39 protein-coding genes are annotated in these 44,531 nt (G+C 74.1%); 14 read left to right on the forward strand and 25 right to left on the reverse strand.

Annotation, left to right across the window (positions count from 1 at the left end; all coding sequences use genetic code 11):
* Positions 1 to 403: 403 nt before the first annotated feature.
* Positions 404 to 1,408 (reverse strand): stage II sporulation protein M, encoded by a 1,005-nt coding sequence (locus ACZ7KX_RS39345; protein ID WP_470330739.1) that lies wholly within the window; start codon positions 1,406 to 1,408, stop codon positions 404 to 406.
* Between the two features lie 288 nt (positions 1,409 to 1,696).
* Between ACZ7KX_RS39345 and ACZ7KX_RS39350 the strand changes: the two genes are divergently transcribed.
* Positions 1,697 to 2,716, forward strand: a complete 1,020-nt coding sequence (locus ACZ7KX_RS39350) for an RDD family protein (RefSeq protein ID WP_470330740.1) — start codon at positions 1,697 to 1,699, stop codon at positions 2,714 to 2,716.
* A 56-nt stretch (positions 2,717 to 2,772) separates the two neighbouring features.
* Here ACZ7KX_RS39350 and ACZ7KX_RS39355 read toward each other — a convergent pair whose 3' ends face one another.
* On the reverse strand, positions 2,773 to 3,411 hold the full coding sequence (locus ACZ7KX_RS39355; protein ID WP_350520089.1) for a hypothetical protein: 639 nt from the start codon (positions 3,409 to 3,411) through the stop codon (positions 2,773 to 2,775).
* A 121-nt stretch (positions 3,412 to 3,532) separates the two neighbouring features.
* On the opposite strand from ACZ7KX_RS39355, the gene ACZ7KX_RS39360 reads away from it, so the two are divergent.
* Both ACZ7KX_RS39360 and ACZ7KX_RS39365 read left to right on the forward strand, forming a co-directional pair.
* The gene (locus ACZ7KX_RS39360; protein ID WP_470330741.1) at positions 3,533 to 4,045 is read left to right on the forward strand and encodes a SigE family RNA polymerase sigma factor; all 513 of its coding nucleotides are present in this window, start codon (positions 3,533 to 3,535) and stop codon (positions 4,043 to 4,045) included.
* On the forward strand, positions 4,042 to 5,115 hold the full coding sequence (locus ACZ7KX_RS39365; RefSeq protein ID WP_470330742.1) for a hypothetical protein: 1,074 nt from the start codon (positions 4,042 to 4,044) through the stop codon (positions 5,113 to 5,115). Before ACZ7KX_RS39360 ends, ACZ7KX_RS39365 begins: the two co-directional genes overlap by 4 nt.
* Positions 5,116 to 5,200: 85 nt before the next feature.
* Here ACZ7KX_RS39365 and ahcY read toward each other — a convergent pair whose 3' ends face one another.
* The 6 genes from ahcY to ACZ7KX_RS39395 form a co-directional block, all read right to left on the reverse strand.
* Positions 5,201 to 6,649, reverse strand: coding sequence for an adenosylhomocysteinase (gene ahcY / locus ACZ7KX_RS39370; protein ID WP_470330743.1), 1,449 nt, complete (start codon positions 6,647 to 6,649; stop codon positions 5,201 to 5,203).
* 376 nt (positions 6,650 to 7,025) lie between these two features.
* Positions 7,026 to 8,003 (reverse strand): cation diffusion facilitator family transporter, encoded by a 978-nt coding sequence (locus ACZ7KX_RS39375; RefSeq protein ID WP_470330744.1) that lies wholly within the window; start codon positions 8,001 to 8,003, stop codon positions 7,026 to 7,028.
* A gap of 82 nt (positions 8,004 to 8,085) precedes the next feature.
* Positions 8,086 to 9,330 carry an SIS domain-containing protein gene (locus ACZ7KX_RS39380; protein ID WP_470330745.1) on the reverse strand — a complete coding sequence of 415 codons (1,245 nt, stop codon included), beginning with the start codon at positions 9,328 to 9,330 and terminating at the stop codon, positions 8,086 to 8,088.
* A 59-nt stretch (positions 9,331 to 9,389) separates the two neighbouring features.
* The gene (locus tag ACZ7KX_RS39385; protein WP_063349138.1) at positions 9,390 to 9,572 is read right to left on the reverse strand and encodes a Trm112 family protein; all 183 of its coding nucleotides are present in this window, start codon (positions 9,570 to 9,572) and stop codon (positions 9,390 to 9,392) included.
* Positions 9,573 to 9,683: 111 nt separating this feature from the next.
* Entirely contained in the window at positions 9,684 to 11,069 is a 1,386-nt protein-coding gene (locus tag ACZ7KX_RS39390) for a phosphomannomutase/phosphoglucomutase (protein ID WP_470330746.1), read from the reverse strand.
* 128 nt (positions 11,070 to 11,197) lie between these two features.
* Positions 11,198 to 11,563, reverse strand: a complete 366-nt coding sequence (locus ACZ7KX_RS39395) for a DUF3499 domain-containing protein (RefSeq protein ID WP_350520082.1) — start codon at positions 11,561 to 11,563, stop codon at positions 11,198 to 11,200.
* 164 nt (positions 11,564 to 11,727) lie between these two features.
* Between ACZ7KX_RS39395 and ACZ7KX_RS39400 the strand changes: the two genes are divergently transcribed.
* Complete coding sequence (locus tag ACZ7KX_RS39400; RefSeq protein ID WP_350520081.1) at positions 11,728 to 12,180, forward strand: metallopeptidase family protein; 453 nt, start codon at positions 11,728 to 11,730, stop codon at positions 12,178 to 12,180.
* Between the two features lie 61 nt (positions 12,181 to 12,241).
* Here ACZ7KX_RS39400 and ACZ7KX_RS39405 read toward each other — a convergent pair whose 3' ends face one another.
* The 3 genes from ACZ7KX_RS39405 to ACZ7KX_RS39415 all read right to left on the reverse strand — a co-directional run bounded on the left by ACZ7KX_RS39405 (position 12,242) and on the right by ACZ7KX_RS39415 (position 18,406).
* Complete coding sequence (locus ACZ7KX_RS39405) at positions 12,242 to 13,975, reverse strand: DUF5719 family protein (protein WP_470330747.1); 1,734 nt, start codon at positions 13,973 to 13,975, stop codon at positions 12,242 to 12,244.
* A gap of 6 nt (positions 13,976 to 13,981) precedes the next feature.
* Positions 13,982 to 17,848 carry a glycosyltransferase gene (locus tag ACZ7KX_RS39410; protein ID WP_470330748.1) on the reverse strand — a complete coding sequence of 1,289 codons (3,867 nt, stop codon included), beginning with the start codon at positions 17,846 to 17,848 and terminating at the stop codon, positions 13,982 to 13,984.
* Positions 17,849 to 18,133: 285 nt separating this feature from the next.
* Positions 18,134 to 18,406 (reverse strand): WhiB family transcriptional regulator, encoded by a 273-nt coding sequence (locus tag ACZ7KX_RS39415; protein ID WP_030062195.1) that lies wholly within the window; start codon positions 18,404 to 18,406, stop codon positions 18,134 to 18,136.
* 623 nt (positions 18,407 to 19,029) lie between these two features.
* Here ACZ7KX_RS39415 and ACZ7KX_RS39420 point away from each other — a divergent pair.
* Genes ACZ7KX_RS39420 through ACZ7KX_RS39430 form a run of 3 tightly spaced genes read left to right on the forward strand, consistent with a single transcriptional unit; the run spans position 19,030 to position 21,956 of the window.
* Positions 19,030 to 19,671 carry a cysteine dioxygenase gene (locus ACZ7KX_RS39420; protein WP_470330749.1) on the forward strand — a complete coding sequence of 214 codons (642 nt, stop codon included), beginning with the start codon at positions 19,030 to 19,032 and terminating at the stop codon, positions 19,669 to 19,671.
* Between the two features lie 30 nt (positions 19,672 to 19,701).
* The gene (cofD, locus tag ACZ7KX_RS39425; RefSeq protein ID WP_470330750.1) at positions 19,702 to 20,661 is read left to right on the forward strand and encodes a 2-phospho-L-lactate transferase; all 960 of its coding nucleotides are present in this window, start codon (positions 19,702 to 19,704) and stop codon (positions 20,659 to 20,661) included.
* Positions 20,658 to 21,956, forward strand: a complete 1,299-nt coding sequence (locus ACZ7KX_RS39430) for a coenzyme F420-0:L-glutamate ligase (protein ID WP_470330751.1) — start codon at positions 20,658 to 20,660, stop codon at positions 21,954 to 21,956. Before cofD ends, ACZ7KX_RS39430 begins: the two co-directional genes overlap by 4 nt.
* 110 nt (positions 21,957 to 22,066) lie before the next feature.
* Here ACZ7KX_RS39430 and ACZ7KX_RS39435 read toward each other — a convergent pair whose 3' ends face one another.
* Positions 22,067 to 23,047: a DNA-3-methyladenine glycosylase family protein gene (locus tag ACZ7KX_RS39435; protein ID WP_470330752.1), complete on the reverse strand. Its 981-nt coding sequence runs from the start codon at positions 23,045 to 23,047 to the stop codon at positions 22,067 to 22,069.
* On the opposite strand from ACZ7KX_RS39435, the gene ACZ7KX_RS39440 reads away from it, so the two are divergent.
* On the forward strand, positions 23,046 to 23,537 hold the full coding sequence (locus ACZ7KX_RS39440) for an SgcJ/EcaC family oxidoreductase (RefSeq protein ID WP_470330753.1): 492 nt from the start codon (positions 23,046 to 23,048) through the stop codon (positions 23,535 to 23,537). The genes ACZ7KX_RS39435 and ACZ7KX_RS39440 overlap by 2 nt on opposite strands.
* A 37-nt stretch (positions 23,538 to 23,574) precedes the next feature.
* Here the strand turns inward: ACZ7KX_RS39440 and ACZ7KX_RS39445 are convergent, their stop codons facing one another.
* The gene (locus ACZ7KX_RS39445; RefSeq protein WP_470330754.1) at positions 23,575 to 24,723 is read right to left on the reverse strand and encodes a peptidoglycan recognition protein family protein; all 1,149 of its coding nucleotides are present in this window, start codon (positions 24,721 to 24,723) and stop codon (positions 23,575 to 23,577) included.
* A gap of 115 nt (positions 24,724 to 24,838) precedes the next feature.
* Here ACZ7KX_RS39445 and ACZ7KX_RS39450 point away from each other — a divergent pair, with 115 nt between their 5' ends.
* The 3 genes from ACZ7KX_RS39450 (at position 24,839) to ACZ7KX_RS39460 (ending at position 28,789) form a co-directional block, all read left to right on the forward strand.
* Positions 24,839 to 25,630, forward strand: a complete 792-nt coding sequence (locus ACZ7KX_RS39450) for a TIGR03089 family protein (protein ID WP_350520071.1) — start codon at positions 24,839 to 24,841, stop codon at positions 25,628 to 25,630.
* Between the two features lie 37 nt (positions 25,631 to 25,667).
* Positions 25,668 to 26,987: an LCP family protein gene (locus ACZ7KX_RS39455; protein WP_470330755.1), complete on the forward strand. Its 1,320-nt coding sequence runs from the start codon at positions 25,668 to 25,670 to the stop codon at positions 26,985 to 26,987.
* A gap of 224 nt (positions 26,988 to 27,211) precedes the next feature.
* Positions 27,212 to 28,789 carry an LCP family protein gene (locus ACZ7KX_RS39460; RefSeq protein WP_470330756.1) on the forward strand — a complete coding sequence of 526 codons (1,578 nt, stop codon included), beginning with the start codon at positions 27,212 to 27,214 and terminating at the stop codon, positions 28,787 to 28,789.
* Positions 28,790 to 28,935: 146 nt separating this feature from the next.
* On the opposite strand, the gene ACZ7KX_RS39465 is transcribed toward ACZ7KX_RS39460, so the two are convergent.
* From ACZ7KX_RS39465 to ssuE, 5 genes are all read right to left on the reverse strand, one after another.
* Positions 28,936 to 29,976 (reverse strand): glycosyltransferase family 2 protein, encoded by a 1,041-nt coding sequence (locus ACZ7KX_RS39465; protein ID WP_470330757.1) that lies wholly within the window; start codon positions 29,974 to 29,976, stop codon positions 28,936 to 28,938.
* 181 nt (positions 29,977 to 30,157) lie between these two features.
* Positions 30,158 to 32,197, reverse strand: a complete 2,040-nt coding sequence (locus ACZ7KX_RS39470) for a hypothetical protein (protein WP_470330758.1) — start codon at positions 32,195 to 32,197, stop codon at positions 30,158 to 30,160.
* Positions 32,198 to 32,363: 166 nt separating this feature from the next.
* On the reverse strand, positions 32,364 to 34,931 hold the full coding sequence (locus tag ACZ7KX_RS39475) for an ABC transporter permease (protein ID WP_470330759.1): 2,568 nt from the start codon (positions 34,929 to 34,931) through the stop codon (positions 32,364 to 32,366).
* Positions 34,932 to 34,949: 18 nt separating this feature from the next.
* Complete coding sequence (locus ACZ7KX_RS39480) at positions 34,950 to 35,738, reverse strand: ABC transporter ATP-binding protein (protein ID WP_470330760.1); 789 nt, start codon at positions 35,736 to 35,738, stop codon at positions 34,950 to 34,952.
* Positions 35,739 to 36,069: 331 nt separating this feature from the next.
* A complete protein-coding gene (gene ssuE, locus ACZ7KX_RS39485) occupies positions 36,070 to 36,627 on the reverse strand; it encodes an NADPH-dependent FMN reductase (protein ID WP_470330761.1) in 558 nt (185 codons plus the stop codon).
* A gap of 381 nt (positions 36,628 to 37,008) precedes the next feature.
* Between ssuE and ACZ7KX_RS39490 the strand changes: the two genes are divergently transcribed.
* Positions 37,009 to 38,361: an LCP family protein gene (locus ACZ7KX_RS39490; protein ID WP_470330762.1), complete on the forward strand. Its 1,353-nt coding sequence runs from the start codon at positions 37,009 to 37,011 to the stop codon at positions 38,359 to 38,361.
* Positions 38,362 to 38,502: 141 nt separating this feature from the next.
* On the opposite strand, the gene ACZ7KX_RS39495 is transcribed toward ACZ7KX_RS39490, so the two are convergent.
* The 4 genes from ACZ7KX_RS39495 to ACZ7KX_RS39510 form a co-directional block, all read right to left on the reverse strand.
* Positions 38,503 to 39,102 carry a hypothetical protein gene (locus ACZ7KX_RS39495; protein ID WP_396553241.1) on the reverse strand — a complete coding sequence of 200 codons (600 nt, stop codon included), beginning with the start codon at positions 39,100 to 39,102 and terminating at the stop codon, positions 38,503 to 38,505.
* A 165-nt stretch (positions 39,103 to 39,267) separates the two neighbouring features.
* The gene (locus tag ACZ7KX_RS39500; protein ID WP_470330763.1) at positions 39,268 to 40,059 is read right to left on the reverse strand and encodes an arylamine N-acetyltransferase family protein; all 792 of its coding nucleotides are present in this window, start codon (positions 40,057 to 40,059) and stop codon (positions 39,268 to 39,270) included.
* A gap of 160 nt (positions 40,060 to 40,219) precedes the next feature.
* Positions 40,220 to 40,714 (reverse strand): peptidylprolyl isomerase, encoded by a 495-nt coding sequence (locus ACZ7KX_RS39505; protein WP_350520060.1) that lies wholly within the window; start codon positions 40,712 to 40,714, stop codon positions 40,220 to 40,222.
* Positions 40,715 to 40,785: 71 nt separating this feature from the next.
* Positions 40,786 to 41,895: an alkene reductase gene (locus tag ACZ7KX_RS39510; protein ID WP_470330764.1), complete on the reverse strand. Its 1,110-nt coding sequence runs from the start codon at positions 41,893 to 41,895 to the stop codon at positions 40,786 to 40,788.
* Positions 41,896 to 41,988: 93 nt separating this feature from the next.
* Here ACZ7KX_RS39510 and ACZ7KX_RS39515 point away from each other — a divergent pair, with 93 nt between their 5' ends.
* A complete protein-coding gene (locus ACZ7KX_RS39515; RefSeq protein ID WP_470330765.1) occupies positions 41,989 to 42,378 on the forward strand; it encodes a MerR family transcriptional regulator in 390 nt (129 codons plus the stop codon).
* Here ACZ7KX_RS39515 and ACZ7KX_RS39520 read toward each other — a convergent pair.
* Positions 42,375 to 43,082: a class I SAM-dependent methyltransferase gene (locus ACZ7KX_RS39520; RefSeq protein ID WP_470330766.1), complete on the reverse strand. Its 708-nt coding sequence runs from the start codon at positions 43,080 to 43,082 to the stop codon at positions 42,375 to 42,377. The genes ACZ7KX_RS39515 and ACZ7KX_RS39520 overlap by 4 nt on opposite strands.
* A gap of 72 nt (positions 43,083 to 43,154) precedes the next feature.
* Between ACZ7KX_RS39520 and ACZ7KX_RS39525 the strand changes: the two genes are divergently transcribed.
* Positions 43,155 to 43,751 (forward strand): NAD(P)H-dependent oxidoreductase, encoded by a 597-nt coding sequence (locus ACZ7KX_RS39525; protein ID WP_470330767.1) that lies wholly within the window; start codon positions 43,155 to 43,157, stop codon positions 43,749 to 43,751.
* 27 nt (positions 43,752 to 43,778) lie between these two features.
* Here ACZ7KX_RS39525 and ACZ7KX_RS39530 read toward each other — a convergent pair whose 3' ends face one another.
* Positions 43,779 to 44,315: a GNAT family N-acetyltransferase gene (locus ACZ7KX_RS39530; protein WP_470330768.1), complete on the reverse strand. Its 537-nt coding sequence runs from the start codon at positions 44,313 to 44,315 to the stop codon at positions 43,779 to 43,781.
* Positions 44,316 to 44,441: 126 nt separating this feature from the next.
* On the reverse strand, positions 44,442 to 44,531 hold a 90-nt coding region (locus tag ACZ7KX_RS39535), incomplete at its 5' end, for an acyl-CoA dehydrogenase family protein (protein ID WP_144385854.1).

Consider the following 44,531-nt stretch of genomic DNA (forward strand, 5'->3'; position numbering starts at 1 on the left):
CACGCTGTTGAGTTCTCAAGGAACGGACGCTTCCTTCGGACCGCCTTCCAGCGGACCCTCCGGGCTTCGTTCTTTCGTGTTTCCAGCTTACCAGACGTTTTCCGCTCCGTTTTCCGGAGTTTCATTCATCCGATTCCCGCTGGCGGGATTTCCTGCAAACTTCGCTCCGAAGCTTATCAAAGCATTCGGTGTGCTCAGTCCGTGGGATTTGCTTCGTCGGAGGGCGCGCATTTCGTGAAACGCGCTCGCCTCGATTCGGCGGTGTCGTAGACACTAACGCCCGGGCCCGACCGTTGTCCAGTCAGTCCCAACCGTTCAAACCTACTAGCCCACCCCCACCACGTCAATGGTTTGGCCGGGATGAGGGAAGAGTAGCAGCTCAGAGGGGTGTTGATCACGCGCCTCAGGCCGCGACGGGCTGCAGGTCGGCCCGGTCGGCCGCCTCCACATCGCCGAACTCGCCGTCCTCGGCGGCCTTTCGCCCCAGCACCAGCGCATAGAGGAGGAAGCCCACCTCCGCCGCGACACCGATGGCGATTCGTGCCCAGGTGGGCAGGCCGGACGGGGTCACGAAGGCTTCGAGGACGCCGGAGACCGCCAGCACCGTGGCCAGCCCCATCGACATCCCGATGATCGAGCGGCCCTGTTCCGCGAGGGCCACGGCGCGTGTGCGCGGACCGGGGTCGATGACGGTCCAGCCCAGGCGCAGGCCCAGGCCGCCGGCCACGAACACCGCGGTCAGTTCCAGCAGGCCGTGCGGGATGAGCAGACCGAGGAATACGTCGAGGCGCCCGGCGGAGGCCATCAGCCCGACGCCGATGCCGAGGTTCACCACGTTGGTCCACATCACGTAGACCACCGGAATGCCCAGCGCGATCCCGTAGAGCAGGCACTGCACGGCGATCCAGGCGTTGTTCGTCCAGACCTGCGCGGCGAAGGAGCTGGCCGGCCGGTCCGAGTAGTAGGCCTCGTACTGTCCGCCGGGGCGGGTCAGCTCCCGCAGGCGGTCGGGGGCGACGAGGCTGTTGCGGACCTCCGGGTGGGTGGCCATCCACCAGGCGAGCAGTACGGTGCCGAGCAGCGAGAGGACCGCGACCGGCACCCACCAGCGGCGCGCGCGGTAGAGGGCGGCCGGGAAGCTCACCGTGTAGTAGCGGGCGACGTCCTGCCAGCCGTTGGTGCGGGAGCCGGTCACCGCGCTGCGGGCTCGCGAGACCAGGCCGGTCAGGCGGCTCAGCACGGCCGGGTCGGGCGCGGCGGCCTGGACCTTGGCGAGGTGGCCGGTGGTGCGCTGGTAGAGGGTGACCAGTTCGTCCGCCTCCTCGCCGCTGAGCCGGCGCCGGCGGGCGAGGGCGTCCAGCCGTGCCCACTCCCCCTGGTGGGTGGCGACGAAGACGTCCAGGTCCATTCGGCGGCTCCATGATCGGCGGTGGGCGCGGACGTGCGTGCGCGGGCGGGTACGGACGGACACGTGCGGCCCAGCATGCCAGCAGCGCCCCGGGTGGCCGCCCCCGGGGATCTCACTTCCCGCGCGCCCGCCGGGCCCCGTATGTTGGCGACTGCGGATCAGACTGCGGAGAGCGGGGCGTGGGGGGCCGGTCCGGGCCGATTCCCTCCACAGCGCTGCCGCCCCCGGCGGTCCCGGATCCCCAAGGGCGAGCCGTAGGGGCTCCAAGAGCGTGAACGGACAGGTGTCTTGAGCGACCTGGTGACGGGTGAGGCGGTCGTCCTCGGCCTGCAGACGGCGAAGCTGCCGAGTCGGGCACTGGCGATCGTGCTCGACCTGCTCGTGGAGTTCGCCGCCCTGCTGGTGGTCACGCTGCTGCTGAGCGTCGCGCTGGTCGGCCTCGACGGCGCCGCCCTGGCAGCCACCGTGATCGGCATGACGGTGTTCTTCCTGGTCGCCGTCCCGGTGATGGTCGAGACCTTCAGCCACGGGCGGTCGCTCGGCAAGGCCGCGCTCGGCCTGCGGGTGGTGCGCACCGACGGTGGCCCGGTGCGGTTCCGGCACTCGCTGGTGCGCGGGCTGGTCGGGTTCTTCGAGCTGATCGCGCTGTCCGGCTCCCCGGCCGTGATCACCTCGGCGGTGAACGCGGAGGGCAGGCGGCTCGGCGACATCTTCGCCGGGACGGTGGTCGTCCGGGAACGCACCCCGGGCGCGGGCGGCTCCGCCACCCCGCTGCCGCCGGTGCACCCGCACCTGCTCCAGACGATGGGCCCCGAGCTGGTCGCGATGGACTTCTCGGCCGTTCCGGAGCCGCTCTGGCTCGCCGTGCGCCAACTGCTCGGCCGGATCGGCCAGTTGGACCCGGCGGTGATGAACCGGATGACCGCCCGGCTGGCCGAGGACCTGTCCGCCCGGATCGGCCACCCCGTTCCCCCGGGGCTGCACCCGGCGGCTTACCTCGGCGCGGTGCTCACCGAGCGCCAGCGGCGGGAGTGGACGCGCGCCCAGCAGCAGCTGTGGGCGGCCGGGCCGGTGCCCCCGCAGGTCCCGGCGCCCCGCGCGGCCTCCGGACCGGTGCCCGGCACCGCCGACGGACGGCCTCTCCGGGTCCTCGGTGTTCCGACCGCCCCCGCACCGACCTCCCCGGTACCGCCGACACCGGTACCCACTGCGCCGACGCCCGTTCCGGCCGCCCCCACCCCGGTCGCGCCGACCGCGCCGTCCTTCGACAAGCCCGCCGCCGGCACCGGCTTCGCCCCGCCCTCCTGAGCCACGGGCCGGCCCCAGCCGCGGCCCGGCCCGGCCACCGGCGGTCCCGCAGTCCGCTACTCCTCGTCCTCCCCCACCCGCCAGGCGTTCGGCGGCGACTCCAGCTCCTCCAGCTCGATCCCGCCCGCCGCCAGCACCACGTCCCCCGCCAGGTGGACGACCTGCTGCTCCCCCGTCTCCAGGTCCGCGACCTGGTACCGCTCGACGAGCAGCGGCCCCGAGTCCGTCTCGTGGGTGTCGACGCCCTCCAGCAACCACCCCTGGTCGAGCGTGCGCGGCGCAAGGACCGGTTCGGTGAACGCCACCAGCCGCACCCGCGCGCTCGCCCCCTCCCGCAGCCGCAGCAGCCGGGCGGTGGCGACCAGGAAGCCGGGCGAGCGGCCGGTGAAGGCGTGCGCCCGGTCGTGCCCCTCCGCCGCGTGCTCGCCGCCCGGGTCCGCCGGGTCGGTCCGCACCCAGGCCACCCCGTCCACCGCGCCTCCGCGCACCTGCCAGCCCCCGGCCCGCAGCTCCATCCGCAGCGGCCGGGCCCGCGAGTCCAGCGTGAGGTCGACGCCGCCGATCACCCGGCCGTCCGGCGCGTAGGTCTTGGACACGTACCGCCACCCGGCCGCCCCGGGAGCGCAGCTGAAGCGCTCCTCGCCGAGCAGGACGTGGTCATGGGTGTCGTGGAGCGAGTACCGGCCATTGGGCATGCCCGAAAGACTACGTGCGCGTTCCGGGTCCGACTCACGTGCAACGTTCCGCGGCGCCCCGCGCATTAGGGGGGTGGACGGCACCGGACCGGTGCCGCCGCCACTACGAGAGGGGGTGCAGATGGCGAAGCAGACGCGCGACGCGGAGTTCACGGAGTACGTGGCCTCCAGGAGCGGCTGGCTGCGGAAGGTCGCCTATCTGCTGTGCGGGGACTGGCACCGGGCCGACGACCTGGTCCAGGAGACGATCACCAAGCTGTACGTGAACTGGGCGCGGGCCGCACGGATGGAGAACCGGGACGGCTACGCCCGCCGGGTCCTGGTGAACACGTTCCTGGCCGAGCAGCGCTCCCCGTGGTGGCGCCGCACCGTCCGCTCGGAGGCCGACCCGGACGCGGTGGCCGGCGGCGTCGACCTGGACGCCTCCCTCGACCTGCGCCGGGCGCTCGCCGCGCTCCCGCCCCGCCAGCGGGCCACGGTGGTGCTCCGCTACTACTGCGACCTGTCGATCGAGCAGGCCGCCGAGGCCCTGGGCTGCTCCTCCGGGAACGTCAAGAGCCAGAGCTCCCGCGCCCTGGACGCCCTGCGCGGCAGCCTCGCACCCCGTCCCACCGTCGCCGAGAGGACGCCATGACCAGCAAGGATCACGACGACCTGACCACCCGGCTGGCAGCTCTCGCCGACGGGCCCGCGCCGCCGCCGCGCGTCGACGCCGGCCGGTCCATCGCCGAGGGCACCACCCGGCTGCGCCGCCGCAGGCGCGCCCTGGTCGGCGCCGTCGCCGTCGTCACCGCCGCGGTGATCACGACGACCGCGCTGCTGGCTCCCGGGGGCGGCTCGGCCACGCCCGCACCGCCGGCCGGCCCCACCGCGACCACCTCGCCCTCGCCGTCCGCCACCCCGACCCCGGTCGGCTTCGACCCGCTGACCACCGAGGTCCACTTCGGCTGGCTGCCCGACTGGGCCAACGGCGAGCGGGGCGTCGGCTACGAGACCGGCTACCACGGCATCTACGCCCAGGCCCGCGGCACCGGCGAGCGCGCGCCGCGGATCCTGCTCTCGCAGTACAAGGCCGGCGAGGAACCGCCGATGACCGACTCCGTCGGCGAGAAGTTCACCAAGGTCGCGGCCGAGCCGATCGACGGACGTGAGGCCTACTGGTTGGGCGACGACCCGGCCCGCAGGGGTGCCCCGTCCCAGCCCACGCTGCGCTGGCTGACCGCCTCGGGGCGCTGGGCGGAGATCTCGGGCTACGGCGGCGGGACCGGGGACATCACCAAGGAGATCCTCCACAAGGCCGCCGCGGACGTCCGCTTCGGCCACTGGAACGTCCCGCTGCCGGTGCGGTTCACCGGCCTGCCTGAGGCGTTCAAGGCCACCGACGTCCAGCTCATGGTGCCGGACACCGACGGCTCTGGCGCCTGGAGCCTGTGGCTGATGTTCCAGCTCGACGGCAAGAACGTGTCGGTCGGCATGCGCCCCGACGGGCCGCACCCCACCTTCACCAGCACGGACGGCTCCCCCTACACGGACCCGAACCCGCCGCTGGTCACCGTGCAGAACGGGGTGGAGGTCTCCATCGGCGCCGGGGCCGGCATGCCCGCCACCCTGGAGCAGCTCGGCGGCCTGCCCTGGCTGCTCGCCCACACCACGGCCCTCGGCCCGAACCCAGGCACCTGGACCTCCGACGTGATCGTCCGCTGAACGAGCCGGAACGCCGGTGGCCGGCACCCCCGGGCGGGGGTGCCGGCCACCGGCGTCAGCGCGTCAGAGCATCAGCGACACCGCATCAGTAGCGGTACTGCTCCGGCTTGTACGGGCCCTCGACCGGAACGCCGATGTAGTCGGCCTGGTCCTTGGTCAGGGTGGTCAGCTTCACGCCCAGCGCGTCGAGGTGCAGGCGGGCGACCTTCTCGTCCAGGTGCTTCGGCAGCACGTAGACGCCGATCGGGTACTGCTCGGTCTTCGTGAACAGCTCGATCTGGGCGATCGTCTGGTTGGCGAAGGAGTTGGACATCACGAAGGACGGGTGGCCGGTCGCGTTGCCCAGGTTCAGCAGGCGGCCCTCGGAGAGGACGATGATGGTGCGGCCGTCTGCCTTGCGCCACTCGTGGACCTGCGGCTTGACCTCGGTCTTCACGACACCCGGCAGCTGCGCCAGGCCGGCCATGTCGATCTCGTTGTCGAAGTGACCGATGTTGCCGACGATGGCCTGGTGCTTCATCCGCTCCATGTGGGAGGCCAGGATGATGTCCTTGTTGCCGGTGGTGGTGATGAAGATGTCGGCGGTCTCGACGACGTCCTCAAGGGTGGCGACCTGGTAGCCGTCCATCGCCGCCTGCAGCGCGCAGATCGGGTCGATCTCGGTGACGATGACGCGGGCGCCCTGGCCGCGCAGCGACTCGGCGCAGCCCTTGCCGACGTCGCCGTAGCCGCAGACGACCGCGACCTTGCCGCCGATGAGGACGTCGGTGGCGCGGTTGATGCCGTCGATCAGCGAGTGGCGGCAGCCGTACTTGTTGTCGAACTTCGACTTGGTGACCGAGTCGTTGACGTTGATGGCCGGGAACAGCAGCTTGCCGTCACGGTGCATCTCGTACAGGCGGTGGACACCGGTGGTGGTCTCCTCGGTCACGCCCTTGATGGTGGCGGCGACCTCGGTCCACTTGTTCGGGGTGTCCTTGAGGGTGCGGTTCAGCAGCTCCAGGATGATCCGGAACTCGTCGTTGTCCGCGGTGGACGGGTCCGGCGCGGCACCGGCCTTCTCGAACTCGACGCCCTTGTGGATCAGCAGGGTGGCGTCGCCGCCGTCGTCCAGGATCATGTTCGGGGTCTTGCCGTCGGGCCAGGTCAGCGCCTGCTCGGTGCACCACCAGTACTCGTCCAGGGTCTCGCCCTTCCAGGCGAAGACCGGGATGCCCTGCGGGTTCTCCGGGGTGCCCTCCGGGCCGACGGCGATGGCGGCGGCCGCGTGGTCCTGGGTGGAGAAGATGTTGCAGGAGCACCAGCGGACCTCGGCACCGAGCGCCGTCAGGGTCTCGATCAGCACGGCGGTCTGGATCGTCATGTGCAGCGAGCCGGTGATGCGCGCGCCGGCCAGCGGCTTCGACTCGGCGTACTCCGCGCGGATCGCCATCAGACCGGGCATCTCGTGCTCGGCCAGCTGGATCTCCTTGCGGCCGAACGGCGCCAGGGAAAGGTCGGCGACCTTGAAGTCACCGGTGATGTCGGTCGACATGCGTCTGCTCCTCGCTGATGGGGTGGGGCCGAAGGTCCGGATGTGCATCGCGCATGGCAGGCCGTACGGGTGCACGGCCACGCCGGGGCCACCGGATCCCCGCGGTGGCGGACCGGCTCCCTGCGCAGCACAAACCGTCGGAGGACCTCTCTCCCTCGACCGGCGCACACCCTACGGGTGCGGGCCGCCGATCGACCGCCATCAGCAGCGACGTTCTGGCTCTGGTGACGAATCTACACCGCTGGCCCCACGAGCCGTCTGTCGATGACCGATTTCGGCCCCCGATCCGACCGGGTCTCAAGCCCGGCCCCAGGGCCTCGGCGACGCCTCCGGGTGCCTGGGGCCCCGAGCCCGTCCCGGCCCCGTCAGTGGCCCGTCAGTGCGAGGCCTCCGGGCCCGGCCCGCCGGGCGTGGCGGCCGGGTCCTCGCCCGCCGCGGCCTTCTCGGCGCTGTAGACGTCGGGCTCCAGGTAGATCGCCCGCGCGATCGGGACGGCGGCCCGGACCCGCTCCTCCGCCGCGTCGATCGCCTCCGCCACCCGGGCGGCGCTGTCCTCGGCGTTGACGGCGATCTTGGCGGCGATCAGCAGCTCCTCCGGGCCGAGGTGCATGGTCCGCATGTGGATCACCCCGGTGACGGACCGGCCGTCCACCAGCGCCTCGCGGATCCGTCGCACCGCGTCCTTGTCGGCGGACTCGCCGAGCAGCAGCGACTTGGTCTCCAGGGCGAGCACCACGGCGATCACCACCAGCAGGACGCCGATGCACAGGGTGCCGATGCCGTCCCAGACGCCGTCACCGGTGATCACCGTGAGCGAGACGCCGAGCAGCGCGAGCACCAGGCCGATCAGCGCGCCGGTGTCCTCCAGCAGCACGACCGGCAGCTCCGGCGCCTTGGCGGTGCGGATGAACTGGGTCCAGCTCTGCCGGCCCTTGAGCTTCGCCGACTCGCGCATCGCGGTGAGGAAGGACCAGCCCTCCATCGCGATCGCGAAGATCAGCACGCCGACCGCCCAGACCCAGGAATCGAGCGCCTCGGGGTGGTTGACCTTGTGCCAGCCCTCGTAGATCGCGAAGAGACCACCGACGCTGAACAGCACGATCGCCACCAGGAAGGCGTACACGTAGCGCTCGCGGCCGTACCCGAAGGGGTGCTCCTCGTCCGCCTCCCGGCGCGCCCGCTTGCTGCCGACCAGCAGCAGCACCTGGTTGCCGGAGTCGGCCACCGAGTGCACGCCCTCGGCCAGCATCGACGAGGAACCGGTGAAGCCGAAGGCGGTGAACTTGGCCGCCGCGATCGCCAGATTCGCGGACAGCGCCGCCACCAGTGCCTTGGTGCCGCCTTCGGTACTCATGCCTGATTGTCCTTCACGGGTTCGGGTCAGCGTCCTCGACCGCTTACCGTACCGGCCGCACGGCCCGGCCCGGTCGACCGTCTCAGGACTGCGCGGCAGCCAGACCCAGGTAGACGGCGGCGAAATCGGTCAGCGCGACCAGGTCGGCCAGCCCGAGCAGCGCGTCCGACCGGGTGCTGGCGTACTCGGTCAGCCGGACGTCGTGCGCGGCGGCCAGCCGGTGCGCCCGGGTCACCCCGAAGCTGCGCGGGCCCGCGTCCTCCTCCGACACCTCGACCGGGCCGTCCTGCTCGCCCTGCGTCCCGGCCGCGCCCGGGGTGTGCCGCAGCAGCAGGACCTGCAGGTGCAGCGGGTCCGGCTCCTCGACCCGGTCGCGGAAGAAGTCGTCCGGGTCCGCGCCCGCGCCCAACTGCCCGGTGAACATGCCGCGGTGGGCGGTGAGCACCTGCGGCAGCTCCCCGGCCAGCGCCGGCCGCCCGGCCCGGTCAGCCAGCTGGGCGGCGAAGCGGACGGCGGCCGCCCCGGCGATCGGGTCCTCCGCCCACAGCAACGGGACCGTCCCGGCCAGCCGCGCCGCCAGGCCCTTCGCCGGGTTGGTGTACGCGGCGGCGTCCGGGCGGCAGCGCACGGCGGTGGCGTCCAGCAGGTCGGCCACGCCCGGCAGCGCGTCGTACGGCAGCTGGGTGAGGCCGATCTTCTGGGCGAGCGCCAGCAGCGGGGTGAGGTGGGACCACAGCGCGGCCGGGTCCTCGGCCGGGAGGTCCGGCTCGGCGGCCGCGGCGGGCGGGCCGTCCTCGGGCAGCACCGAGGTCACGTACGGCAGCGGCAGCGCGCGCACCTGCAGTGCGGCCTCGGCCAGCGGGCTGCCCGCCGGGGCGGTGACGACGATCGAGCACCCGCGCGCGTAGGCCTGTTCGGCGAGGGCTACCAGGCCCTGCTCGCCGCCGTCGGCGGAGCTGATCGCCAGCAGGTCGAGCGGGCCGGCCCAGCCGGGCAGCTGCCAGCCGAGCCCGGTGGTGAAGGCGGGCGGGGCGCCGGCCCGGTCGCTGCGCGGGGCGGCCGCCTCGGTCGGCGGCAGTGCGACCACCAGGCTCGCCGTGCCGGCCAGCGCGGCCAGCATCCCGGCCGCGGTCAGCGCACTGCCGTGCCCGGCGACCAGGACGGCCCGCGGGCGGCCGTCCGGGCGCAGCCGGTCGAGGCCGGCCGCGTCGGCCTGGCGCAGCGCGGTCCGGACCCGGGCGCCAGCGCCGGCCAGGGCCAGCAGCGCGCGGTCCTGGTCGGCGCGCTGGAGGGCGGCCGGGTCGTCGAGCAGGGTGTCGTCGAGCATGCGGCGGGCCTCCGGCTGCGGTCCTGAGCGGCTGGCGGGGTGGGGCTTCGCCCCAAGGATCAGGCCGGGCGGCGGGCCTCGTCCACCAGGAGGACCGGAATGCCGTCGCGGACCGGGTACGCGAGGCCGCAGTCCGCACCGGTGCAGAGCAGCTCGGGCTGCTCCTCGGTGCCGCCCTCGGTGAGCGCGGCCCGGCACTGCGGGCAGACCAGGATCTCCAGCAGGAAGGATTCGAGCTTCATGGGGGCTCTCCAAAGTTCGGTGGTGGCGCGGAGGTGCCCCGGCCGATAGGAAACCCTACCGGCCGGGGCACCGGGCGCCGAGGTCAGGCGCGTCCGCTCAGGTGCGTCCGCTCAGCCGCGGACGATGGCGAGCACGCCGTCGCGCAGCTCGGCCATCTTCGCCGGGTCCTTGGCCTCGACGTTCAGGCGCAGCAGCGGCTCGGTGTTGGAGGCGCGCAGGTTGAACCACCAGTCCGGGCCGGCCACGGTCAGGCCGTCCAGCTCGTCCACCGCGGTGCCCTCCAGGCCGGCGTACGCGGCGCGGACGGCGGCGGTGCTGGCGGCCTGGTCGGCGACGGTGCTGTTGATCTCGCCGGAGGCGGCGTAGCGGTCGTACTCGGCGGTGAGCGCGGACAGCGTGCCCGGCTGCCCGCCGAGCGCGGCCAGCACGTGCAGCGCGGCCAGCATGCCGGTGTCGGCGCGCCAGAAGTCGCGGAAGTAGTAGTGGGCCGAGTGCTCGCCGCCGAAGACGGCGTCGGTGACGGCCATCTCCTGCTTGATGAAGGAGTGGCCGACCCGGGTGCGCACCGGCTTGGCGCCCAGCTCGCGGACCACCTCGGGGACGGTCCAGGAGGTGATCAGGTTGTGGATGATCGTGGGCTCGTCCTCGCCGGCGGCGCGGGCGCGGGCGATCTCGCGGGCGGCGACCAGGGCGGTGATCGCGGACGGGGAGACCGGCTCGCCGCGCTCGTCGACGACGAAGCAGCGGTCGGCGTCGCCGTCGAAGGCCAGGCCCACGTCGGCGCCGACCTCGCGCACCTTGGCCTGCAGGTCGACCAGGTTCTTCGGGTCGAGCGGGTTGGCCTCGTGGTTCGGGAAGGTGCCGTCCAGCTCGAAGTACATCGGGACGAGCTCGATCGGCAGGCCGTCGAAGACGGTCGGCACGGTGTGGCCGCCCATGCCGTTGCCGGCGTCGACCGCGACCTTCAGCGGGCGGATCTCGGTGAGGTCGACCAGGCCCAGCAGGTGGTCGGCGTAGCCGCGCAGGGTCTCCTGCTCGGAGAGCGCGCCGGGCTTCACGTCCCTGGCCGGGATCGTGACGGTGTCGTCCTCGGCGGTCCAGGACTCGACCAGCTCGCGGATCTCGGACAGGCCGGTGTCCTGGCCGACCGGGGCGGCGCCGGCCCGGCACAGCTTGATGCCGTTGTACTGGGCCGGGTTGTGGCTGGCCGTGAACATCGCGCCGGGCAGGTCGAGCTTGCCGCTGGCGTAGTACAGCTGGTCGGTCGAGCAGAGCCCGATCCGCACCACGTCGGCGCCGTAGGCCGCGGCGCCCTCGGCGAAGGCCAGGCTGAGCGACGGGGAGGAGGGGCGCATGTCGTGGCCGACGACGATCGCGGACGCGCCGGTGACCTGCACGAACGCGGCACCGAAGGCCCGGGACAGGCTCTCGTCCCACTGGTCCGGGACGACGCCTCGGACGTCGTACGCCTTCACGAGCTGCTTGAGGTCGCGCACTGCGGCTCCACCCTGGTCTCTGTACTGGTCGGTCACGGTACGGCCACCGCCCGTCCGGTCGACGGGCGCGGTGGCGGTAGACCGGCAGCGTACCCGGGCCGGACGAACGTCCCGTGCCGGGACAGGCGTCAGTTGTCGGGCGAGCGCAGCACCCGGAGGTGGCCGCGGCGGCTTCCCTCGGTGGACTCGCCCTCGGGCGCGCGGCCCTGACGGGGGGTCTGCGGGCGGGCGGCCTCGCGCACGGCGTTGGCGAGGGCCTCCAGGTCGTCGCTGCTGCGGCGCAGCGGCCCGGCCTCGGCGGCGAGCCGGACGACCTCCCAGCCGCGCGGGGCGGTGAGGCGCTCGGCGTGCTCGGCGCACAGGTCGTAGCAGTGCGGCTCGGCGTAGGTGGCGAGCGGGCCGAGGACGGCGGTCGAGTCCGCGTAGACGTACGTCAGCGTCGCGACGGCCGGCCGGCCGCACGCGGTCCGCGAACAACGACGTACAGAGCTCACGAGGGTGGACGGTACCGCACTCCCCGCCGGGGAGCGAAGACCGCCTGCCCGGAGGGTGTGCCGTGTCGCCCTCCGGGCGCCGGGGACGCGTATCGGCCGCCCCGGGCGATTCCCCGCCGGAGTGGTCCACTTCCGACCGTCCAAGGACTACTCTCGGCAGTGATATGGACAGCTCCGCACCGCAGTCATCGACAGGCCCAGCGCGCCGCCCCCGGCACCGCGACCGGCACGGCAGGGGGATGCGCGGCCCGCTGGCGCCGCCGCAGGTGCCGATCTCGCTCACCCGTTCCGAACTGTTCGACGACTACGTGCGCGAGTCGGTCGAGCGGCTGGAGCGGCGGTGGCCGCAGCTGATCGAGGTGGAGTTCGCCGTCCAGGAGGTGCCGCTGCACGAGCCGGACGGCGCCGACGCCGAGGACGGCGTGCCGCTGGGGCGGGTGTCGCCGGGCAAGCAGGGGCGCAAGAGCCAGATCGTGGTCTACCGGCGGCCGGTGGAGATCCGGGCGAAGACCCGGGAGGACCGCGCGGCGCTGGTGCACGAGATCCTGATCGAGCAGGTCGCCGAGTTGCTGGGGCTCTCGCCGGACGCCATCGACCCGCGCTACGACGAGGACTGACGCGGGGGCGGCACCGCACCGGTGCCGCCCCCGTCGTCCTCGCCGTCCCGGCCGTCCTCGCTCAGTTCAGGACGGCGCCCGGGTCCTGGGCGGCCTGCGGGACCTTGACGGTGCTGCGGTCGTCGCGCAGCGCCTGGACGGTGAACATCGGCACGTCCTTGGTGGGGATGGACAGCATCCGGGCCGCGACCACCGGGCCGCCCGAGACGGTCTCCACGCTGAGCGCGAAGACGCCGTTCAGCCCGGCGGGCTCGGGCGCCGGGAGGGCGACCGTGCCGCCGGCCGGGAGCTGGACCTCCTTGGTGGCCGGGGTGCCGCCGCCGCTGCCCGCCGAGGCGGTGACCCGGACGGTGGCCGCGTCGCCGGTGGAGGTCAGGTAGAGCGTGGAGCCGCCGGCCCGGTTGTCGGCGACGCTGCCGCGGGCGCCGACCGGGTCGCTGCCGGTGAGCCAGGCCGCGTCGGTCTTGCCGTTGGCGGCCGCCCGGTCGATCCGCAGCCCGGCCACGATCGGGGTCGGGTGCTTGGGGTCGCTGGGCGACAGCCGCAGCCCGGCGACCTCGTCCCGGGTGACCTTGCCGAGGTCGACGGCGGCCACCATGCCCGCCTTGACGTGGATCGACTCGTTGCCCGCCGGGGAGAACCAGCCGTTCTTGCCGGAGAGCTGGATCTTCAGGTCGGCGTCGTCCTCCGGCGGCGCCCAGACCACCAGTCGGGCGGCGGAGGTGTCGGCGGGCAGGCCGGCCATCGCCTGGGTGGCGGCCGGGGCGGCCGAGGCCGGGATCCAGTCGGCTCCCTTGCCGCCGTCGGCGGCGTGCAGCGCCGCACCGACCCGGCCGGAGCGGACCACCACGTGCACCGCGAGGTCGGTGACGGCGCCCTTGCTGAGGGTCGACAGCAGGACGGACTGGGAGCTGCCGGGGGCGACGGTCAGGCCGTTGGCGGCGTCGTTGTCGATCAGGCCCTTGTCGCCGTACAGCTTGATGTCGACCACCGCGGCGGAGGACTCGGTGTTGACCAGGCTCAGGTAGTCGACCCGGTCGGCGGCGGTGCTGGCCCCGGCGAACCAGAAGCTCGTGCCCGCCGGGGTGCAGGTGAGTCCGGACAGGCCGAGGCCGCGCGGCTCGGTGACGACGGTGGTCTGGGTGACGGTGAAGCCCGGGGCGAGGGCGCCGGTGGCGACCGCCCCGGTGCCGGGTGCGGTGTCCCCGTTGCCCGCCGGTCCGGTGGCCGGGGTGCCGGGCTTGGCCAGCGTCAGCCGGGCGTCGGCGGGCGCGGCGTTCTTGTCCTTGGCCTGCCCGGTCGGGGCGCCCGAGCCGGTCGGGGCCGGGGTCGCGGTCGCCGTCGCCGTCGGGGTGGCCGGGGCGGAGGGGGTGCCGGAGGGCTGGGCGGCCACCGCGGGCGCGGCCGCGTCGGAGAGCCAGCCGGCGCCGCCGGTGGCGGAGCCCGTCCCTGGCGGGGTGTAGGCGGTGAGCGTGGTCGAGCCGGTCAGGCCCTGCAGCGGTTGCGGACAGACCGCCCCCGTCCGCTCGACCTGCGCGGTGGTCGCGGCCGCTCCCCCGGCTGCCCCGGCCGGTGGAGCGGCCGGCGGGCGCACCTGGGCGATGCCGAACACCGCCGCGAGCACCACGGCCGCGGCGAGCAGGGACGGGGTGGTCCTCGTCCCGCCGGCCTTCCCGGCGAACCGGCCGGGCCCGGCGGCCGGGGCGGACGCGGCCGGCTCCGGCGCGAAGGCCGTCCCGACGGGCTCGGGGGCCTCGTCGGCGCCGGACTTCTTCCTGAATGCGGGCTTCTTCATCGCGGGTCAGCTCCCCGATCCGGGCTGGTGCGGGTACCGGCCGGTGCCGTTGGGGTCGTTCGGGTCGTAGTAGGGCTGCTCGGCCGGCGGCTGCCCCGGCTGCCAGGGCTGCTGCTGGTGGTCCTGCTGCCCGTACGCGTCGTAGCCGTACTGCTGCTCCGACCCGTACGGCTGCTCGTAGCCCTGCTGGGGGTAGGCCTGCTGCCCGTGGCCGTCGTAGCCCTGGCCGTCGTACCCCTGGGTCTCGTAGCCCTGGCCGCCGTACGGCGCGGCCACCGGCGGCTGGGCCGCGTACTGGTCGTAGCTGTACGGGTCGGCCTGCTGGTACGTCTGGTACGGGTCGGTGTACGGCTCGGCCTCCTGGACGGCGGCGGCCGCCTGGACCGCCTCGGTCACCGGTTCGGCGGCCGGCTGCGCCGGGATCGCGCCCGGCCGGCCCTCGTACACCCCGGTGTCGTCGGCGCCGGGTTCGCCGCCCTCGCCCCGCTCGGCCATCCGGCGGGCCCGGCGGCTGCCGGGGGCGGGGGCCTGCGCCTGGGCGGCGGCGGCCAGCGCGGCGGCGGCCACCACCTCCTCGGGCAGGTCGTCGTCGTTGTGGTTGCGGCGCCCGGGCAGGGCCAGCACCAGGATGGTCAGACCGAGCAGCACCTGGGCCCAGATCCAGCCGGTGTGGGCGAGGCTGCCCTCCCGGGTGACGGTGAGCTTGCCGCCGCCGGCCGGGAGCTTGAAGCCCTGTGCCCAGCCGTCGACCGTGGTGGACTCCAGCGCGGTGCCGTCCAGGGTGGCCTTCCACTCGGGTGCGGCGGACTCGGCGAGGCGCAGCACCCGGCCGTCCGGCCCGGCCGGGACGGTGGCCGCGAGGTCGCGGGTCCCGGCGGGTACGACCACCGGGGTGGTGCCCGGGGCGGTGATCACCGCGCGGACCGCGGGGGCGCCGTTGACCTGCCAGAGCGCGGTGCCGTTGTCCTGGTTGGCCTTGACCAGGCCGGGCGTGGCGTCCAGGACGTCCTTGAAGGCGTCGATCACCGGCTGCTCGACCAGCACGTACGCGATGCCGTAGCCGGCCAGGGCGCCGGCCTGGTCGGCGCCGGAGCCGGCCAGCAGGCTGCCGACCATCCGGTTCAGGCCGTCCTGGGTGCCGGTCGCCGGGTCGACGGTGGACTCGGCCTGGCCGAGCGTCAGGCCGGCGCCGCGCAGCACGGTGTAGCGGACGGCGCCGCCGCCCTTCTCGCCGGTGACGACGAGCGTGCGGGACCGGTCGGTGGTGCCGGCCTCCTCCGCGATGAAGGCGGGCACCTGGCCGACCGCGGCGCGGTTCAGCGGCTTGCCGGCGCCGGTCAGCGCCCACCACAGGCCGGTGCCCAGGGGGGCCAGCACGGCCGCAGCCACCACCAGGGCGGCCACCGGCTGGCGCCAGCCGAAGGCGATCCCGGCGACGCGGGCGTTGGCGCCGTCGGCGCCGATCGCGGCCGCGGCCAGCAGGGCGATCCCGGCGACGAGGGTGGCCGGTCCGGCCCAGGCGGGCACCGCCGGGCCGCCGGAGGCCGGGGTGACGGAGGTGCCCGCCACCACGACCGCGAAGACCAGGCCGGCGCCGGCCGCGCCCCAGGCGGCGAGCACCGCGCGGCGGCGGTCGGCGCGCAGCAGCGCGGCGAGCGCGGCGAGGACGACACCCGCCGACAGCCAGATCGGCGGCACGCCGGCGCCGCCCGGGTTGACCAGCAGCAGGCCGGCCGCGCTCGCACCGGTGCCGTGCAGGCCGGGCAGCCCGGCCTCCAGCAGCAGCGACTGCGGGTGCGACAGCACCTTGAGCGACCACGGGGCCAGCACGGCGACCGGGACGGCGAGGATCACCAGGACACGCAGGCCGAGCAGCCGCAGCGCCGTACCGCCGGAGCCGAAGGCCCCGCCGCGCAGCACCGCGGCGACGAGCATCGCCAGGCAGAGCGGGACGGCGAGCGCCCAGGTCAGCGGGACGAAGGCGGTGGCCAGGGTGAGCAGCAGGACGGCCATCCAGACCGGCCGCCAGCCCGGGCGGGCGCCCTTGGCGGCGCTCTCGTCCCGGATGCCGAGGCCGGCCGCGATCGCGGCGGCGCGGGCCAGCGGCGGCAGCAGTACGGCGAGGACGGCGGTGCCGATCCGGCCCTGGGCGAGTGCGCCGGTCGCGGCGGGCAGCAGCGCGTAGGTGGCGCTGGCCCAGGCGCGGACCAGCTTGGAGTCCAGCAGCGGGCGGGACACCAGGTAGGCGCTGACCGCGGACAGCGGGACGGTGAGCACGACGAGCACGGTGAGCGCGAGGTCGGCGTGGCCGAACAGCAGCCAGGAGAACACCGCGAGCACGCCGAGGTACGGCGGAGCGGCGGCGGTGGAGCCGGTGCCGACCGGGTGCCAGGCGTCCGCGTACATCGACCAGAGGCCGCCCGCGCCGTCGGAGGCGGGCAGCAGGGCGCCGCCGAACAGCTCTCCGCTGCCGAGCAGGGCGCGGCAGGCGACCAGGGCGAACACCAGCAGGGCCGCGAACAGCACCGGCGCCGGGCGCCGGGCGAGCTTCTTGACCAGCGCGAACTGCTCGACGACCAGGTCCTCGGAGTCGTCGTCGCCGCCGGCCTCGACCGAGCCGTGTCGGCTGCCGGTGTCGTCGCTGCCGCCTATCCCGAGCGAGCTGATGACGCCCTCGACGGCCAGCCGGGTGGTGGCGCCGGGCGCGGGGAAGAGCGTGCGGTCGTCCAGGGCGTCCGCCGCCCTGGTCCGGGAGCGGCGTTTGCGCGCGGCCAACAGCCGTGGGAAGCGGACGAGTTCGTGGCCGAGGCCGGCCAGTTCGTCGACCGCCTGGCGCGGGTCCTTGCCGAGCAGGTTGGTGACGGCCCGCAGCAGCGTGCCGAGCACCAGCCGCAGCAGGACGTAGGGGAACAGTGCGCCCCGGCAGTTGGCGAGCAGGGTGTAGACGGCGCCGGCCTTGTCCACCCGGTGCGGGTGGGAGGAGGCGCAGTCGATGGCGCGGCGCTCGCGGCCGGCGGCCTCGGCGTGCCGCAGCACGGCGTCGGGGGCGATCACGACGCGGTGGCCGGCGGCGTTGACCCGCCAGCAGAAGTCGGTGTCGTCCCGCATCAGCGGGAGGGCCTTGTCGAAGCCGCCGAGCTCCTCGAAGACGTCCCGGCGCACCAGCATGCCGGCGCTGGAGACGGCGAGCACCGGACGGACCTGGTCGTGCTGGCCCTGGTCCTGCTCGCGGCGGTCGAGGCCGGTCCAGCGCCGCCCGGAGCGGGCGATCGTCACGCCGACTTCGAGCAGCTGGCGGCGGTCGTACCAGCTGCGCAGCTTGGGGCCGACGACGGCGGCGCTGGGGGTGGAGTCGGCGACCTGGAGCAGGCGGCGCAGCGCGTCGGTCTGCGGCTCGCAGTCGTCGTGCAGCAGCCAGAGCCACTCGATCGGCTGGGTCTCGCGCGGGCCGCCGCGGCCGAGGTCGTCCTCCTGGGCGAGCGGGTCGCCGAAGTCGTCCCAGCCGCCGGTGACCGGGTCGTATCCGGAGGGGTCGAGCCGGTAGGGCAGGTCCTCGGGGCGCAGCGGCGGGCTGTTGAAGACGGCCTCGGCGACGGCGGTGCCGAAACCGGCCCGGCGGCCGAGGACGATCGGGCCGCTCTCGGGGAGCCAGTCGGCGAGGGTGTCGGCGAGCAGCCGCGGGGAGTCGTCGGTGGAGCCGGTGTCGACCGCGAGGACGCGCTGGACCTGGCGGTCCTGCCCGAGCAGGCCGGCCAGTGCCTGCGGGAGCCAGCGGGCGCCGTCGTGCGAGACGATCACCGCGGTGACCAGGTGGCGCGGATAGGCGGGCGGCCTGGAAGCGGTGAGGCCGCTCTGGTGGCTGTAGACGGTCATCGAGTGCGCGGGCCCCAGTTCTCGGTGGACACAGCCGGTGAACGGCAACCGGATGGCGCACCACACTAACGGCTCCCGGTGGACGGTTCGTGCGGGGTGCCGGTGCGGGGACGGTGAAGGCGACCGCCGGGGAGACCGTGGAGGAGGGGCGACGGGGACCGGGACGGAGCCCGCGCGAAGGGGGCCGGGAACACGAAAGCGCCCCACCACCACGGTGAGGCGCCCGTACAGCCGTGCGGTCGTCCGCCGCTGTCGAAGGATCAGCGGAGGCGGGGGCCCGCCCCCTCAGACCGCGCTCTTCTTGAGCCGACGGCGCTCGCGCTCGGAGAGGCCGCCCCAGATGCCGAAGCGCTCGTCATTGGCGAGGGCGTACTCCAGGCACTCCGAGCGGACCTCGCAGGCGAGGCAGACCTTCTTGGCCTCGCGGGTCGAGCCGCCCTTCTCGGGGAAGAAGGACTCGGGGTCGGTCTGGGCGCACAACGCGCGCTCCTGCCAACCGAGTTCCTCCTCGTCCTCCGCGATGCCGTCCCCGATCAACAGCTCAAAGAGCTCGCTCATGTGGCGCGCCTCCTCTGCCCCTACTTGGCGTCCCCGTGGTTGCCGTTGCCTCGTGCGGCTGACGACACGAGTGAAATTACAGTTGCGTCACTCTGGCCCAGTCAAGCCGAGCTCTGGTATTGGGGCCAGGATTCACTCCCCGGCACCAAGCCGTTACGAATAGTGTACATATCCGGACACAACGGACCTTCTGCTTCAAGGCCCTGAACAGTGCCGAACCGTCCGCAACCATTCGCCAGGTGACGCTCAGTCACCGCCACAGGCCGGTCATCGGCCTGCCTTCCCGGCGATCTTCCCATCGAAACATAGAGAGTGATGAATCACCCCATCAGGGAAAGATCCGGGCCGAACCCACTCGAATGCCGCACGATTCGGTTTGACACCGCCCACGTGGATGCGGTGTCCTTGCTCCTATGTCAGAGTTCGCCAGCCCCCGGAGCGGTTCCACGCTTCGCCGTGCCGCGAACTCTTGTTGTCGCCTCTGTTCCTGCTGTATCTAGGCGCCCGCGTCCCACCGCGCGCCGCCCCCAGGAAGCACAGAGGCCGCCCGCGAATCCCGCCCCAGGACATCCCGGATCCGGCTGATCCCGACGAACCAGCCGACTCCTCCGAGGACGACTCCCGTGCGCATGATCCGCATCCGCAAGCGGAACCGCGACCGCAACAAGCTCGCCCGCCTGGGCCTCGCGCGTACCGCCCCCGCCGCCCGTACCGGCCGTTGGCACGACGGCCTGAGCGACGTCTCCATCGCCGGCGACCCGCTCGCCTTCCCGCACCTGGCCCGCACAGACCTGCCGGCCCACCCCACCACCGTCGCCGAGTACGCCCGGCTGGTCCGCGAGATCGCCGCCGACCGCGCCCGCTGGGAGCCGCTGGTCCGCTACGACGCGCTGACCCGCTGGTACGCCCGCCTGGAGACCGGCCCCGGCTACGAGGTCTGGCTCCTCAGCTGGCTGCCCGGCCAGAGCAGCGGCTTCCACGACCACGGCGACTCCTCCGGCGTGATGACCGTCGTTCGGGGCGAGCTCATCGAGCGCTCCCTCACGCACGCCGGCGAGGGCGCCCGCACCCTGAAGCCCGGCGGGCAGCGGGTGTTCTCGTCCGGCTACCTGCACGAGGTGGTCAACGGCGCGCTCGAACCCGCCGTCTCGATCCACCTCTACACCCCGGGCCTCACCGAGATGAACCAGTACGGCGCCCACGCCGTCCCCGAGCAGCACGCGGAGCACCAGGCGCAGGCCGGAACGCACCGAGCGCACGGCTGACGGACGGTCGGACCGTGGCAGGATGACCCCATGCGCATCGTGGCACTGGCAGGCGGAATCGGCGGAGCGCGCTTCCTGCGCGGACTCCTCGCGGCGGTCGGACCGCAGGACGAGATCACCGTCATCGGCAACACCGGCGACGACATCCACCTCTACGGCCTCAAGGTCTGCCCCGACCTCGACACCGTGATGTACACCCTCGGCGGCGGCATCCACGAGGAGCAGGGCTGGGGCCGGACCGACGAGACCTGGTCGATCAAGGCCGAGATGAAGGAGTACGGCGTCGGCCCCGAGTGGTTCGGGCTCGGCGACCGCGACTTCGCCACCCACCTCGTCCGCAGCCAGATGCTCACCGCCGGGTACAGCCTCAGCCAGGTGACCGAGGCGCTGTGCGTCCGTTGGAAGCCCGGCGTGCGGCTGCTGCCGATGAGCGACGACCGGGTCGAGACCCACGTGCGGATCACCGACGAGCAGGGCACCCGGGCGGTCCACTTCCAGGAGTACTGGGTCAAGCTGCACGCCGCCGTGGACGCCGAGGCGGTCATCCCCGTCGGCGCGGACACCGCCAAGCCCGCGCCCGGCGTGCTGGAGGCGCTCGCCGAGGCCGACGTCATCCTCTTCCCGCCGTCCAACCCGGTCGTCTCGATCGGCACCATCCTCGCCGTCCCCGGCATCCGGGAGGCCGTCGCCGCTGCCGCGGCACCGGTCGTCGGGCTCTCGCCGATCATCGGCGGGGCGCCGGTGCGGGGCATGGCCGACAAGGTGCTCGCCGCCGTCGGCGTCGAGGCCACGGCCGAGGCGGTCGCGCTGAACTACGGCTCCGCGCTCATCGACGGCTGGCTGGTCGACACCGCCGACGAGGCGTCGGTGGCCGCGGTCGAGGGCGCCGGGATCGCCTGCCGGGCCGTCCCGCTGCTGATGACCGACGTCGACGCCACCGCAGAGATGGCACGGGCGGCACTGGCGCTGGCGGAGCAGGTCCGCAAGTGACCGAGCCGCTGCGGATCCTGGGGATCGAGGGGATCCCGGAGGTCGACGCCGGCGCCGACCTGGCCGCGCTCATCGCCAAGGCCGGCACGTACCTCGACGGCGACATCCTGCTGGTCACCTCGAAGATCGTCAGCAAGGCCGAGGGCCGGCTGCTGCACGACGCCGACCGCGAGGCCGCGATCGACGCCGAGACCGTCCGGGTCGTCGCCCGGCGCGGGCCGGCCCGGATCGTCGAGAACCGCAACGGCTTCGTCATGGCCGCCGCCGGGGTCGACGCCTCCAACACCGCCCCCGGCACCGTCCTGCTGCTGCCCGAGGACCCGGACGCCTCGGCCCGCGCGCTGCGGGCCCGGCTGCAGCAGCTCACCGGCCGCCGGCTCGCCGTCGTCCTCACCGACACCTTCGGCCGGCCCTGGCGCAACGGGCTCACCGACGTCGCGATCGGCGCCGCCGGGCTGTCCGTCCTGGAGGACCACCGCGGCAGCACCGACAGCCACGGCAACGAGCTGACCCTCACCGTCACCGCGACCGCCGACGAACTCGCCGCCGCCGCCGACCTGGTGAAGGGCAAGGCGGCCGGCGTGCCGGTGGCGGTCGTCCGCGGACTCGGACACCTGGTCACCACCGAGGACGGCGCGGGCACCCGGCCGCTGGTCCGGCCCGCCGCGGACGACATGTTCCGGCTCGGCACCTCCGAGGCGCTGCGGCAGGCCGTCACCCTGCGGCGCACCGTCCGCTCCTTCACCGCCGAACCCGTCGACCCGGCCGCCGTCCGCCGCGCCGTCGCGGCCGCCGTCACCGCGCCCGCCCCGCACCACACCACGCCCTGGCGGTTCGTGCTGCTGGAGTCGCCCGACACCCGCACCCGGCTGCTCGACGCGATGCTCGCCGCCTGGCAGCGCGACCTGCGCGAACTCGACGGCTGGGACGACGCCAGGATCGCCCGCCGCACCGCGCGCGGCGACGTCCTGCGCGACGCGCCGTACCTGGTGGTGCCCTGCCTGGTGATGGAGGGCTCGCACGACTACCCCGACGCCCGGCGCGCCGCCGCCGAACGGGAGATGTTCACCGTCGCCGCCGGCGCCGCCGTGCAGAACCTGCTGGTCGCCCTCACCGGCGAGGGCTACGGCTCCGCCTGGGTCTCGTCCACGATGTTCTGCCGCGACACCGTCCGCACCGCCCTGGACCTGCCGGCCGGCTGGGACCCGATGGGCGCCGTCGCCGTCGGCCGCCCCGCCGAACCCCCGCGCCTGCGCCCGGAGCGCAGCGCCGACGCCTTCGTCGAGGTGCGGTAGCGGCTGCGCCTCGCCGAGCGGCTCCGGGGCTCGGTGCGGCGACGGGCGGCCGGCGGTGGTGGAGGTCCGTTCTTCCGTCGCCCGTCGGCCCGGGGCCCACGCGGACCGCGTCAGCGGTGGCGGTGGTCGTTGGGGGTGAGGCGGGGGCCGTAGCGGGGGGCCCGCGTGCCGATGGCCAGTAGGAGGCGGCAGACGCGGTGGCGGTGCGGGCGGTAGGGCTCCAGGAGGGCGAGCATCTGGTCGTCGTCACTGCGGGGGCGGCCGGCCAGGGCCCAGCCGACCAGGTTGGGCAGGTGGAAGTCGCCGACCGAGACCGCGTCCGGGTCGCCGTTGCTGCGCTGCAGGGTCTCGGCCGCCGTCCAGACGCCGATGCCCGGGACGGCGGTGAGGCGGGCGAACGCCTCCTCGTGGCCCATCGCGGAGGCCTCTTCCAGGCGCGGCGCCAGCCGGACGGCCCGCATGACGGTCGCGGACCGCTTCGGGTCCACGCCCGCCCGGTGCCACTCCCAGCTCGGCACCATCGCCCACTCCCGGGCCGACGGCGCCACCCGCATCCCCTCGGCCGGGCCCGGCGCCGGGGTGCCGAAGTCCCGCAGCAGGGTGCGCCAGGCGCGGTAGGCCTCGTCGGTGGTGACCTTCTGCTCCAGGATCGCCGGGACGAGGGACTCCAGCACCAGGCCGGTCCGGGTCAGCCGCACCCCGGCCGTACGGCGCTGGGCGTCACGCAGCGGACCGGGCGGGAGCACCAGCGCCTCCGGCGTGTCCTCCGCGCCCAGCAGCGCGGGCAGCCGGTCGAGCAGCCAGTCCGCGCCGGGGCCCCAGGCGGTCGCCTCGATCTCGCCCGCGGCGGGGTGCGGCAGGACCCGCAGGGTGCCGACGCCCGCCGGGGTGCGGGAGGCGCGCCAGACCGCACCGTCCCCGGCGGTCCGGTACGACGGGTCGGCGGGACCGCGGCGCAGCGGCAGCAGGGTCCGGGCCGTGTCCAGCGGGAAGCCCGGCCGCCAGCGCCGCGCCGAGCCGCCGCCGGTGCCGTCCGTCCCGCCCGTCACTGCCGTCGCCTCCTGCGCCGCCGTCGTCGACCATGGGTACATGAACGATACGCGGCTGCCGGAGCTGCCCTCCGGGGACGAGATCGCGGTGCGGGGGCTGTACCGCCGGATGCTGGAGGGGTGGAACCGACGGGACGGCGCGGCCTTCGCCGGGCCGTTCGCGGTGGACGGGCAGGTGATCGGCTTCGACGGGAGCGGGCACCGGGGCCGGTCGGTGATCGCCGCCGAGCTGGGGCGGATCTTCGCGGACCACGCGACGCCCCGGTACGTGGCCACCGTGCGGCGGGTGCGGGCGCTGGCGCCGGGGGTGGCGCACCTGGAGGCCGCCGCCGGGATGGTGCCGGACGGCGCCGGGGAGCTCGACCCGGGCCTGAACGCGGTGCAGACGGTGATCGCGGTGAACGCGGGGGCGGGGTGGCGGATCGCGCTGCTGCAGAACACCCCGGCGCGGTTCGACCTCCGGCCGGATCTGACCGCGGGGCTGACGGAGGAGCTGCGGGCGCTGGTCGGGCCGGGACCGGAGCCGGGGTAGCGGCGTCCGGTCCGACCGAGGGGGTGCCGACGGGGGCTCAGCGGCCCTGGAGGTGGGCGGCCCAGGAGCGGATGTCGTCGAGCCGGGCGTAGAGGCCGTCGCCGGGGCACTCGGTGGCGAAGGCGTCCCGGTGTCCGGAGACGGTGTCGAAGGAGACGACCGTGCCCTTGGGGTAGCGGCTCTGCGAGGAGCCGGAGGTCAGGTTGGTGTGGCCGGCCGCGTCCTGGCCGGTCAGGCCGAGCTTCCAGGCCGCGATCTTGCTGATGCCGTCCACGATCTCCTGCGGCGGGCCCTCCGTGGTGAAGGTGCCCAGTGCGGCGACGCCGGCCGAGTCGCTGTTGAAGCCGAGGGTGTGCGCGCCGAGGACGGGCTGCGAGACGCCGCCGGCGCGGCCCTCGTAGATGGTGCCGCAGCGGTCGACCAGGAAGTTGTAGCCGATGTCCCGCCACCCGTTGCTCTGCACGTGGTACTGGTAGATGGCGCGGATCATCTGCGGTGCGTCGCTGCACGCGTAGTCGGTGGCGGTGTCGGTGTGGTGGACGAAGACCGCTCTGACCGTCCCGGTGTAGACGAAGCCCGTCTCGCGCAGCGACTCGTCGGCCCCCCAGCCCGCCCGGGTGACGATGCCCGGGCGCGGCGCCTCGTGGTCCTGCGGTGTCCGGGCGGCCGCGGTCTCGGCCGGGAGGACGCGCACGGCGGACGCGGAGGCGGCGCCCCTGCCCGGGTCGACCAGTTCGACGCGGAGCCCGGCGGGCAGCCCCTTCGGCCCGGGGGTGACCTCGATGGCCACGCCGTCGCTGGGGCCGGTCCACAGCGGGGCCGTGGAGCCGCGGATGCCGGAGCGGCCGTCCCGTTCGTCGGGGGCGTCCTCGTTCTCGACGGCGAGCGGACGCCAGGCGGTCCAGGCGCCGGTGGAGACGCGGTGGGTGCGGACCCGGATCGAGGTGCCCGCGAGGGACTGCCGGGGATCGTCCCAGCTCACCCCGATGAGCGAGAAGGGCTTGGTGGCGCGTTGGGTGACGGTGTGTTCGGCGGCGGTCAGCGGCATGCTCGTCACGGTGCCGCCGCCGGCGGAGGTCTGTTCGGCGGGTGCCGGGTCGGCGACGGCGGTGGAGACGGCGGTCGACTGGAGCAGCAGGACGGCGACGCAGCTCGTGGCCGCACCGGCAAGAAGTGAGATACGCATAAAACGGATATTGACGACAATTCGCTACTGTCGCCACGTCAGCGTACGCCGCTCGCGCGTGCCACCCGCCACCCCTCCCGACCTCCCACTCGAAGGCCGTAGGCTGGGGCGCACCATGACTGCGCCTTTCGCTGCCGATGCCCGCACCCCCGTCGAGCTGCTGCACGCATTCCTGCGCGGCGGCACCCCTTCCGTCGATCCCGCGGCCCCGCTGGTCACCTTCTACGACGACGCCACCGGCGAACGGGTGGAGCTGTCCGCCCGGACCTTCGACAACTGGGTGGCCAAGACGGCCAACCTCCTGCAGGACGAGTTGAACGCCGGCCCGGGCGACCGGGCGGCACTGTTGCTGCCCGCCCACTGGCAGAGCGCCGTCTGGCTGCTCGCCTGCTGGTCGGTCGGCGTGGCGGCGGTGCCGGGCGGCGCCCCGGCCACCGCGGACCTGGTGGTCAGTGGCCCGGACGGCCTGGAGGCCGCCCATGCCTGCGAGGGCGAGCGGGTGGCGCTCGCCCTGCGCCCGCTCGGCGGACGCTTCCCGCAGCGCCCGGACGGCTTCCTCGACTACGCCGCCGAGGTGCCCGGCCAGGGCGACCGCTTCGCGCCGTACTCCCCCGTCGCCCCGGACGGCCAGGCCCTGGAGACGGAGGTCGACGGGCTGCCGCTGAAGCTGACGGGCGAGCAGACCGTCGCGCTGGCCCGGGAGGGGGCGGTCCGCCTCGGCCTGAAGCCCGGCGACCGGGTCCTGTCCACGCTCTCGTACGACGACTGGGCGGGCCTGGAGGCCGGCCTGCTGGCGCCGCTGGCGGCCGGCGCCTCGGTGGTGCTGTGCCGCAACTCCCAGGCGCTGGGAGCCGAGCAGTGGGAGAAGCGGATCGAATCCGAACGGGTGACACTGCGCCTCGGGTGACCCACGGGCCCCGGCCGGGCGGGTAGGGATGCCTGCCATGGCCGAGGACGACACCGAGCACCCCCCGACCGACACTCCCCCCACGGACGCGTTCCCCGGGGACGCTCCCCCGAACGGGACCGGACGCCCGCGCAGGCGCCGGCGGTGGCTGATGATCACCGCCGGCGTCGTCGCGTTCCTGCTGGTCGCCAGTGGGGTGCTGCTCTGGATCGCCTACCGCAAGCTGGACGGCAACATCCGGACCGACTCGACCACGGACCGGCTGCTCGCCAAGCTGGAGGCCGAACGGCCGAGCCGCACCGTCGGCGCACGGGGCGCCGAGAACATCCTGCTGATCGGCAGCGACGACCGCTCCGGCTCGAACGGTTCCTACGGCGGCCAGGCCGGCACCGAGCGCTCGGACACCACGATCCTGCTGCACCTGGCCGCCGACCGGAAGCACGCGACGGCGGTCTCCGTCCCACGCGACGTCATGGTCTCCGTCCCCGCCTGCGAGCAGCCGGACGGCACCCGCAGCAAGCCCGCCCTGATGCAGTTCAACCGGGCCTTCGAGACGGGCGGCCCGGCCTGCTCGATCCGCACCGTCGAGCAGCTGAGCGGGATCCGGATCGACCACTACGTGATCCTCGACTTCAGCGGCTTCAAGACGATCGTGAACGCGATCGGCGGGGTCGAGGTCTGCGTGCCGCAGCCGATCCACGACAAGGACGCCAAGCTCGACCTGCCCGCCGGCCGGCAGACCCTGCACGGCGAGCAGGCGCTCGGCTACGTCCGGGCCCGGGAGAGCCTGGGGGACGGCAGCGACACCCAGCGGATGGGCCGTCAGCAGCAGTTCCTGGCCGCGCTGATCCGCAAGGTGGAGTCCCAGGGGGTGCTGCTGAACCCGACCAGGCTGTGGCCGGTGCTGGACGCGGCGACCTCCTCGGTCCGGGCGGACGGCGGGCTGTCCTCGCTCGGTGCGCTGTACGACCTCACCCAGGACCTGCGCGGCATCCCGTCGGCGAACGTGGTCTTCCTGACCGCGCCGCGCCGCCCCTACCGCTACGACTCGGACCGGGACGAGTTCGTGCAGCCGCAGACCGGCCAGCTGTTCACGGCGCTGCGCGACGACCAGCCCGTCACCGTCCGGCCGCCCGGGTCGGCGCCGTCGTCGGGAGCGAGCACGAAGGCCGGCGCCGGGGCGAGCTCGGGGTCGAGCGCGGCGCGGACCACCGGGGCGGACGCGAGCCCGGGCGCGGACTCCGGCGAGGCGGCCGGAGCGACGTCGCCAGCCACGGCCACCGCGTCACCCTCGGCGGGCGCCTCGCCCACCTTCGAGGGACGCACCGCCGACGTGGACGCCTGCGCACAGCACTGAGCGGGCCGCGCGGGGCCGGGTGCGGCCGTACTCCGCCACGCCGCAGGTCGGCGCCGGTGTGACCGCCAAATGCGGACAGGTGAACGTAATTTACCTCCGCTTTGTTCAAACATGATGCAGATCACACCAGGAACGATTCCCCCATTCGGCTCGTCTACTGTGTCCGGACCGGCCCGTCAGTACGGGCGGGCCGGAGCCGTGACCGGTCGAACGTAGGGAACCCCGTGCACGAGGAGCAACCGGAAACCGGGGGACACCGGGTGGACCCGGCGCCCGGTGTCCCCCGGCAGCGCCGCCGCCGGGCAGCCGAGGCGCCCGAGGCACCGGCCGGTGAGAGCCGTCGGGACAGCCGGCGACGGGCGGCCGCCCTCGCCAAGCGGCAGCGCCGCCGCCGGGCGCTCAAGTGGACCGCCGGCGCCGGGGCCCTGGTGATGGTCGCGGGCTGCGGCGGGGCGTACTACCTGTACCGGCACTTCAACAGCAACCTGACCTCGGTCAAGGTCCAGCTGGGCGACGAGGCCGAGCGACCCAAGGCCGCCGGGGAGGCGCTGAACATCCTGGTGATCGGCACCGACAGCCGGGAGGGCCTCGGACGCGCGTACGGCGACGAGGGCAGCGTCGGGCACGCCGACACCACGCTGCTGTTCCACATCTCCAAGGACCGCTCCAACGCGACGGTGATCAGCCTCCCGCGCGACCTGATGGTGCCGATCCCGGACTGCCAGAACGCCCAGGGCAAGAAGGTCCCGGGCTCGCAGCGGAACGAGTTCAACAACAGCCTCGGCCAGGGCGGGCGGGACGCGGGCTGCACCTGGAAGACCGTCGAGAAGAACACCGGGATCCGGGTCGACCACTTCGTGCAGGTCAACTTCGAGGCGGTGAAGACCCTCTCCACCGCCGTCGGCGGGGTCGAGGTCTGCGCGGCCAAGGACATCAACGACTCGGGCTCCCACCTGAAGATGACCAAGGGTCGGCACGTCGTCCAGGGCGAGGAGGCGCTGGCCTTCGTCCGCACCCGGCACGCGGTCGGCTTCGGTGGCGACCTCAGCCGGATCCCCCTGCAGCAGCAGTTCATCAGCTCGATGATCCGCAAGATCAAGAGCGACGACACCCTGACCAGCCCGACCAAGCTCTACAAGCTCGCGGACGCCGCCACCAAGGCGCTGACCGTGGACTCCGGCATCGGCAGCGTGGACAAGCTCAAGGACCTCGCGCTGGACATCAGCAAGGTCGACACCAAGAACATCACCTTCGCCACCGTTCCGGTCCTGGACGACCCCCAGGACAAGGACCGGGTGATCTTCAAGCAGCCGGACGCCGGACAGCTCTTCGCGATGGTCGCGGCAGACCGCTCGCTCACCGAGACCGCCACCCCGGCCGCGCCCGACGGCACCGCGCCCACGACGCCCGCCGCCACCGCCCCGGCGGTGGACACCAAGGCCGTCCAGGTGACGGTCCGCAACGGCAGCGGGAAGCGCGGGCAGTCCGGGCCGACCGTCGACAAGCTCCAGGCGAAGGGCTTCGCCAAGGCCGCGGTCGGCAGTGACGCCCCGGTCGCCGAGACCACCACGGTGTCCTACCAGCCCGGCCAGGAGGCCGCGGCCGGCGCCCTGGCCGCCGCCCTCGGGCTGCCGGGCGACGCGGTCAAGCCGGCTGCGAAGGCGGACCCGAAGGCCGGAGTGCTGCTGGTGCTGGGCAAGGACGTCCTCGCCGCGCCCGCCGGCCCGGCGGCGGCACCGACCGCGGCGCCCGAGGACCTGCAGCGGGTGCAGGCGGACGACACCGACGCCTGCGCCAAGTAGGCCGCTGCGGGCGGACCGGCACGGGGCCGTCCGCCCGGCGGACCGGGGAGAGCCGCCGGGCCGTCATCCGGAGCGGATGACGGCCCGTTGGTCGACGGCCGGGGGCCCGGGGCGTTCTCGCGGAGCGGCCCGGTCCTCGCGGGGCGTCAGCCGGTCTTGGAGAGCACGTCCTTCGAGGACGGGCCCACGCTGGCGATCACCCGGCGCGCCAGCGAACGCGGCGAGGTGAGGAAGCCGAAGCCCCAGCTGAGGTGCATGGTCGCGAAGGCGACCGGCAGCATCGTCCTGGCCTTGAAGGACAGGCCGCGGCCCTCGGTCACGGCACCGCCGACGATGCCCAGCAGGTAGGCGCCGGGCACCGCGAGGAAGGCCGGGTGGACGGCCGCGCCGAGCACCAGTCCGAGGGTGACCGCCAGCAGCGCGGCCGGCGGGGCGAGGTAGCGCAGGTTGACCGAGCCGCGGTGGTAGCGGGTGACCACCCGGCGCCAACGACCGTAGTCCTTGTACTGCTTGGACAGCGCCCGCACCGAGGGCCGGGGCCGGTACGTCACCTTGAGCTGCGGGGTGAACCAGATCAGGCCGCCGTCCTGGCGGATCCGGTAGTTCAGCTCCCAGTCCTGGGCGCGGATGAACTCCTCGTTGTAGCCGCCGAGCTTCTCCAGCACCTCGCGCCGGAACACGCCGAGGTAGACGGTGTCCGCCGGGCCGGCCAGGCCACCGGTGTGGAAGGCGGCGTTGCCGACGCCGAGCTTGGAGGTCATCGCGGCGGCGACCGCGTGCTCCCACTCGGTCTCGCCCTCGGCGTGCATGATGCCGCCGACGTTCGCCGCGTCCATCTCGCCCAGCAGCCGGACGGCGGTGGCGATGTAGCCGGGGGTGAGCAGACCGTGGCCGTCCACGCGCACCACTATCGGATGGCGGGAGCCCCGGATCGCGGCGTTCAGTCCGGCGGGCGTCCGGCCGGTGGGGTTCGCCACCGTCCGCACCCGCGGGTCCTCGGCCACCAGCTCGGCGGCGATCTCGTCGGTGCGGTCGCCGGACGGACCGAGGGCGATCACCACCTCGATCGGCCCCGGGTACTCCTGGTCCAGGATGCGCCGGACGGCCGTGCGCAGGTGACGTTCCTCGTTGAGCACCGGCATGATCACGGAGACAGCCGGCAGCTCCTCAGCAGCCTTGGTGTTCATCGGGGCCCACCGTACCGGTGCGGACGCGCCCCCGTCTCGTCCCGGTCCGGGCGGCCGCGCGCACCTCGCGGCGCGGCACCGGCACTGTGATCGAGAACACCGTACGCCCCGGTCGGAGCGGGTCCCCGCCGGGGTGGCGCGGTGCCGGTCCGGTGCGGATCCGGTGCCGGCCGGTGCCGCTTCAGAGCGCGTAGTGGGCGACGGTGAACACCGCGTAGCCGGCCAGCGCGATCCGGTTCACCAGGTGCTGGGGGCCGCCGAGGCGGTCCGGCAGCGCACGGTCCGGGCGCAGGTCGGGCCGGTGGGCGGCGGTGGCCACCGTGCGGGCCAGCGCCTCCGGGTCGTACCGGTCGCCGAAGAGGCCGGCCAGCCAGACCGCGGGACGGCTGGCGAAGGAGAACTCCCGCCCGCCGCACAGCCGGATGGTGAGCAGGTTCCGGTGCACCGCCGCCGCGCTGATCTCCGCCCACCGGAAGCTGCGGGTGCGCAGTGCGGTGGCCACCCGCAGGCCGTTGCGGTCGGCCACGATCTGCCAGGACAGCGTCTGGGCGCAGGCGAGGATCGCCAGGGAGCCGATCCAGAGCGGCCGCACCAGGTTCTCCCACCAGCCGTCGTCGTCCAGCAGCACCACGGCGGCCGCGACCAGCAGTGCGGCCAGCGGCCCGGCCGCCGCCCGCAGCGGCGCCGGCATCTCCCAGCGGCGGGCGGCCACCGGCTCGGCGTCCGGTCCGGCTGCGGGGGCGGCGGCCACGGTCTCGGCGGTCAGCGCGGCGACGGCGAGTTCGCGCCCGCGGTAGCGCTCGGTGAGCCGGCTGAACCGCGGGGCCCGGGCGGCGGGGTCGGCCACCGCCGCCACCCAGTACGGGTCACCGTCCAACAGGCCTGGGCGGACGAGGAGTTGGTGGTCGGTTCCGTCCGGGCCGCGGTACAGCACGGCGGGTACGCTGCGGCCGGCGTGGGCCAGCCGGGCGGCGGCCTGGGCGGGGGTCGCGCGGTCGTGGAACTCCTCGTCGTCCTCGCCCAGCAGGGCGTCGACGTCGTCCGGGTCGTCGTCGAAGCCGTCCGGGTCGTCCGGGTCGGGGTGGGCCAGCGGGTCGGGGTAGTCGGCGTCCTCGTCGCCGGTCGGCAGGTACTCGGGCACCCAGGCCGGGCCCTCCCCGTCCGGCGCGCCGCCCCTGGCCCAGCGGTAGCGGTCGCGCTCGACCAGCCGCCAGAGGCCGGCGCCGTCCGGCGGCCCGTCCAGCGGTTGCACCAGCAGGTCGCCGCGGGCGTCGGCGCGCACCCGCACGGCGAGCGCGGGGGCGGAGCCCTCGAAGGCCGGCCGGTCGCGGCGGGCGGCGGCGACGGCGGCGGAGCCGAGCAGCACCAGGCCGGGCAGGGCGATCAGGCCGCCGGCGCTCAGCTGGCCGGAGAGGTCGTAGTCGTCGCCCAGGGCGCGCACGTGGTCGCCGTCCACCAGCAGCGGGACGGGCTCGCCGGGCTGCGGCCGACGCTGCCACCAGACGTCGAGGGCTGCGGTGCGCTCGGGGCCGCCGTCGGGCGGCTGGAAGCGGACGGTCAGGACGCCGTCCCGGTCGGCGGTGCCCGCGGTGCCGGTCACCCGGGCGGCCTGCTCGGCGGCGGCGTCCGTCCGGGCCTGTGCCCAGAGCCCGTACAGCGGGAAGGCCGCGGCGACGACGAGCAGCAGGACGGCGAGGACCCGGCGCCGCACGGACGGTCCGTCGCGGTGGACGGGCGAGGGCGCCCCCGCGGCCGTCCACGGGAAGGGGACGGGCGGCGCCATCAGCTCGTCCAGCTGCTGGCGGGCGCGGCGGCGGCCGGCCTCGGCGCCCAGCAGGACGACGGTGAGCAGCACGTGGAGCAGCACCGCCGACCAGCGGGCGAGCGGGGTGACCAAGCCGTCCGGCAGGTACCAGAGCAGGGCCAGGACGACGGGCGGGACGAGCGCCCGGGCCCGGATCCTGGTCGCCAGCAGGACCACCTCGGCCAGGACCGACCAGCCGGCCAGGGCCGAACCCCAGGTGTCCCGGCAGACGCCCGCGGCGTTGCACCGGGCGGCACTCGGCTCCACGGCGGTGGCCAGCACGGCGAACGCGAGCGGCAGCAGCGCGAGCCAGCGGCCGTCCAGCCGCCAGGCCGTACGGGCGGCGCGCCAGCGGGCGGCGGCCGCGGCGGTGAGGGGCGCGGCGCTGGGCAGCGGCGGAGCGTCCGAGGGGAACATCGGACGATCATCTCAGCCGTCCGGAGGCCGAACCGGCGTCAGGGGCACCGCTCGCAACAGGCTCCCGACGGCCCGGGGCGGCCCGCCTCCGCATGCCGCAGGGGCCGGGTGCGCGCAGCACCCGACCCCTGTCCCCGCTCCTGATCCGACGCCCCCCGGCGCCGGATCAGTCCGTCGCGATGGCGGCGAGGACGTTCATCCGTCCGGCCCGGAAGGCCGGGACGAGGGCGGCGACCAGACCGATCACCACCGAGGAGACCAGGGTGATCGCGATCGTGACGGCCGGGACGGAGAGCGTCCCGAGGCCCTGGTCCCGCAGGACCCCCTGGACGGTGACGCCCCAGGCGAGGCCCAGCCCGGTGCCGAGGACGGCACCGAACACCGCGATCACCACGGACTCCAGCCTGATCATCCGGCGCAGCTGGCGGCGGGAGAGCCCGATCGCCCGCAGCAGGCCGATCTCCCGGGTCCGCTCGACCACCGACAGCGCCAGGGTGTTGACCACGCCGAGCACGGCGACCGTGATCGAGAGGGCGACCAGCCCGTAGATCAGGTACAGCAGGGTGTTCACCTGGGACTGCACCAGCTCCTTGTAGCCGGCCTGGTCCTTGACGACCAGCTGCGGGTACTCCTTGAGCCCGTCCTGCAGGGCGGCCAGCGTCCTGGTGACGTCGGCGCCGGGGGCGGCCTTGGCGAAGAAGGTCCACACCGGCGGCTGCTCGGCGGCCGGGACCACCCGGGCCATGGTGTCCATGGCCACGAAGGAGCCGTCGCCGAACAGCTCGCCCTTGGCGAAGACCGCGCCGACCGGCAGCTCCTGGGTGCGGCCCTTGCCGTAGTCGACGGTCACCCGGTCGCCGACCTTCAGGTTGTGGTCCTTGGCGAAGGCCTCGCCGATCCCGAGCGAGCCGCGGGCGATCGAGTCCACCGCGCCGTTCCTGACGGTCGGCCGGAAGTCGGTGCCGAAGAAGGCGGACGGCACCGCGGTCAGGTCGCTCTTCGCCTGCCCGCCGTCCGGCAGCCGGACCTTCGACAGGAAGGACTTCTGGGTGGTGACGTGGTCGATGCCCGGGGTCCGGCGCACGATGTCCAGCATCTCGGGGGTGACCTCGGTGCGGCCGCCCTGGATGATGTAGTCCACGCCCACCGACTTGTCGATCTGCGCATTGGCCGAGGTGACCGCCGAGGAGCTGAACACCGAGGAGGCGATCACCAGCGCCAGGCCGATCATCAGTGCGGCGGCCGTGGCGCCGGTGCGGCGCGGGTTGCGCATCGCGTTGCGCTGGGCCAGCTTCCCGGACGGGCCGAACACGGCCGGCAGCACCGCACCCAGCACCCGGACGATCGCCGAGGCCAGCAGCGGGCCGAGCACCACGGAGCCGACCAGGGTCAGCAGCACGCCCAGGCCCAGGTACCGGCCGCCGGTGGCCGCCTTCTCCGACTGCGCGCCGAGCACCAGCAGGGCGCCGCCGCCCGCCGTCAGCAGCAGGCCGACGACCGTACGGACCAGGTTGGCGCGGCCCTCCGCCGGGGTGCCGTGGTCGCGCAGGGCGGCCATCGGCGAGATCCGGCTCGCCCGGCGCGCCGGGAACCAGGCGGCGACCAGGGTGACCACGATGCCGAGCGCGTAGCCGGCGACGAAGACGTCCGGCCCGATCTGCAGGTCGGCCGCCTTGAGGTCCATGCCGATCGCGTTCATCAGCTTGATCAGGCCGACCGCGACGCCCAGGCCCGCCGCGACCCCGAGGGTCGAGCCGAGCACGCCCAGGATCAGCGCCTCGACCAGCACCGAGCGGTTGACCTGCGAGCGGCTCCCGCCGATGGCGCGCAGCAGGCCGATCTCCCGGGTGCGCTGGGCGACCAGCATCGAGAAGGTGTTGATGATGAGGAAGCCGCCGACGATCGCCGAGACGAAGGCGAAGCCGAGCATCGCGTACTTCATGAAGTCGAGGCCGCTGCCGACCTGCTTGGTGTTCTCGTCCTTCTGCTCGGCCGCGGTCTTGACCTGGTAGCCGCCGCCGATCCTGGCCGCCGCGTCCGCCTTGAGCTGGTCGTTGCTGCGGCTGCCGTCGCCGAAGGCGTCGATCGAGGTGTAGGCGGGCTCGCCGATCAGCACCTGCTGGGCGGTCGGGGTGTCCAGGAAGCCCAGCGCCGCGCCCGGGTTGGTGGTGGTGAAGGTAGCGATGCCGGCGATGGTGAAGTCGTGCTTGCCGCCGGAGTTCTCGACCCGGACCTTGTCGCCGAGGCCGAGCTTGGCCTTCTTCGCGGTGTCCGCGTCCAGCACCAGTTCGCCGGGGCCCTGCGGCGCGTGGCCGGAGGTGATGGTGACGGGGTTGCGCGGGGTCTCGGTCCAGTTGCCGAGCATGGTGGGCGCGCCGCTGGTCGGGCCGACCAGCTTGTTGGTGGCCGGGTCGACCAGGATCGCGTTCTGGACCATGACCCGGCCGACGGCCTTCTTCACGCCCGGCACCGCGGCGATCCGGTCGGCGAGCGCGGCCGGGACGGTCGGCGGCTTGACGGCGGCCTGCTGCTCCTCGTCCTCGGCCGGCTTGGGCGGCTGGACGGACACGTCGGAGGCGGTCGCGGCGAAGAGCCTGTCGAAGGTGCTGGTGGCGGTGTCGGAGAAGACGAGGGTGCCGGAGACGAAGGCCACCGACAGCACGACGGCGATGAGCGAGAGCGCCATCCGGCCCTTGTGGGCGAAGAAGCTCCGCAGGGAGGTCTTGAGCAGCATGGTGGTGTGGCCCGCCGCTCAGCTGGTGCGCTTGCCGTCGAAACGGCGCATGCGTTCGAGGACGGAGTCGGCGGTGGGCGCGTGCATCTCGTCGACGATCACGCCGTCGGCGAGGAAGAGCACGCGGTCCGCGTAGCCGGCGGCGACCGGGTCGTGGGTGACCATCACCATGGTCTGGCCCAGCTCGTCCACCGAGCGGCGCAGGAAGGTCAGCACCTCGGCGCCGGCCCGGGAGTCCAGGTTCCCGGTGGGCTCGTCGCCGAAGATGATCTCGGGGCGGGCGGCCAGCGCCCGGGCCACCGCGACGCGCTGCTGCTGGCCGCCGGAGAGCTGGGCCGGGCGGTGCTTGAGCCGGCCGGCCAGGCCGACGGTCTCCACCACCTGGTCCAGCCAGGCCTGGTCGGGCCGGCGGCCGGCGATGTCCATCGGGAGCGTGATGTTCTCCAGCGCGTTCAGGGTCGGCAGGAGGTTGAACGCCTGGAAGATGAAGCCGATCTTGTCGCGGCGCAGTCTGGTCAGCTGCTTGTCCTTGAGGCCGGTGATCTCGGTGTCCCCGATCCAGATCCGTCCGCCGCTGACCGTGTCGAGCCCGGCCAGGCAGTGCATCAGGGTGGACTTGCCGGAGCCCGAGGGGCCCATGATCGCGGTGAACCGGCCGCGCTGGATGTCGACGTCGACCGCGTCGAGCGCGGTGACCTTGGTCTCGCCCGAGCCGTACGCCTTGGTGACCTGACGTGCCGATGCGGCGACGGCGGAGGCTCCGCCGGGAAGCTGGGGGTCGTACACGGCTGCTGCTGCCGTCGTCACTGGAGTCTCCTCGTGGAAGGTGCGCTCACCCGTTGGCCCCAGCCTCACGGGCCCGCCCGCCTCACGACATGGGGCAGGCCGTAGTCCTCGACCGGGAGTAAGCCCCACCCTCCCGGTGGACCTGGCTGCCGGACCCGACGTTTCCGGGCCGCTTCCCGGCGGGTGGGGATGTGTGAACCACGTTAGGAGTGGACGGCGGACGGCTCGTCATCCGACGGAATGAAGCGCCCCAACCAAGGTTCTACGGGGCACGGCGCGCCTCCCCCTAGGGGTCACCGCGGCCCGTCTCGGGGACGCCCCGTACGGGCCGCGGCGACGGCAGCCCGGCCGGTCAGCAGCCGGTCAGCGCCGGTGCGGCCAGTCGCTCCAGAGCCGTGGCGAAGCCCTCGACGACCGGCTCCAGCAGGGTCCGGCTCTCGCGCTCCAGCAGGGTCGAGCCGTCCTCCCCGGCGGTGATGTGGCGGTCGAGCACGAACCAGCCCTGGGTGACGTGGCCGGCGCCCATCGAGCTGAGCACCGGACGCAGCGCGTAGTCCACCGCGAGGACGTGCGCGGGCGAGCCGCCGGTGGCCAGCGGCAGGACGGCCTTGTCCGCGAGCGCGTACTGCGGGAGCACGTCCAGCAGGGCCTTCAGCAGCCCGGAGTAGGCGGCCTTGTAGACGGGGGTGCCGATCACCACGCCGTCGGCACGGGCGAACAGCTCGGTGACCGCGATGATCTCGGGGTGGTCGAAGTCGCCCGACAGCAGCGCGTGCGCGGGCAGGCTGCGGGCCTCGAAGGGGACGACGTGGTGGCCGCGGTCCGCCAGCCGCGCGTCGACGTGGCGCAGCAGGCGGGTGGTGCGGGAGGTGGCGGACGGGGAGCCGGAAACGGACAGGACGACGGCCATGGGTTCACCTCGGGCTGGAAGCGGGGGGCGCGGCGCAGCGGGGGAGGCGCTGCGGCGGGGTCACCGGGGTGGGGCCCGGTGCCGGGGCGGCACGTCGGAGGACGTGCGGGTCTCGACGGGCGCGCGTCAGCCGCGACAGAGCGAACAGGCCACACCACGCCGAAGGTCGACGTGCCGCCGACGCGTGAGTGCAGGCTGGTCCATGCCTGGCATGCAAGCACGGTCCGTTCGAGCCGGTCAAGAATCGTTTCAGCCGCTGGACCGCGGGGTGTCCGGACGTTACGGCGGAACGATCCGGTACGTGCATCAAAACTGCTACAAGAGGCCCGGTGGGCCCCCCGGGGGGAGTCAGCCCGACCGGGGTCGGGCATCCTCAACGGCATGAACACGTGGCAGGAAGGCCGCCCGGGGGGCGGCGGGAACCCGTACGGCGGCAACGGCGGAGGCGGCGCGGCGGCCGAGCCGCCGCTTCCGGCCTCGCTGAACCCGCGCGGGCCGGGGGCGTCCGCGCCGCGGCCCGCGGGGCAGCCGGGGCCGTCCCGGCTCGGTGGTGTTCCGCAGCAGGGGTCCGGCGCTCCGGGCGGCCACCCCGGTACTCCGGCCGGCCACCCCGGTACTCCGGCCAGCCACCCCGGTGCTCCGGCCGGCCCCGGGCGACCGGGTGGTCCGGGCGGACCCGGCGGCCCGGGTGGCCCCGGCGGCCCGGCCGGCCCCGCCGGCGCCCGGCCGGCCGGTGCGCAGGCCACGCGCTGGCCGCGGCGCCGGATCGTCAAGTGGACGGTCTTCGGCCTGCTGATCGCCGTCATGGTGACCGCCGTCTCCACCTGGTTCTGGGCGGACTCCAAGCTCAACCACGAGAACGTGCTCGCCGACTACCCGGGCCGCCCGGCCGCGGGCAAGGGCACCAACTGGCTGATCGTCGGTTCGGACAGCCGCCAGGGCCTCACCGAGGGCGAGCAGGACGACCTGCACACCGGCCACGACGAGGGCAAGCGCAGCGACTCGATGATGATCCTGCACGTCGGGGACAACGGGAACACCCTGATGAGCATCCCGCGTGACTCCTGGGTGCCGATCCCCGAGCACGCGGGCAGCAACGGCAAGCCGGTCAAGGGCACCACCGCGAAGATCAACTCGGCCTTCGGTGCCGGCGGCGGACGCCTGCTCGTCCAGACCGTCGAGCAGAACACCGGCATCCGCATCGACCACTACGCCGAGATCGGCTTCGCCGGTTTCGTCGGGATCGTCGACTCGATCGGCGGCGTCGAGATGAAGATCGACCAGCCCGTCAAGGACAAGGACTCCGGGCTCGACCTCCAGGCCGGCGACCAGACCCTCACCGGCAAGCAGGCCCTGGCCTTCGTCCGCCAGCGCCACCAGATGGCCGACCAGGACCTCGGCCGGATGCGCAACCAGCAGAAGTTCCTCGGCGCCCTCGCCCACCAGGCCGCTTCCCCGAGCAACCTGCTCGACCCGTTCACCTTCTACCCGCTGGTCGACTCGGCGCTCGGCACCCTGATCGTGGACGACGACTGCGGGCTGACCGACCTCGGCTCGCTCTTCCTCGCCATGAAGGACGTCAACGGCGGCAGCGGAAAGACGATCACCGTGCCGATCGGCAACGCGGACTTCCGGACCAAGACCGGCGAGTCCGCGGTGCTGTGGGACGCCAACAAGTCCAAGCAGGTCTTCGACGCCTTCAAGAACGACACCGCGGTGCCGGACGTCAAGTAGGCGCATCCCCGCTCCACCGTCGACGCCGCCGCCTCCCCGACCGCCCGGTCGGGGAGGCGGCGGCGTTTCCACGGGACGGTGATGCGCCCAGGGGCCCTCTGGGGGCGGCGTCCGGCCGACCCTCCCCTGTCCCCCGCCGGGTCAGCCCGCCTCGGCCTGGCCGGCGTACGGCAGCAGGCCGGTGCCGCACTCCGGGAAGCGGACCAGCCACTCCCCCTCGCCGCCCGCGTCCTCGGTGGCACCCGAGTAGCCGTAGTGGATCGGCTGCCCGGCGCCGCCCAGCCAGCGGGCGTGCGCGAGCTGCACCGACAGGGCGGCCGGGCGGTGCGGCGCGGCCTGCTCCAGCACCAGTTCGTGCTCGGTCTCGCCGGGCCGGAAGATCACCGCGGTCTCGGTGCTGGGACGCCGGGTGAAGACCCGCGCCCCGTCCGTCCAGTAGGCGGCGACCGTCACGGCGAGGGTGCCGTCCAGGCTTCCGGTGCCCGGCCGGACGTACTCCTCGTCGGCGACCCAGCGGGCGTGGTGGCGGAGCTCGTCGCCCCGGCGCTCGTCCCAGCGCACCCAGTAGCCCGCCACCCGCTTGACGGTCATGCCCTCGCGGACCACCCGGACCGCGAACCGCGCCGGGCCGGTCGGCTCCCCCGCGGCCGGCTCGCGGGAAGCCGGCTCGCAGGAGGCCAGGGAGACCACCGTCACCTGCTCGTAGGTCACCTCGCCGTCGTCGGCGCCCTGCTCGATCATCGCTGAACCACCTTGCCGGGAAGTCGGGTTCGGCCGCGGCTCGGCCCACGTCCGAGGAGAGCGTAGGGCGGCGTCGGCGCGGGTCGGGACGATTGGGCGGTTCCGGCCCGGGCGGCCGCCCGCCCGGGCTACCCTGCCCCTCCCGCGGCCCGGCCCGGCCCGACCTCAGCCCGGCAGTCGGTCGAGCGTGATGCCGAAGTGCTCGCGGTAGGCGCTCAGCGCCTCCGCCCCGGTGAGCTGCCGCTCGGTGCGGGTGCCGTCGGCGGCGGAGCGGATGAGCCGGGTGCCGCTGAGCGTCGTCCGGCCGCCGTCCTCGGTGAGGACGGAGCAGGTGGTCGAGCGGGTGAAGTGCGAGTCCGGCGAGGTGCTCTGCCACCAGCAGGTCGGACCGAAGTCGGCGAGCGGGTACGGGCGCGGGTCGAGGCGGTACTGCGGGGCGCCGTCCAACCGGACGTCCAGCTCGCCGTGGGCGCCGTACGGGACCACGGTGAACGTGCCGTGCGGGTCGGGCTGCGCGGCGCGCCCGTCCAGGCGCAGAGGGAGCCGACTGAACCGGCCGAAGCCGACGTCGACCAGCCAGGGCTCGTCCAGGTCGACCCGCAGCGCGAGGTGGTCGAACGGCGGGCCGAGGCGCTCCCCGTCGAAGACCCGGCCCGACAGCAGGCTCACCCGGTAGCCCAGGGAGCGCAGCAACTCGGCGAAGGCACCGTTCAGTTCGTAGCAGAACCCGCCGCGCCGCCGCTCCACCACCTTCGCCACCAGGGCCGCCGGGTCGAGCACCACGGTCTCGCCGAGGTGGAGGCTCAGGTTCTCGAAGGGGACGGCCCGCAGGTGGGCCTCCTGCAGCCGCGCCAGCGCCTGCGCCGACGGCTCCCCGGGGTCCGGCACGCCGATCCGCGCCAGGTAGGCCGCCCGTGCGGCGGATGTCAGGCCCTCGTACGCCTTGTCGTCGTCCATCCGCCCATTCCAGCCGGGCCGGGGGCGCCGGGCCATCGGTCCTTGGGCCTAGGACCCTCGTTCGTGGGCGGCCGGCGGGAAACGCCACCGCCCCGGAGTGGGAAGTCGGCGGATCCGACTTCCCACTCCGGGGCGGTACGCGTGCCTCGGACGGCGGTGATTACTCGACCACGCCGGACTTGGCGATCTTGATAACGGCCGAGGTGCGGCCGCTCTGCGAGCCGAGCGACTCGATCTTCTTCACCAGGTCCATGCCCTCGACGACCTCGCCGAAGACGACGTGCTTGCCGTCCAGCCAGTCGGTCACGATGGTGGTGATGAAGAACTGCGAGCCGTTGGTGTTGCGGCCGGCGTTGGCCATCGACAGCAGGCCCGGGCGGTCGTGCTTGAGCTGGAAGTTCTCGTCCGCGAACTTCTCGCCGTAGATGCTCTTGCCGCCGGTGCCGTTGTGGTTGGTGAAGTCACCGCCCTGCAGCATGAAGGCCGGGATCACGCGGTGGAAGCCGGAGCCCTCGTAGCCGAAGCCGTTCTGGCCGGTGGCCAGCTCGCGGAAGTTCTGGGCCGTCTTCGGGACGACCTCGTCGAACAGCTTGAAGACGATGCGGCCGGCCGGCTCGTCGTTGATGGTGATGTCGAAGAAAACGTTGGAACTCATGCAGGGATCATGGCACGAGCGGTCCGCTCCCGCTCGGTCCCCCCGGGAGCGCGCAGGCCGGAGGCGCCGTGTTATCCGGTCTGCCGGCCGTTCAGCGCGGGGTAGTCGGTGTACCCCTCGACTCCCCCGCCGTACATCAGCCCGTCACGGAGCGGATTGAGCGGGGCGCCGGTGCGCAGGCGCTCGACCAGGTCGGGGTTGGCGAGGAAGCCGCGGCCGAAGGAGATCAGGTCCGCCCCCGCCGCCAGCAGCCGCTCGGCGGCGGCCCGGCCGCCGTCCTCGGGCAGCGGCCCGCCCCAGCCGAGCACCGGGTTGGCGATCAGGGTGCCCGGCCAGGTCTTGCGGAGCTCCTGGAAGACGGCGTCCTCCGGGTCCGCGAAGACCACGTGCAGGTAGGCGAGGCCGTCGTCGGCGAGCTCGCCGACCAGCGCGCGGTAGATCTCGGCGGTGTCCCCCTCGTCCATGCCCTGGCCGGTGAAGCCGGGCGAGACCCTCAGGCCGACCCGCTCGGGGCCGATCTCCGCCGCGACCGCCCGGACCACCTCGACCACGAAGCGGATCCGGTTCGCCACCGGGCCGCCGTACGCGTCGGTGCGCCGGTTGGTGTTCCGGGCGAGGAACTGGTGCAGCAGGTAGCCGTTGGCGCCGTGCACCTCGACCCCGGCGAAGCCCGCCTCGACGGCGTTGCGGGCGGCGGCCGCGAAGTCGGCCACGGTCTGCCGGATCTCCGCCCCGGTGAGCTCCCTGGGGACGACGGCCTCCCGGTGCCCGCCCGGCGTGTGGACGGTCTCGGGGAAGGCCACCGGCGAGGGCGCCACCGGGTGCAGCCCGCTGTTCTCCGGGTGGCCGATCCGCCCGCCGTGCTGGAGCTGCAGGAACATCCGGCCGCCGGCCGCGGCGACGGCCCCGGTCACGGTGCGCCAGCCGGCCACGTGCTCGGGGGCGTGGACGGCGGGGGTGCCGGCGTACGTCCGGCCGACCCGGTTCGGGGTGGCGGCCTCGGCGATGATCAGCCCGGCTCCGGCGCGCTGCGCGTAGTACTCGGCCATGATCGGCTGCGGAACACCGTCGGCGCCGGCCCGCGTGCGCGTCATCGGTGCCATCACCAGGCGGTTGGGGAGGCGGAGCGGGCCCAGGTCTGCGGGCTCGAAGAGACCGGCGGTTCCAGTGTTCGTCGTCATGCCGGAGACCGTAGAAGCTAACATCGGTGTCAGGTTCAAGTCCCTACGGGGCGAAGCCCTTTCGGGGCTCGGATCGGACGACGGGTGGACGGCATGCGGATCGGCGAACTGGCCCGGCGGACGGGCGTCAGCGAGCGCTCGCTGCGCTACTACGAGCAGCAGGGCCTGCTGGTGGCCCGCCGCACCGACGGCGGCCACCGGGAGTACCCGGAGGCGGCCGTCGACCGCGTGGTGCACATCCAGGAGCTGTTCGCGGCCGGGCTGCACAGCCGCACCATCTACAGGATCCTCCCCTGCATGCGGGACTCCGACGGCAGCCCGAGCGAGATCGCCACCCCGCTGCTGGTCGAGGAGCTCACCGCGGAGCGGGAGCGGATCGACCGGACGATCAACGACCTGCTGCGCTCGCGCGAGGTGCTGGACGAGGTGATCGTGACCGCCTCCGGAGCGCCGTCACCGTCGTCCGCGTCCGAGGCCGCCTAGCGCGGCCCGGTCCGGCCCGGCCCGGTCCGGGCCGCCGACGGACGGCTGCGGGCGACTGCGGGCTTGCGGGCCAGCAGGTAGGCCTGCGGGGTGCTCTCCTCGCCGTCCGGCTCGCGGACCGTACGGGAGGTCATCACCAGACCGGCCCCGCGGACCAGCTCCTCGACGCGCTCCGGCCGCAGGCGGCGGAAGTCCAGTGAGACCGGGTGGCCGAAGGGCTGGTCCAGGTGCAGGGGCTCCTCGCCGACCTGGAAGGCGAGCAGCAGTCGGCCGCCGGGGGCGAGCACCCGGGCGAACTCGGCGAACACCTCGGGGAGGCGCTCCGCCGGGGTGTGGATGATCGAGTACCAGGCCACCGCGCCGGTCAACTCGCCGTCCCGGAAGGGCAGGTCGAACAGCGAGCCGACCTCGAACGGGACCTCCGGGTAGGCGGCCCGGGCCAGCTCGACCATCCGGGGCGAGAGGTCGATCCCGCGCACGTCCAGGCCCAGCCCGTGCAGGTGGCTCGTCACGTAGCCCGGGCCGCAGCCGAGTTCGGCCGTCCTGGGGTCCGGACGCTCGGCGCGGACCAGGTCGGCGAAGAGCGCCAGCACGGCGCGGTCCGTCGGCCTCGTGTCCATCGCGCGGCTGAAGCGGTCGGCGTAGTCGGCGGCGATGGTGTCGTAGAACGCCCTGGTCGCGGCGAGGAAGTCCGGCTCGGTCATGGCCCGGCACCCTACCCGCCACCCTCGGAACGTAGCATCACCTTTCGTCAACCAGCGGGAGGGGAACGGACGATGGGCACGATCGGGGTCTACCTGGCGCACCCGCGCCGCGGCAGCTTCAACCACGCCCTGTACGAGGCCGTGGTCGACGAACTGCGGGGGCGCGGCTGCGAGGTACGGGCGCACGACCTCTACGCGGAGGGCTTCGCGCCGCTGCTGACCGCCGAGGAGACCGGCACGGTGGACGCGGCGGACCCGTCCGCCGATGCCGGCCTCGCCCTGCACCGCGCCGAGGTGGCCACCCTGGACGCGCTCGTGCTGGTCCACCCCAACTGGTGGGGCATGCCGCCCGCCGTCCTGGCCGGCTGGGTGCAGCGGGTGCTGGCCCCCGGCGTCGCCTACAAGCTCGGCACGGCGGACGGCGAACCGGCCGGGCTGCTGCGGGCCGGGCGGGCCCTGGTGCTCAACACCTCGGACACGCCCGAGGACCGCGAGCGCAGCGAGTTCGGCGACCCGCTGGAGCGGATCTGGGCGGCCTGCGTGCTGCCGTACGTCGGCGTCACCGACGTACGGCGGGCCGTGTTCCGCACCGTCACCGACTCGACCGCCGCCGACCGCGCCGACTGGCTGCGGCGGGCGCGGGCGCAGGCGGCGGCACTGCTCGACTGACCCGGCTCGGGCCGGGTCCCGGGGGCCTCAGAGCTCCAGCTCGGCCACCGTCTGGTCGCCGCTCAGCTCGCCGGTCGGGCGGAAGCCGAGGCGGGCGTAGAACTCCGCCGGGCCGTGGGGGCCGGGCACGTAGGTGACGGTGGCCCGGGTGCCGCCGCGGCGGCGGATCTCGGCGCAGACCTGCTCGACGGCGAAGCGGCCGTAGCCCCCGCGCTGCGCTTCGGCGTCGACCAGCAGGCGCCACAGGCCGGAGCGCGGGCGGTCGTCGGGGTGCTCCGGGTGGAAGCGGATGTCGAAGAAGGCCATCACGAAGCCGACCGGCTTCCCGTCGTCCAGGATCAGCCGCGGCCACGCGGTCTCCCCGTACGCGTACGCCTCGGCCAGCGACTTCACCACCGGCGCGACCAGGCCCTCCTGGTCGGGGCGCACCCGCAGGGCGAGGGCGGCGTCGATGTTCCCGGGGGTGACGGCGGCCAGGCTGAGGGTGGACGGCGCGGAGGCCGTGGCGGAACCGGAGGCCGTGGCGGAGGCGGGCAGGGAGGACGCGGAAGGTGCCGAGGACATGGCGGGCAGCCTAGGGAGCGGAGCTGCCCGCCGTCGCCCGGATTTCCTCCGGCCGGCGCGGCCCCCGACCGCGGACGGGCGGTCGGGGGCCGTGGGCGCCCGGGCCGGACGGGGCCCGTGGCCGCCTTACGGGAGGTTGCGGGCCATGACGATGCGCTGGACCTGGTTGGTGCCCTCGTAGATCTGCGTGATCTTCGCGTCCCGCATCATCCGCTC

The organism is Kitasatospora sp. NPDC038210 (genome assembly GCF_055600605.1).

Excerpts from the sequence above, each read along its gene's own strand:
- ACZ7KX_RS39345 (WP_470330739.1), bottom strand. The coding sequence starts at position 1,408 with ATGGACCTGGACGTCTTCGTCGCCACCCACCAGGGGGAGTGGGCACGG.
- ACZ7KX_RS39355 (WP_350520089.1), bottom strand. The coding sequence starts at position 3,411 with ATGCCCAATGGCCGGTACTCGCTCCACGACACCCATGACCACGTCCTG.
- ACZ7KX_RS39360 (WP_470330741.1), top strand. The coding sequence starts at position 3,533 with ATGGCGAAGCAGACGCGCGACGCGGAGTTCACGGAGTACGTGGCCTCC.
- ACZ7KX_RS39365 (WP_470330742.1), top strand. The coding sequence starts at position 4,042 with ATGACCAGCAAGGATCACGACGACCTGACCACCCGGCTGGCAGCTCTC.
- ahcY (WP_470330743.1), bottom strand. The coding sequence starts at position 6,649 with ATGTCGACCGACATCACCGGTGACTTCAAGGTCGCCGACCTTTCCCTG.
- ACZ7KX_RS39375 (WP_470330744.1), bottom strand. The coding sequence starts at position 8,003 with ATGAGTACCGAAGGCGGCACCAAGGCACTGGTGGCGGCGCTGTCCGCG.
- ACZ7KX_RS39380 (WP_470330745.1), bottom strand. The coding sequence starts at position 9,330 with ATGCTCGACGACACCCTGCTCGACGACCCGGCCGCCCTCCAGCGCGCC.
- ACZ7KX_RS39385 (WP_063349138.1), bottom strand. The coding sequence starts at position 9,572 with ATGAAGCTCGAATCCTTCCTGCTGGAGATCCTGGTCTGCCCGCAGTGC.
- ACZ7KX_RS39400 (WP_350520081.1), top strand. The coding sequence starts at position 11,728 with ATGGACAGCTCCGCACCGCAGTCATCGACAGGCCCAGCGCGCCGCCCC.
- ACZ7KX_RS39405 (WP_470330747.1), bottom strand. The coding sequence starts at position 13,975 with ATGAAGAAGCCCGCATTCAGGAAGAAGTCCGGCGCCGACGAGGCCCCC.
- ACZ7KX_RS39410 (WP_470330748.1), bottom strand. The coding sequence starts at position 17,848 with ATGACCGTCTACAGCCACCAGAGCGGCCTCACCGCTTCCAGGCCGCCC.
- ACZ7KX_RS39415 (WP_030062195.1), bottom strand. The coding sequence starts at position 18,406 with ATGAGCGAGCTCTTTGAGCTGTTGATCGGGGACGGCATCGCGGAGGAC.
- cofD (WP_470330750.1), top strand. The coding sequence starts at position 19,702 with ATGCGCATCGTGGCACTGGCAGGCGGAATCGGCGGAGCGCGCTTCCTG.
- ACZ7KX_RS39440 (WP_470330753.1), top strand. The coding sequence starts at position 23,046 with ATGAACGATACGCGGCTGCCGGAGCTGCCCTCCGGGGACGAGATCGCG.
- ACZ7KX_RS39435 (WP_470330752.1), bottom strand. The coding sequence starts at position 23,047 with ATGTACCCATGGTCGACGACGGCGGCGCAGGAGGCGACGGCAGTGACG.
- ACZ7KX_RS39445 (WP_470330754.1), bottom strand. The coding sequence starts at position 24,723 with ATGCGTATCTCACTTCTTGCCGGTGCGGCCACGAGCTGCGTCGCCGTC.
- ACZ7KX_RS39450 (WP_350520071.1), top strand. The coding sequence starts at position 24,839 with ATGACTGCGCCTTTCGCTGCCGATGCCCGCACCCCCGTCGAGCTGCTG.
- ACZ7KX_RS39455 (WP_470330755.1), top strand. The coding sequence starts at position 25,668 with ATGGCCGAGGACGACACCGAGCACCCCCCGACCGACACTCCCCCCACG.
- ACZ7KX_RS39465 (WP_470330757.1), bottom strand. The coding sequence starts at position 29,976 with ATGAACACCAAGGCTGCTGAGGAGCTGCCGGCTGTCTCCGTGATCATG.
- ACZ7KX_RS39470 (WP_470330758.1), bottom strand. The coding sequence starts at position 32,197 with ATGTTCCCCTCGGACGCTCCGCCGCTGCCCAGCGCCGCGCCCCTCACC.
- ACZ7KX_RS39475 (WP_470330759.1), bottom strand. The coding sequence starts at position 34,931 with ATGCTGCTCAAGACCTCCCTGCGGAGCTTCTTCGCCCACAAGGGCCGG.
- ssuE (WP_470330761.1), bottom strand. The coding sequence starts at position 36,627 with ATGGCCGTCGTCCTGTCCGTTTCCGGCTCCCCGTCCGCCACCTCCCGC.
- ACZ7KX_RS39490 (WP_470330762.1), top strand. The coding sequence starts at position 37,009 with ATGAACACGTGGCAGGAAGGCCGCCCGGGGGGCGGCGGGAACCCGTAC.
- ACZ7KX_RS39495 (WP_396553241.1), bottom strand. The coding sequence starts at position 39,102 with ATGATCGAGCAGGGCGCCGACGACGGCGAGGTGACCTACGAGCAGGTG.
- ACZ7KX_RS39500 (WP_470330763.1), bottom strand. The coding sequence starts at position 40,059 with ATGGACGACGACAAGGCGTACGAGGGCCTGACATCCGCCGCACGGGCG.
- ACZ7KX_RS39505 (WP_350520060.1), bottom strand. The coding sequence starts at position 40,714 with ATGAGTTCCAACGTTTTCTTCGACATCACCATCAACGACGAGCCGGCC.
- ACZ7KX_RS39510 (WP_470330764.1), bottom strand. The coding sequence starts at position 41,895 with ATGACGACGAACACTGGAACCGCCGGTCTCTTCGAGCCCGCAGACCTG.
- ACZ7KX_RS39515 (WP_470330765.1), top strand. The coding sequence starts at position 41,989 with ATGCGGATCGGCGAACTGGCCCGGCGGACGGGCGTCAGCGAGCGCTCG.
- ACZ7KX_RS39520 (WP_470330766.1), bottom strand. The coding sequence starts at position 43,082 with ATGACCGAGCCGGACTTCCTCGCCGCGACCAGGGCGTTCTACGACACC.
- ACZ7KX_RS39525 (WP_470330767.1), top strand. The coding sequence starts at position 43,155 with ATGGGCACGATCGGGGTCTACCTGGCGCACCCGCGCCGCGGCAGCTTC.
- ACZ7KX_RS39530 (WP_470330768.1), bottom strand. The coding sequence starts at position 44,315 with ATGTCCTCGGCACCTTCCGCGTCCTCCCTGCCCGCCTCCGCCACGGCC.